Annotated in this window: 51 protein-coding genes (1 of these 51 running past the window's edge); 32 read left to right on the plus strand and 19 right to left on the minus strand. The window is 40.7% G+C overall.

All coding sequences use genetic code 11. The annotated features are described in order from the left end of the window. The 8 genes from H5232_RS01735 to H5232_RS01770 all read left to right on the plus strand — a co-directional run. Positions 1-1199, plus strand: a 1199-nt coding sequence (locus H5232_RS01735) for an alkaline phosphatase (protein WP_182830502.1), incomplete at its 5' end; no start/stop codon positions are given. A gap of 11 nt (positions 1200-1210) precedes the next feature. After that, positions 1211-3001, plus strand: coding sequence for an alkaline phosphatase (locus H5232_RS01740; protein WP_182830503.1), 1791 nt, complete (start codon positions 1211-1213; stop codon positions 2999-3001). A 120-nt stretch (positions 3002-3121) separates the two neighbouring features. After that, a complete protein-coding gene (locus H5232_RS01745) occupies positions 3122-3832 on the plus strand; it encodes a hypothetical protein (RefSeq protein ID WP_182717653.1) in 711 nt (236 codons plus the stop codon). A 273-nt stretch (positions 3833-4105) separates the two neighbouring features. After that, a complete protein-coding gene (locus H5232_RS01750) occupies positions 4106-4912 on the plus strand; it encodes a VOC family protein (RefSeq protein WP_145238336.1) in 807 nt (268 codons plus the stop codon). Positions 4913-5015: 103 nt separating this feature from the next. Continuing rightward, positions 5016-5681 (plus strand): SDR family oxidoreductase, encoded by a 666-nt coding sequence (locus tag H5232_RS01755; RefSeq protein WP_182717654.1) that lies wholly within the window; start codon positions 5016-5018, stop codon positions 5679-5681. 127 nt (positions 5682-5808) lie between these two features. Further along, the gene (locus H5232_RS01760; protein WP_145238340.1) at positions 5809-6171 is read left to right on the plus strand and encodes a hypothetical protein; all 363 of its coding nucleotides are present in this window, start codon (positions 5809-5811) and stop codon (positions 6169-6171) included. Positions 6172-6175: 4 nt separating this feature from the next. After that, on the plus strand, positions 6176-8509 hold the full coding sequence (locus H5232_RS01765) for a fatty acid cis/trans isomerase (RefSeq protein ID WP_182740404.1): 2334 nt from the start codon (positions 6176-6178) through the stop codon (positions 8507-8509). A gap of 123 nt (positions 8510-8632) precedes the next feature. After that, positions 8633-10360, plus strand: coding sequence for a response regulator (locus H5232_RS01770; protein ID WP_182830504.1), 1728 nt, complete (start codon positions 8633-8635; stop codon positions 10358-10360). A 6-nt stretch (positions 10361-10366) separates the two neighbouring features. Here the strand turns inward: H5232_RS01770 and H5232_RS01775 are convergent, their stop codons facing one another. Next, positions 10367-10984 (minus strand): hypothetical protein, encoded by a 618-nt coding sequence (locus H5232_RS01775; protein WP_182740402.1) that lies wholly within the window; start codon positions 10982-10984, stop codon positions 10367-10369. Positions 10985-11129: 145 nt separating this feature from the next. On the opposite strand from H5232_RS01775, the gene modF reads away from it, so the two are divergent. From modF to H5232_RS01825, 10 genes are all read left to right on the plus strand, one after another. Continuing rightward, positions 11130-12575: a molybdate ABC transporter ATP-binding protein ModF gene (modF, locus tag H5232_RS01780; protein ID WP_182830505.1), complete on the plus strand. Its 1446-nt coding sequence runs from the start codon at positions 11130-11132 to the stop codon at positions 12573-12575. Positions 12576-12872: 297 nt separating this feature from the next. Then, positions 12873-13475: a hypothetical protein gene (locus H5232_RS01785; RefSeq protein WP_182830506.1), complete on the plus strand. Its 603-nt coding sequence runs from the start codon at positions 12873-12875 to the stop codon at positions 13473-13475. Between the two features lie 97 nt (positions 13476-13572). Next, complete coding sequence (locus H5232_RS01790; RefSeq protein WP_182830507.1) at positions 13573-14031, plus strand: GIY-YIG nuclease family protein; 459 nt, start codon at positions 13573-13575, stop codon at positions 14029-14031. A 443-nt stretch (positions 14032-14474) separates the two neighbouring features. After that, a complete protein-coding gene (locus tag H5232_RS01795) occupies positions 14475-15524 on the plus strand; it encodes an ankyrin repeat domain-containing protein (RefSeq protein ID WP_182784083.1) in 1050 nt (349 codons plus the stop codon). Positions 15525-15646: 122 nt separating this feature from the next. Continuing rightward, positions 15647-16210 carry a hypothetical protein gene (locus H5232_RS01800; protein ID WP_182717660.1) on the plus strand — a complete coding sequence of 188 codons (564 nt, stop codon included), beginning with the start codon at positions 15647-15649 and terminating at the stop codon, positions 16208-16210. Positions 16211-16775: 565 nt separating this feature from the next. Continuing rightward, complete coding sequence (locus tag H5232_RS01805) at positions 16776-17102, plus strand: hypothetical protein (protein WP_149982583.1); 327 nt, start codon at positions 16776-16778, stop codon at positions 17100-17102. A 97-nt stretch (positions 17103-17199) separates the two neighbouring features. Further along, complete coding sequence (locus tag H5232_RS01810) at positions 17200-17520, plus strand: hypothetical protein (protein ID WP_149982584.1); 321 nt, start codon at positions 17200-17202, stop codon at positions 17518-17520. Between the two features lie 18 nt (positions 17521-17538). Beyond that, a complete protein-coding gene (locus tag H5232_RS01815) occupies positions 17539-17850 on the plus strand; it encodes a hypothetical protein (protein WP_182740400.1) in 312 nt (103 codons plus the stop codon). Positions 17851-17961: 111 nt separating this feature from the next. Further along, positions 17962-18597 carry a DUF4272 domain-containing protein gene (locus H5232_RS01820; RefSeq protein WP_182717662.1) on the plus strand — a complete coding sequence of 212 codons (636 nt, stop codon included), beginning with the start codon at positions 17962-17964 and terminating at the stop codon, positions 18595-18597. Between the two features lie 66 nt (positions 18598-18663). Beyond that, positions 18664-18939, plus strand: a complete 276-nt coding sequence (locus tag H5232_RS01825; RefSeq protein ID WP_182740399.1) for a DUF6881 domain-containing protein — start codon at positions 18664-18666, stop codon at positions 18937-18939. 474 nt (positions 18940-19413) lie between these two features. Here H5232_RS01825 and H5232_RS01830 read toward each other — a convergent pair whose 3' ends face one another. From H5232_RS01830 to H5232_RS01855, 6 genes are read right to left on the minus strand one after another with little or no spacing between them, the layout of a single operon-like run. After that, a complete protein-coding gene (locus H5232_RS01830; protein WP_182717664.1) occupies positions 19414-20292 on the minus strand; it encodes a TraB/GumN family protein in 879 nt (292 codons plus the stop codon). Positions 20293-20338: 46 nt separating this feature from the next. Next, positions 20339-21787, minus strand: a complete 1449-nt coding sequence (locus tag H5232_RS01835) for a sensor histidine kinase KdpD (RefSeq protein WP_182830508.1) — start codon at positions 21785-21787, stop codon at positions 20339-20341. Then, positions 21768-22442 carry a response regulator transcription factor gene (locus tag H5232_RS01840; protein ID WP_182717666.1) on the minus strand — a complete coding sequence of 225 codons (675 nt, stop codon included), beginning with the start codon at positions 22440-22442 and terminating at the stop codon, positions 21768-21770. The genes H5232_RS01835 and H5232_RS01840 overlap by 20 nt, the downstream gene beginning before the upstream one ends. 56 nt (positions 22443-22498) lie before the next feature. Further along, positions 22499-24463 (minus strand): LTA synthase family protein, encoded by a 1965-nt coding sequence (locus tag H5232_RS01845; RefSeq protein ID WP_182830509.1) that lies wholly within the window; start codon positions 24461-24463, stop codon positions 22499-22501. Further along, positions 24454-24828 (minus strand): diacylglycerol kinase, encoded by a 375-nt coding sequence (locus H5232_RS01850; RefSeq protein WP_182758656.1) that lies wholly within the window; start codon positions 24826-24828, stop codon positions 24454-24456. Before H5232_RS01850 ends, H5232_RS01845 begins: the two co-directional genes overlap by 10 nt. Next, positions 24821-26488, minus strand: coding sequence for a phosphoethanolamine transferase (locus H5232_RS01855; RefSeq protein WP_182830517.1), 1668 nt, complete (start codon positions 26486-26488; stop codon positions 24821-24823). Before H5232_RS01855 ends, H5232_RS01850 begins: the two co-directional genes overlap by 8 nt. A gap of 564 nt (positions 26489-27052) precedes the next feature. Here H5232_RS01855 and ilvG point away from each other — a divergent pair. The 7 genes from ilvG (at position 27053) to can (ending at position 35557) form a co-directional block, all read left to right on the plus strand. Next, the gene (gene ilvG, locus H5232_RS01860; RefSeq protein WP_182784090.1) at positions 27053-28702 is read left to right on the plus strand and encodes an acetolactate synthase 2 catalytic subunit; all 1650 of its coding nucleotides are present in this window, start codon (positions 27053-27055) and stop codon (positions 28700-28702) included. Further along, positions 28699-28941 carry an acetolactate synthase 2 small subunit gene (ilvM, locus tag H5232_RS01865; protein ID WP_145238377.1) on the plus strand — a complete coding sequence of 81 codons (243 nt, stop codon included), beginning with the start codon at positions 28699-28701 and terminating at the stop codon, positions 28939-28941. The genes ilvG and ilvM overlap by 4 nt, the downstream gene beginning before the upstream one ends. 115 nt (positions 28942-29056) lie before the next feature. Then, positions 29057-30913, plus strand: coding sequence for a dihydroxy-acid dehydratase (gene ilvD, locus H5232_RS01870; RefSeq protein WP_145238380.1), 1857 nt, complete (start codon positions 29057-29059; stop codon positions 30911-30913). 2 nt (positions 30914-30915) lie between these two features. After that, a complete protein-coding gene (gene ilvA, locus H5232_RS01875) occupies positions 30916-32466 on the plus strand; it encodes a threonine ammonia-lyase, biosynthetic (protein ID WP_182717671.1) in 1551 nt (516 codons plus the stop codon). Positions 32467-32622: 156 nt separating this feature from the next. Further along, a complete protein-coding gene (locus H5232_RS01880) occupies positions 32623-33672 on the plus strand; it encodes an ABC transporter substrate-binding protein (RefSeq protein WP_182830510.1) in 1050 nt (349 codons plus the stop codon). A gap of 32 nt (positions 33673-33704) precedes the next feature. Beyond that, a complete protein-coding gene (locus H5232_RS01885; protein ID WP_182717673.1) occupies positions 33705-34898 on the plus strand; it encodes a methyltransferase in 1194 nt (397 codons plus the stop codon). Next, positions 34898-35557, plus strand: a complete 660-nt coding sequence (gene can, locus H5232_RS01890) for a carbonate dehydratase (protein ID WP_145238393.1) — start codon at positions 34898-34900, stop codon at positions 35555-35557. The genes H5232_RS01885 and can overlap by 1 nt, the downstream gene beginning before the upstream one ends. Before the next feature lie 108 nt (positions 35558-35665). Here can and H5232_RS01895 read toward each other — a convergent pair whose 3' ends face one another. The 4 genes from H5232_RS01895 to H5232_RS01910 form a co-directional block, all read right to left on the minus strand. Beyond that, positions 35666-36463 carry an AraC family transcriptional regulator gene (locus H5232_RS01895; RefSeq protein WP_182740393.1) on the minus strand — a complete coding sequence of 266 codons (798 nt, stop codon included), beginning with the start codon at positions 36461-36463 and terminating at the stop codon, positions 35666-35668. A 14-nt stretch (positions 36464-36477) separates the two neighbouring features. Continuing rightward, entirely contained in the window at positions 36478-37263 is a 786-nt protein-coding gene (map, locus tag H5232_RS01900) for a type I methionyl aminopeptidase (protein WP_182740392.1), read from the minus strand. Further along, positions 37256-37462 carry a ParD-like family protein gene (locus H5232_RS01905; RefSeq protein WP_149982600.1) on the minus strand — a complete coding sequence of 69 codons (207 nt, stop codon included), beginning with the start codon at positions 37460-37462 and terminating at the stop codon, positions 37256-37258. The genes map and H5232_RS01905 overlap by 8 nt, the downstream gene beginning before the upstream one ends. A 112-nt stretch (positions 37463-37574) precedes the next feature. Continuing rightward, positions 37575-37847, minus strand: a complete 273-nt coding sequence (locus H5232_RS01910; RefSeq protein WP_145238407.1) for a ubiquinone biosynthesis accessory factor UbiK — start codon at positions 37845-37847, stop codon at positions 37575-37577. Between the two features lie 113 nt (positions 37848-37960). On the opposite strand from H5232_RS01910, the gene rep reads away from it, so the two are divergent. Further along, positions 37961-39979, plus strand: a complete 2019-nt coding sequence (rep, locus tag H5232_RS01915) for a DNA helicase Rep (protein ID WP_145238754.1) — start codon at positions 37961-37963, stop codon at positions 39977-39979. A 47-nt stretch (positions 39980-40026) separates the two neighbouring features. Here the strand turns inward: rep and H5232_RS01920 are convergent, their stop codons facing one another. The 3 genes from H5232_RS01920 to elbB all read right to left on the minus strand — a co-directional run bounded on the left by H5232_RS01920 (position 40027) and on the right by elbB (position 44030). Further along, a complete protein-coding gene (locus tag H5232_RS01920; RefSeq protein ID WP_182740391.1) occupies positions 40027-42606 on the minus strand; it encodes a diguanylate cyclase domain-containing protein in 2580 nt (859 codons plus the stop codon). Between the two features lie 188 nt (positions 42607-42794). Further along, entirely contained in the window at positions 42795-43187 is a 393-nt protein-coding gene (locus H5232_RS01925) for a cytochrome c5 family protein (RefSeq protein ID WP_149982602.1), read from the minus strand. A gap of 192 nt (positions 43188-43379) precedes the next feature. Continuing rightward, complete coding sequence (elbB, locus tag H5232_RS01930; protein ID WP_149982603.1) at positions 43380-44030, minus strand: isoprenoid biosynthesis glyoxalase ElbB; 651 nt, start codon at positions 44028-44030, stop codon at positions 43380-43382. A 567-nt stretch (positions 44031-44597) separates the two neighbouring features. Between elbB and polA the strand changes: the two genes are divergently transcribed. Next, positions 44598-47333: a DNA polymerase I gene (gene polA / locus H5232_RS01935; RefSeq protein ID WP_182784094.1), complete on the plus strand. Its 2736-nt coding sequence runs from the start codon at positions 44598-44600 to the stop codon at positions 47331-47333. A gap of 138 nt (positions 47334-47471) precedes the next feature. Here polA and H5232_RS01940 read toward each other — a convergent pair whose 3' ends face one another. Then, a complete protein-coding gene (locus H5232_RS01940; protein WP_182760684.1) occupies positions 47472-48281 on the minus strand; it encodes a lipase secretion chaperone in 810 nt (269 codons plus the stop codon). Positions 48282-48284: 3 nt separating this feature from the next. Next, the gene (locus tag H5232_RS01945; protein WP_182740281.1) at positions 48285-49205 is read right to left on the minus strand and encodes a triacylglycerol lipase; all 921 of its coding nucleotides are present in this window, start codon (positions 49203-49205) and stop codon (positions 48285-48287) included. 437 nt (positions 49206-49642) lie between these two features. Here H5232_RS01945 and H5232_RS01950 point away from each other — a divergent pair, with 437 nt between their 5' ends. After that, entirely contained in the window at positions 49643-50230 is a 588-nt protein-coding gene (locus H5232_RS01950) for a YceI family protein (RefSeq protein WP_182830511.1), read from the plus strand. Then, the gene (locus H5232_RS01955) at positions 50230-50751 is read left to right on the plus strand and encodes a DUF1285 domain-containing protein (protein ID WP_145238431.1); all 522 of its coding nucleotides are present in this window, start codon (positions 50230-50232) and stop codon (positions 50749-50751) included. Before H5232_RS01950 ends, H5232_RS01955 begins: the two co-directional genes overlap by 1 nt. Here the strand turns inward: H5232_RS01955 and yihA are convergent, their stop codons facing one another. Further along, positions 50752-51414, minus strand: a complete 663-nt coding sequence (yihA, locus tag H5232_RS01960; RefSeq protein WP_182740283.1) for a ribosome biogenesis GTP-binding protein YihA/YsxC — start codon at positions 51412-51414, stop codon at positions 50752-50754. Between the two features lie 295 nt (positions 51415-51709). Between yihA and H5232_RS01965 the strand changes: the two genes are divergently transcribed. The 3 genes from H5232_RS01965 to H5232_RS01975 all read left to right on the plus strand — a co-directional run bounded on the left by H5232_RS01965 (position 51710) and on the right by H5232_RS01975 (position 54194). After that, positions 51710-52342, plus strand: a complete 633-nt coding sequence (locus H5232_RS01965) for a cytochrome c (protein WP_149982610.1) — start codon at positions 51710-51712, stop codon at positions 52340-52342. Between the two features lie 755 nt (positions 52343-53097). Continuing rightward, positions 53098-53682 (plus strand): Der GTPase-activating protein YihI, encoded by a 585-nt coding sequence (gene yihI, locus H5232_RS01970; protein WP_145238440.1) that lies wholly within the window; start codon positions 53098-53100, stop codon positions 53680-53682. After that, positions 53682-54194 (plus strand): DUF2489 domain-containing protein, encoded by a 513-nt coding sequence (locus tag H5232_RS01975; RefSeq protein WP_220491317.1) that lies wholly within the window; start codon positions 53682-53684, stop codon positions 54192-54194. Before yihI ends, H5232_RS01975 begins: the two co-directional genes overlap by 1 nt. Positions 54195-54255: 61 nt before the next feature. Here H5232_RS01975 and hemN read toward each other — a convergent pair whose 3' ends face one another. Together hemN and H5232_RS01985 are read right to left on the minus strand one after the other, a co-directional pair. Next, entirely contained in the window at positions 54256-55629 is a 1374-nt protein-coding gene (gene hemN / locus H5232_RS01980; RefSeq protein ID WP_182830512.1) for an oxygen-independent coproporphyrinogen III oxidase, read from the minus strand. A 110-nt stretch (positions 55630-55739) separates the two neighbouring features. Beyond that, on the minus strand, positions 55740-57671 hold the 3' portion of the coding sequence (locus H5232_RS01985; RefSeq protein WP_182830513.1) for a methyl-accepting chemotaxis protein. 99 nt of this gene lie beyond the right edge of the window; only the last 1932 of its 2031 coding nucleotides appear in the window; its start codon lies off the right edge, out of view; it ends in the stop codon at positions 55740-55742.

Genomic DNA, 57671 nt, shown 5'->3' on the forward strand with positions numbered 1-57671 from the left:
TTGGTGTTATTGGTGTTAACGAAGACATTGAACGTGGCAAATGTGCAACTGTAGCAGGTAATGAATTAATTACAGCTACAGAGCTTGCAGAAATTAAAGGCCTAGCCACAGGTATTATTTCTACTGCACGGATCACCCACGCAACGCCAGCTGCAACGTATGCAAAATCAGCTGATCGTAATTGGGAAGACATTTCCGACATGCCTGCAGATGCAGTCACTGCAGGTTGTGAAGATATTGCGTCGCAATTAGTTAATTTCGAAAAAAATCTTGAAGCGCGCTTTGCGGGTGTTGATGTTGATGGTCTAGAAGTGGTGATGGGTGGCGGCCGTCGTCATTTCTTACCAAAAGATGCTGCATTTAACTCTAATGATGCTATGAGTGCAGTCGAAGGTGATCGTACTGATGAACGTGATTTAACAGCGCAATGGCAGCAAATGTATAGCGATGGTAAATACATTACTGATCAGGCCGGCTTTGACGCAATAAATGGCGATACCAAACGCGTATTTGGATTATTTAATGAATCGCATATGCAATATGAAGCGGATCGCAGTAATGATATTGCAGGTGAGCCTTCATTAACGCAAATGACGACTAAAGCGATTGATATCTTAAAGAATAATGAAAAAGGGTTTTTCCTAACGGTTGAATCGGGTCGTATCGATCACGCCCACCATGCCGGTAATGCTTACAACGCATTAAATGACACAATTGAATTTGCCAATGCGGTAAAAGCAGCAGTAGAAAATACCGATCCAAATGAAACACTTATTTTAGTCACTGCGGATCACAGCCATGTATTTACCATTGCTGGCTATCCAAAACGCGGTAACCCAATTTTGGGTCAAGTTGTAGCAGTAGGTCGCGATACTCCAACCCTTGCAGCTGACGGTATGCCTTATACCACAGTCGGTTACGCAAATGGCTTGGGCTTTAGAGATTTAGGTGATGAAACAGATGCAGACGCTTCATATTTAGCCGCAGCCGTTGCTGGGCGTGTTGAATTAAGTGGTGTTGATACCTTAACACCGGGCTTTCATCAAGAAGCAGCAGTCCCACTTAGCTCGGAAACTCATGCAGGTGAGGATATTTCATTGCATGCTAAGGGCCCTGGGGCACAGTTGGCACAAGGCGTTGTGGAGCAAAATGTTATTTTCCACATTATCAGTCAAGCGCTCGAACTAATAGAAGAATAATGGTGATTACAATGAAAAAACTTAACTTAATATCTCTTGCTGTGGTTGTTGCGTTAGCGGGTTGCTCTGATGATGACGATAAAATTGAGTCAATGACGGTTAAAAATACGCTTGCAGTTGGCTCTGAGCAATGTATCAATGGTGGCATTGAGACCCTAACAGGTGACGACAGCAATCAAAATGGTGAGGTGGATGCAGATGAAGTAACTACAACCACTGTAGTGTGTAACGATGCTGAAACTTCATTGAATCCACAACAGTTAGCGCCGCTTACTACCAATACTTGGTATAAAGAAGCACACACTAAATTAGCTAGTAGCCAAGATAATATTGCTAATATTGTTAAAGAGTCTGGCAAAGCGAAAAACGTCATTTTGTTTGTTGGCGACGGTATGGGGATTTCAACAGTAACAGCTGCGCGTATTTTAGCGGGTCAGTTACAGGGCAAAATGGGTGAAGAACATCAGTTAAGCTTTGAAACACTACCGTTTTCAGGGTTTGCTAAAACTTATAATGTTGATGCACAAACACCTGATTCTGCCGGTACGATGACAGCAATGGCATCAGGCGTAAAAACTGATGTCGGTGTTATTGGTATTGATGAAGCAGTGGTTAATGGTAATTGTTTGTCAGGTAAAGGCCATGAATTAGTAACGTCATTAGAGCTTGCGGAAATTGCAGGTAAATCAACGGGACTTATTTCAACGGCACGTATTACCCATGCCACACCAGCTGCAACGTATGCAAAAGCGGCAAACCGCAATTGGGAAGATGTTTCAGATATGCCTGAGTCGGAAGCGGCTAATTGTGAAGATATTGCATCGCAACTGGTTAACTTTGAAAAGAACTTAGAAGCGCGTTTTGCTGGGATCGATGTTGATGGTCTTGAAGTGGTAATGGGTGGCGGTCGTCGTCATTTCTTACCAAAAGACGCAGCATATAATTCAGCTGATGCAGTAAGCTCGGTAGAAGGCGATCGTACTGATGGCCGTGATTTAACTGCTGAATGGCAAGCTCAGTATCCAAATGGTCAATACGTAATGGATCAAGCAGGTTTTAATGCGATTGATGTGACTAATACTAAACATATTTTTGGCTTGTTTAATGAATCTCACATGCAATACGAAGCTGACCGTGGCAATGATATTGCGGGTGAACCATCGTTATCAGAGATGACAGCAAAAGCACTGGATGTATTGGATAACAACGAGAAAGGCTTTTTCTTGACGGTTGAAGCTGGACGAATTGACCATGCTCACCATGCGGGCAATGCCTATAACGCTTTAAGTGATACCATTGAGTTATCAAAAGCGGTGCAAGTGGCGCTTGATAAAACCAGCATTGAAGATACGCTGATTATTGTTACTGCCGATCACAGCCATGTATTTACTATCGCAGGCTACCCAAAACGCGGTAATCCAATTTTAGGTAAAGTGGTTGCCGTGGGTGAAACCGAGCCAACACTTGCTGCCGATAATATGCCATACACCACCGTAGGTTATGCTAATGGTGGCGGCTTTAGAGATTTAGGTCAGGAAACGGATGCTGAAGTAGGTTACGACTTTGCCCCAGTAACCGGTCGTGTTGATTTAACCGATGTGGATACGCAAAGTCCAGGTTTCCACCAAGAAGCACTTGTGCCGCTGTCATCTGAAACTCATGCTGGTGAAGATGTTGGTGTTTATGCAATTGGCCCTGGTGCGCATTTGGTAACAGGTACTAACGAGCAGAGCTTTATTTTTCACGTGATGGATTATGCAGCTGACTTAGTAAAACAAGCGGATGCTAAAGTTACAAATTAAGTAATTGTCATGTAATACGCTTTACTAAAGAGCAACCCAAAACTGAGTTGCTCTTTGTCATTAATCTGCAAAATAAACACATTACAGTGACCCACGGTATTAAATCGAAAAGAGAATCCAGTGAAAAAAATTATCCTATCTTTAGCGTTAATAAGTCCATTGGCCAGTGCCACGCAGTGTGCGTTGGACAGTCAATATGTGCAAGCAAGCTATCAGGTTGGTAAGCAAGTTGCGGGCAAAGCTGTGGCTGAATCTCAACAGTTTACATTATGGCGAACACCCCATCAGGTTGCAGAGCAAGGCCTTGAATTAGTTGAAGTGTGGCAACAGTTGAGTAATCAGCAAATTCGGCCAATTCGTTACTTTCAAACACCGCAGCGTGGTATTGAATATCAACCTTCAGATGTGCAAGGTCAGCAAGATTGGAGTACTAAATACCAATTAGTGAGTGATGATTTTATTGCCAAGATGACTTTAACCGATGAGCAAGGTGATGGCTGCGATAAAATACAGCATTATCAATTAGTGCAAGGTGATACTACGATTGAGCTTGCATGGTTGGTAAATCAAAAGCTGGTAAGCGCAATGAGTATTGCTAAACCGCAACTTACTCAAACATTAACGTTGGGCACTGTGGACTTTAAAAAAGCTCAGATACAGCAGCAATTTGCCCTGTGGGATGCTTATCAAACGACTGACTATGCAGATATTGGTGATAACGAAGGCGACCCATTTTTAGCCAAAATGATTAACTTAGGATTTATCGAGCATGGTGCGTCTGGCTTTTATGATGCTAATGGTAAAGCGCTTGGTGGTGGGCACAGCCACTAAAAAGGGCCGGTGAATGCTCTTTTAAAGTCTCGATTTGGATGTTAAAAGGCCAAATTTCAGCTTTATAAATTAGCATGTGGCCAGTGCCCGCAAAAGTATCGATTCGTTTAACCGTAATAAGTGATATTACACTATCGCAGCTGTATTTAGGCCGGGTTCAAATCATTCGTTGTTTGTTTTGCTATAAAGATCACCTTACGATACAAATAAAATTGGCTAAAATGGCTTTCCTCTTTTAACTTTAGTAGATGTACTATTTAAGGAGATTGAATCGTGAGTGACACACAAAGTAATCACCCCCACGGGGTTTTCTGTTGGTCAGAGTTATGTACATCTAACTGGAAAAGCGGCAAAGCTTTTTACACTGAGTTATTTGCTTGGGGGGCTGATGATCAACCCATTGGTGATGGTCTTTATTACACTATGTTACAAAAGCAAGGTGATGATATTGCTGCCATGTATCAAATGCCGAACGAACAAAAAAACGCAGCGACATCAAGTCATTGGTTAGCCTATATTGCAGTAGATAATATTGATGAAGTAGCTGAAAAAGCCAAACAATTAGGTGCTGATATTATCGCCGGTCCTCATGATGTAATGGACGCGGGTCGCATGGTGTTGCTAAATGAGCCTGGTGGTGCATTATTTGCCTTATGGCAAGGTAATCAGCATAAAGGTTGCAAACGTTTAGGTGAACTTAATACTCCCTATTGGCATGAACTGGCAACCCGCAACAGTGCTGCAAGCCGTGAGTTTTATTGCCAGTTATTGGGTTGGCAGAGCGTTGAAAAACCTATGCAAGGAATGAGCTACACATTATTCACTGTTGCTGACCAACCCGTTGCAGGGATGATTGAGATGACCGATGAATGGCCTGCAGAAATTCCTGCTCACTGGATGATTTATTTTGCTGTCGATGATTGTGATAACTATGTCGCAACGGCTCAGCAACTTGGCGGTGAAGTGTGTGTGGCACCAACCGATATTCCCGAGGTGGGCCGCTTTAGTGTGATCACCGATCCACAAGGCGCAGTGTTTTCAATTATGACCTCCGCTATGAATGATGTGAAATGTAACTAGTTATGCTTAATTTAATTAACTAAAAAAGCACTTAGGTGCTTTTTTTATTTTTGTTTGCCCCAAGCTCTCAGTTATAGAGTGTATATAGAATGGGAGTAAAAGTATGACAAAGCATGTGGTAATTACAGGCGCTAATCGTGGCATCGGCCTTAATTTATGTCAGCAATATTTAGCAAAGGGTTACCAGGTTACGGCCGTGGTGCGTACTCCAAGCGATGAACTTAAAGAATTAGATGTGACAGTGATCAGCAATATCGATGTTGCCAATGCAGCAGATATCGAAACACTTGAAAACCAGTTACATGGGCATAAGATAGATCTGCTTATTAACAATGCCGGTATTTTCCATAATGAAAGTATGGCAGAGATGGATTTTGATACCATTAATCAACAGATAGCCATCAATGCTGTAGCACCAATTCGAGTTACCCATGCGTTAATACACTGCTTAGGTATTGACGCTAAAGTTGCCATGATCAGCAGTCGCTTAGGGTCGATTGCTGATAATGACTCAGGTGGTTATATTGGTTATCGTATGTCAAAGGCTGCACTTAACGCGGCATCAGTCAGTTTAGCTCATGAGCTAAAAAGCAAAAAAATTGCGGTTGGTTTATTTCATCCGGGCTTTGTGCAAACACAAATGGTTAATTATGCCGGAGACATTTCGCCTGAATTATCTGCAGAGCTTTTAGCACAACGTATTGATGAACTAAACCTAAGCAATAGTGGTGGTTTTTGGCATTCAAATGGTGAAACCCTACCTTGGTAAATAATATTTAATGTAGGTTATCTTTAATAGCTAAACAGGCTGTAAATCAGCAGTCAGTTTAGCTAAATTTAATTAATTTTTGCTATAATACTGTCATATTAACGATTTTAGTATTTGAGAGCAGCACATGGAATTAGAGCAAGATAGTAGTTTAACACTTCCGTTATTTCTTTTTGATGAGACCTTAAATGAGCGAGATTTATCGACCCCTGATCTCTCAATAAGCGTACTTTTAGATGACGACTTACTGACCCAGCTTTGTCAAAATCCAGCACCGGATAGCAGCATTGCTATTACTATTTCAGATTATATTGTAGAAGCCCATAACCCGGCGTTTGCAGACTTAGCAAGCAATGCACATCAAGCACAGCTAACTTTAACGCGTGGACCATTATTGAGCGCAGTACTCGATACCCAATCAGAGCAAACATTTGTGTCCCCACAAATGGATATGATGCCGACGTTTGACTTGGGCGATGAGGACGAATAATTCGATGAGAAAGTCTTTTTTGCTGAGTGCACTAATTGTTGTGCTCAGTGGCTGCGCTTATTTAGGTGCCGCTCATTACAATGAGCTATTCGGGCCAGAGCAAACACAGCAGCGTATGGTTGAACATAACTCAGGTAGCGGTGCTGAGTTTTTACAGCATGTACAACCTGTGCTCGAGAGTCGTTGTGTGGTTTGTCATGGCTGCTATGATGCACCATGCCAACTGAAACTTTCATCTCCAGAAGGAATTGACCGCGGCCTAAGTAAGGAACGTGTTTACAATGGTACTCGTTTATTAGCATCGACTCCCAGCCGCTTACTTTTTGATGCAACGAATACTAGCCAGTGGCGTGATAAAGACTTTACCCCAGTATTGAATGAACGAGCGCAAACAGAGCAAGCAAATCTTGCCGGTAGCGTGTTGTACAACAGTTTAGTGTTAAAAATGAGCTCACCGCTACCAAATGATGAGATCTTAGGTGATGAGTTTGATTTTTCTTTAGATCGCTCGCAAAGCTGCGCCACTATAGGAGAATTTGACAGCCTTGCCAACAGCCAACCTCATTCCGGGATGCCATATGGATTACCTGGTATTTCGCGTACTGAATTTAAGCACCTTGAAAAGTGGCTTAAAGAGGGCGGTAAAATGGCGCATATTAAACCGCCAAGCAAAGCTGCTTTAGCTCAAGCACAACGCTGGGAGAGCTTTTTAAATCAAGACGATTTAAAGTATCAATTAACAGCACGTTATGTGTTTGAACATTGGTATTTAGCACATATTTATTTTGTTCAAGATGATGAAAAAAGCTTTTTTAAATTGGTGCGTTCGAGTACCCCACCAGGGCAGGACATTGAGTTAATAAATACCCGCCGCCCTTACGATGACCCTAAAGTGGAGCGGGTGTATTATCGCTTAATGCATGATCGTTCGACTATTTTGGCAAAAACGCATTTACCACTGGCACTGAATGACAGTAAATTAGCGCGCTTGTACAGCCAGTTTATTGCGCCAGATTATCACGTTGACAGCATGCCAAGTTACTTGCCAGAAATAGCATCCAACCCATTTAAAGTGTTTGCCGCCATGCCGGTTAAATCTAAATATCAATTTATGTTAGATGAAGCTGAATTAATCATTATGGGCTTTATTAAAGGGCCTGTTTGTCGTGGTCAAATAGCGTTAAATGTTATTAATGATCATTTTTGGGTGGCATTTGCTGATCCTGCTAAAGCGGCAACGCCAGAAGTGGGTGAAATGCTGCTACAACATGAAGATGCCTTGGCATTGCCTGCGGCTGAAGAAAGCAACGCTTTACCTATATCTAGCTGGGTCAAATACGCCAAACGTCAGAATACTTACCTTAAAGCCAAGGCAACGTTGGCAAATAGCATGTTCAAAAATGGTGAAAACCTAACCACCGACCTATTATGGCGTGGTGACGAGGTGAATGATAATGCTGCTCTGACTATTTTCCGCCATTTTGATAGTGCGACTGTGGTTAAAGGTTTTATTGGCCAAGAGCCAAAAACCATGTGGGTATTAGATTACGCACTGTTTGAGCGGATACATTATTTATTAGTTGCCGGGTTTGATGTCTACGGTAATGTTGGCCATCAGTTGATCACTCGTTTATACATGGATTTTTTGCGTCTAGAAGGCGAGCAAAACTTTTTAGCACTGTTACCTAAGCCTCAGCGTAAAGAGTTAAAAGCAAACTGGTATCGTAAAGCACCACCGAGTTTAACTAATTTCTTTGAAAGTGGTGATGAGTTTAGTCAGCCAACTGGTATTGACTACAAAACACAGGATCAACAACACGAGTTATATGGCTTAATTAAACAAACGCTAAAACCGGTGTTAAGTCCGCGCTTTGATTACACACAAGTACCAGAGCCGTTACAGCAGTTAAATAATATGCCTGCAAAAGCAATTAATTTACTGCCGCAAATCTCGTTTATATTAGTGAAAGACGGTGCTGCAGAGCATCAAGCGTATACCATGATCCATCACAATGCCCATTATAATATTTCTAGTTTATTGAACGAGGAAGGGCAGCGCGCTTATGCAGAAGATACCGTCACCATTGTGCCTGGTTTCATTGGTGATTACCCTGAAACAATTTGGTATTTGAATAATCCACAACAACTTGCATCATTTGCCGAGCAACTACCATTGATGCAAATAGAAGCCGATTACAGAGCATTAAAGAGTCAGTTTGCAATTCGCCGAACACATCCGCAATTTTGGCAATACAGTGATATTTTGCACAAAGTTGCCAAACAATACGGTGGTGTTGAATACGGTTTGTTTGATTATAATCGTTTAGAAAATCGGTAATTATAAAAGCAAAATTGATAAACCCCGCATTGAAGCGGGGTTTATTTTTTTAATAATATCATTGCGTAAAGTGTCACTTTATCCCCTTTGGTCTACACTTATTAAAAAATAATAGGGCCTATTATGATTCAAATTATTGCTAATATTCGGTCGCGCTATCGTTGGGCGTTATTAGCGATAGCGATTCTCTCGAGCGCGAGTGCTTTGCTTATTCAGTTTATGGTTTTTGTGCAAAAAGACGATGCTCATATTATCAATGTTGCAGGTAAGCAGCGGATGTTGTCACAAAAAATCGCTTGGCATAGTAATGCCATGGTTACTGAGATTGGTAGCAATATTAAATTACATCGTAATGTATTAGCTAAAGCGAGCGCAGAGTTTAGAGCAGGGCATGAATTTTTAGTGCAACAGCATTCTAATGGCGATTATTTATATTTAGACGACGAGTTGGTTGCTTATTATTTTTCGTCACCGATTAATCTTGCGCAAACGTCGCTAGCGTATTTGGCTAAAGTGCAGCAACTGTTAAATGATCCTAGTGTAAGCAAAGTAGAAAAGCGATTTACAGTTGCAGAGGTTGAACGCTTGCTCAAGGAGCTTGATGGTGCAGTCTCGCTATTTGAACAACAAGCAAAGTTCAAAACCCGAGTGCTGTCCAACCTAGAGCTGGCTTTTTGGCTATTAACTTTAGTGTTGCTATTCATTGAGCTGAAATTTATATTTCAGCCTATGGAGCTGCAAATTATCGCTGCGATTAATAAATACCAACAACAAAAGTTGCGAGCAGAGCAGATAAGCACTTATAAAGAGCGCTTTATCGCACGGGCAAGTCATGAATTTAGAACACCGCTACAAGGGCTGATAGACTCGATTGAGCAACTTCAGCTATCAGAATCTCAGCAAGCATTGCAAAAACAAGCAAAATATTGTGCCAGCAGGATTGTAAGTATGCTGGATGAGTTACATGAACTACAGCAGTTTAATACTGGGCAATGGCAGTTAAAATTTATCAAGCGTAATTTAATAACCACGCTTGAGTCGGCTATTACACCTTTTCAGTTTGCCTGTGATAACAAACAGTTAAAGTTTGAAGTAAAACTCAGTCCTGAGTTAGATCGCTATACAGAGTTTGATCATTTACGATTGCAGCAAATCATTACCGAGCTACTTAGTAATGCCATTAAATTTACTAGCACTGGGCAGGTTTCAATATCCGTTAGTTACCAAGATGGTCATATTAAAATAGTGGTCGCTGATAGCGGCGTTGGTTTTGCTCAATGCTATCCATATTTAAATCATCATAGTATAGAACAGAGCAATGACTTTCAGGGCTTACAAACCGGTTTGGCACGTGTGCAACATATTGTCAGTGCTATGCAAGGCGGCGTTGAGTTTAAAGATGTCATACCGCATGGTGCACAGATTAAGATCCGTTTGCCATTATCTAAAGCTGCACTACTAACGAATCAAGGCAACTTACCCGCACAACTGCATTGCTTAATTGTGGAAGACAATTTATTAAACGCAACAATTTTATCACGAATTTTAACCGAGCTTAATTACACCGTTGAAGTGGCTGAAAACGGTTTAATAGCAACACAAAAAATTGCTGAAAGTGAGTTTAATGTGATTTTTATGGATTTGAACATGCCGGTTATGGATGGCTTTCAAGCGATAGATATCATTCGCAAAGAATTAAATTCAACGGTTCCGATCATTGTGATCACCGCCAACACTGCGCCAAGTGATTTAGAGCGAACTTATGAACTTGGCTCTAATGTACATGTTTATAAACCATTTTCGGTTGCGGATATTAAAAAAGCCCTCATGAATGTATTTAACGAGGGCTGATAATTTTTAGTGGCTGATTTTAATATCGCCTACACCGACTTCAACGTTAATGCGGTATTGGCCGCCACCGTTATATTTACTAGTTGAGGTGACCAGCTTACGGCTATGTTTAGCATCATTTTTCATGCCTGCTATTTTGGTGTCGCCAACACCACTATCTAGGGTGATCGTTTGATAGTCAGCTAACGCGCTGCTGATCCGTACTGCGCCCACACCGACATCGATGCTGGCAGTATTAGCAAAATTATTTACTTCAATATCGCCAACACCTAGCTCTAAATCTATCGCCATGGTTGTTGGTATACTTACCAGCCAGCTTTGTTGCACATCGTCATTATCAATCGAGAGGCTCAGCTTATCGCTACTTTGTTGATGTTTTAAAGTGATATCTTCAAGTGCAACATCATCACTAAACCAATTATCATTTTTCGCTTTTAGCTCAATCGACACGGTTACTTGGTTGCCTTGATGGGTGCTAAGTTCTAGGCTGCCAACGGGCACGTTGATCGCCAATGCCTGCTTGGCAGTGACATCAAAGATCTGTTCAATTTTTTGCTCAGCATGAGCAGCTAAACTACTGGTTAATAAGATTACGGCTAAACTAGAGATACTAAGTGTATTCATTATTTTTACTCGTTGTTAATGGCTTTATAGATTAGACGTTAGCAGATTTAAAAAGGTTTAAACCGCGTGAATTTTATTCTATAGCCATGCTAATAAAAGTCATGTATTTTCAAACTAATTAATTTAAGAGCTAAAAAGGATCGCTGTGCAGTCAATTAAACTCAATAATGTGACGGCTAACCTTGGTACCAATGAACGCGAAAGTTTTCTCGTAAGTAAGCTAACTTGGCAGGTTGAGAGCGCTCAGCATTGGGTGCTACTTGGCGGTAACGGAGCAGGAAAATCAGCCATAACAGCAGTATTACTCGATCAAGCTAATATTGTCAGTGGTACACGACGTTGTGATTTTAAGCGTACAGAAATAGTCTCTTCAGATCTGCAAAAGCAATTGATTACCGCTGAGTTATTAGCTGATCAAGACGACATCACCGATGGTAAAACCAGCCCTAAATTGGTGTCAGAGCTGATTTATCAGCAATCAGGCCCATATTTTGATCAACAGCTATGTCAGCAGTTAATTACAGGGTTTGCTTTTGAGGCATTGCTTAAGCAACGTTTGCGCGCACTCTCAACCGGGGAAACACGTAAACTAATGTTAATTAAAGCACTGAGTAATCGCCCCGAACTGATTGTGCTTGATGAACCGTTTGATGGTTTGGATGTACAAAGCGTTGAGCTATTACGTAGCGTATTAATCGAACTAAGTGCCAGCATGACCATGGTCTTTGTGGTTAATCGGTTAGACGAAATCCCCGTATTTATTACGCATTATGGTTATGTGAAAAATGGCGAATTACAACAGCAACTAGCAACTCCTGACCTTAAGCAGCGCGATGATTTATTTAAATTATTACACCTACAACAAACTGATTTAACGATTCCTAGCAAAGACGTGGCACACAGTGCCCCAGAGTTTAATGAGCCTGAGTTAGTAAGATTGCGAAATGCTATGGTCAGTTACAGTGGCAAGGTTATTTTTAGCCACTTAAATTGGACAATCAAAGCACGACAGCATTGGCAGCTCAGTGGTCAAAACGGCTCCGGCAAAACCTGCCTGCTTAACTTAATCACTGGCGATAACCCGCAGTGTTATAACAATGATATTAAAGTGTTTGGCTATCAACGCGGCAGTGGTGAAAGTATTTGGCAAATTAAGCAGCATATTGGCTATATTTCGAATGCTTTGCATATGGAATATCGGGTTAGTATTTCTGCGCTCAATACCATAGTGTCAGGCTTTTACGACAGCATTGGCTTGTATCAAAAGCCAACTCAAATTCAGCTTGATATCGCCATACAATGGTTAGCGTTATTAGGTTTGAGTGAGTTAAAAAACACCCCATTTACGCAACTTTCTTTTGGTGACCAACGCATGCTATTGATTGCCCGCGCTATGGTAAAACACCCCACATTACTGATTTTAGACGAGCCATGTTTGGGGCTTGATGAAGCCAATCGGCAGCGTGTTTTACTGTTAATCGAAAAAATATGCACCGCAGGCAGCAGCACAGTAATTTATGTAAACCACCATGCGAAAGATAAAATTACCGGGATAGAGCACTATTTAGATATGGCAGATTTTAGGGGGTGAGAAAGGGGCTAGGGGGAGAGAAAGGTTCTAGGTGCTAGGAAAAACCAGAGCAGCTCGGCGTTAAATTTATCGCCGTAGGTTGGGTTGAGTGCAACGAAACCCAACAGCCATTCTTGCAAAGTAACTCTAAACCCCCTATGAAACGCTGAATTCTGCATCTAGAGGTGGTTTGGGTATACGGATAGCAAACAGTTACATAATTTGTTATTAATGAGTAATGTAAATAAGAGAACGCGCCTTTTGTATAAAAGAGGAACGTGCACTTTGATTAAGTTGTAAGGCCTCTGGGGTAATAAAATGGATCTATTAACATTTATAAGTAAAGTTATTGATGCAATCGCTTGGCCTACTGTTATTTTGATTTTAGGTATTGTCTTTCGTCGGAGCGTATCAGACTTATTTCCTTTCTTACGTAAAATAAAAGCAGGGCCAGTAGAAGCGGAATTTGGTGCCGAAGCAAGAAAGTTACTTGAAGAATCTAAAGAAATTATCGCAGGTAGCGGCGCGAAGGAGGGCAAGATATCTTCAGAAGAACAAGAAGCTGATGTCGCTCTAGCAAAAATCTATATTGCTAAGCATGATCCCACGAAAATGATCCTAGAAGGCTGGAGGAATGTAGATGGTGCGCTCTTCCGCTTCGGAAAGGATGCAGGGATTATAGTAGATCCAATGGATAGCACAAATAACGTTTATACGAGAGTGATTACAACTGACTTACTAGAGCCCGAGACTAAGAAACTGGTTATAGAAATCTATGAAATGCGCAACCGTGTAGCACAAGCTAACTTAAAGCCTTCACTAAGTGCTGCGAAAGACTACATACTAGCAGTTGAGCAGATTGTTAAGCTGATTGAAAAACAGAGGGAAAGTGTCGAGAAAGTTGGAAACGCTATTTGGTAATCAGGCCTAACAATGCGCTCTGCAGTAAATTTTCCACTGCGCCACAAATTTACCGCAGAGCGCGGCGTTAGCTTTTAAATCAAACTCTTGGTCAATAATGAATAATGAGTCTCAATTGGATAAAATAATATATGCGGTACGCAGTGTAAATTTGGACAAAATCAAAATTGGTGAATCTAAAGTACACTCTTTATTTAATAGAATAAGATCACATCAGACAGGTTCAGCAGATGAGCTAGAATTGATTGGTGTTCATTATGGAGAATTCAAAACAGATAAAAAAATTCATCCTATTTTGAATGCAAGTCACTCCCATTTAGAGTGGTTTCATAATACTGAAGAAGTTGATGACTTCATCAATTCCAACTTTCTGGTTTTTCCTAAGGCGCTATCACTTTTAAGCGAAATTAGCTGGTCTACGAGTGAAACTATTTCAGCTGAAACAATTGCAATTGATGAGTATGTTAAAGGTAATATTAGCAATACTGAGTTTAAACTTTGGTTAAATGATTTTGATATGCTCCAGTACATAAAGTCAGCATTAAATAAAAACTAACACATATGAGCCTTAACTCTGGCAATAGTGTTCTTTTTGACTGTTTTTATATAGTGATGGTCAATTCTAAATCAATAAACAAATTCGTTTACTTCCTCTAAAGTGCAGGCCTCTTAACCTTATTGTGAATAATTCACTAATTTTTTTGCACAAAGAGTAATGAATGAGCAGTAAATGAGGGGGGAGCAAAATAGCTACTCGGTTATGGTTGAACCATCAATAACAATAAATTAAAAACGAGTGATTCTACAGCTCGCCTCCATTAAAAATGGGGGAATTACCGTTTGTCTGTTAAAAACACCGATCTATAGGGAAATTATTTTTGTATAATAGCGCCTCTAAAATAAGCCATATCAGTCTTCGGGATATTATATAAAATATAGACCCCCAGTTCACTTAGCGCACAGTGAATATGTTATATACAAAGGATAGAGTACGTAACCATGGCACGAAAAAGAAAAACACTTCCCAAGAATTTTGATGAGCTGATCAAAAAAGAAAATCTCTCGACTCTTATCACTATTTTTGACAAATGCGAGCTGGATGCTTACAGCGGCTACGGTAAGGTATCGGCACTAGGGTTTAGTCATTGTCCCGATGAGTTGTCAAAGTGGCTTGTTGATAATGGCGCGGATTTGCATTATTTAAATACCTATGGCAATACGCCGCTACACCTTAGAGCAGGCGCTATACACTCGAACTTGGACGTTCTTATTCAAATGGGAGCGGACGTAAATTTTCAAAGTAAAGCGGGCAATACGCCACTGCATAGCGCAGTAACCTTTCATAACGTCCACAATGCGGCAGTATTGCTTGCGGCCGGTGCGGATATTAACGTTAAAAATGAATATGACTTAACACCATTAGAATACAGCTTGCAGCGCTGCGGCAATTTGGATATTCCCAGTATGGTTGATATGACAGAGCTATTCGTTCGTTATGGCGTAGAAATTACGCCTAAAATGCAAGAATTGGTGACCGCTATTGGCGATAAGTTCGAGTTTATGCGAGAAGACTTTAATAAAGATAGTGTAGATGAGTACAGTCACGCCTTAAATAACTTGTATCGCTTATATGGTGTAACGCCTGTGGCAACGCGTTTGCTTCACGACGGACAGTCAGCTATTGAGTTAGTTGGTGATACTTGGGAGCAAACATACGATAACCTTTGGGATTATTTAGTCCCGCCTAAAGGCGCAGCATTAACCGTACAAGGTGAAGTTATTCGTATCGCAGGGCGAGTGACTGATGAGCTGTATGGTAATGGTGGTGTTAATTGGGATCGCGCATACCGGCAAATGTGCAATGCTTATCTTAAGCATATTGCTTCACACAATTCATTGGAAGAAAAAGAAATTGCTGCATTAAGTAATCTAGTTTCCGATATGGAGCTGTTAATGGATGAGACCACTCAGCTGCAACAATATGCTGTTAAGTGGATTTCAAAAAACACTCATCCAATTAAATTAGAAACCCCCAGCTATAAACGTTAAAGTATTTATTACTGAGGCCATCTGCTATGTGCTTTTTATGTGCTCTATGCAAGGTATTTTAATTACTAGTGTCATCAGTTATTGATGAGACTCCATCTGTATTATTTAAATAGGAAAATTAAGTGAACGAAGAACAATTACTCGAAATTATTACTAATCCGATCCCCGATAACTATTTTCCAGTCCAGTTTCTTGAAGAATGCAAAGCGTTGAAAGAGTTAGACTATATTTCACCGGTTGTATTAAAAGAGGAAGTAGTATCTCGATGTAAAACGATTATTTCACCGCAATGGCATTCTTGGATTGAAGCCTATTTCCAGCTTGTTTCGAGCGGCAAGTTTCCGTTTTTATGGCCTTTTAGACAGGATATGATTGGTTTTAACTTCAGAGAAGAGTTGGATGACTTTGAACGTGACGATGAGTTATTTTCATTAGGCTCTGACCCAGTTGGTGATTGGTTTGTGATGACCAACAGTAGCGGATCACAAGTGTTTTTATCAGATCATCATATTTATGATTTATATGACGGTTGGAAAAACCCCAATCATCTAGTGGCTTGGGCGTTACGCTCTGCATTGGCTGATGAACATGGGTTGGCTGTTGCAGATATTATGAATGCTTGGGAACAACGAAATGATAAAGTTGAACTCGATGCTCTCAAGCGGATCATATCGGATCTTAACTAAACCGAACATGTCGTCGGTTGAATATGGGGGAAACGCTTTATTCTGACGTTACCCCATACATCTTTAACGTTATGGTTTTTAACTATTCTTATGTACAGCAGTAGCCAGTACGTTAGGCAAATAAACTCAAAAAAGAGTAAGTTAATGTCCAAATGGCAGTTATTTAAAAGCGGTATATGAGAAGAGATTAAGACCCCATTTTAATATCAGAATGTTTTTTATTTAATGATTAAAGTCAATCACTTGAGTATCGCATAGGCTTGTTAGCAAAGAGTTTAGTTGCAACTGATAATCTACACAGGGGCATGGTGCTGTAGCATAGCCAGTATCACATGAGGGGATTGTGAACATTTAAATGGCAAACGACAGGTAAATGTCAGTAATTCGAAAAATACGAATTTTCGGTCATTCACATTTTGAAATCAATTATGGTAATAGCGATCAAAGTAGAAAATCAGCAAACGATTGAATCAAAATAGCAACTCGGCTATGGTTGAGAAATAAATAAAAATAAAATTGCGTTATTCTACAAGTTCGTTAACTACTTGAAATAGGGTTATCCTGAATGAAAACTAATGTCGAAAATACAGAACAGCTGGCTACTGTAAATCAGAAAGTAGTTAAGGACGGGGAGGTTTTACCTTCAGTTCATTTAAAAGATGGGAGTCGGGTTCAGACAGGAACCGTGGCAACAATGTTATATAACATTAATCTTTATAATGCTGGCGAGCGAGAGCTAGTAGAGAAAGAGCTAGAACTTGCTGTGCCAACGCTTGTGAAAGTCGGCCTATTTGATCTTTTTCCCATTGAGGACTGGATTGCTGGCACTAATCCTGGCCGGCGTTTCGTCGGTGAATGTGCAAGAAACTATTTATCTCGATTAGGTAGCTAATAAGTGATTATTTGACACTGACTGCGTGACGTGGGCATGAAGATAATTACAATGAAAAATTTCGAACTGTTTATTAAAAGCTTCGCGTTAAGAGCCTATGAGCAATAAATTACGAAAATATAAAATGTCAGGATTTTTGCGGGCATCGGTATTACCAGACTACGACATCGATCCTAATGGGTATGCTGCATATAAAAATGCACAACTCATATTAGACTCATTCTGTGAGTTAAAAGATGAATCTGTATTTCTACCTTTTGGGGTATTTAGTCGAGTTTACAATTTTTTGGGCCAAGAACTAACGCTTGATCACGATTCGGATGCAGGCGATGTAACGTTTATCCCAAAAACTGATGTGCAATTAGAGGGCTTACTATCACTACTGATAACCGAACATGGCTACGAAGTCAGCCCTTAACAAGTTTAGGCTGTATATTTGAAATTTAAGTTTGCATGCCTGTTTGCTTTAATATTCAGCAGTAATGCGGTTTTGCATGCTGATGAATTAGATTTTTCTCAGTATAAAGGAAAAAGCTATGAAGTAGTTAAACGTGAGTTTTTAAACAGTGGTTGGCAGCTAGTGCCAAACCAAGAAGGTGAAACTTCCATCAGCGAACAATATCCTGAAGTGACATGTGGCTTAGGTAGTATGGCTATTTGTTCTGTTGGTTTCACAAGTAAGCAAAACTCGGTTGCTTTCATAGTCGTAAAATCGCAAAGTGAATTAATTATTTCTGGTGAATATTGAGTTAGCCACTAATACATATGAGCTCAGCTATGGTTGATACATCAATGGCAATAAATTTAAAACGAGCAATTTTACAGGCTTGTTATATTTAGGGAAAATTAGGGAGAGGTTATGGATACTCAAGCAATTAAAAAAGAAAGCGAAACTATTGTTTCAAGTTTTGATGGGGAAATTTGTGATTGGCTTCCTGTCTATGATATCTCACAGATGAGATCAGATAGTGAGATCATAAATAGAGCATTGATTATGAATGCAATGATCAATATTGCATTCAACGCCCCAATTGACTTCATAAAAAACTATATCGATGAAAACCAACTAGCTGAACACTTGTCAGACGTTGAGAAAACTATTCTTACACAATCCCAAGAAAACATAAGTGAGCAAGATAAAATCAATTTACATTGGTATCTTGAGTCACTCTGGGCGTTGATTTGGGTTATGAATAAATTCGATGACCTCAGTTTTCCATACCCAATACCGGACGATATGATCGACTACTGCCCGGATCTACAGCAAGAAGAAGGCCCAGAAAAGTTTACGAAAGATATTAAAATCCGCTCGTTTGAAGAAATATATAAAATGAGAGATGTATATTATCGAGCTATGTGGAGTTGTAGGCATTACCAACTTAATAATGACCCCCATGATAATTTTAATATGAGCATAATCATGGAGCGCCGTCGAGCGCTAAGCTGGTGTCTTGATAAACAATTAGATTGGGATGATGTCCCTCAAGACACATAAAAAATATAGCAGGGTGATCACCCGAGGTCAGCTAATTGGCGGGTGATGGCGCTATTGGAGATAAATATGAGATACATTGATGTCGAGTGGATACATGACCTTGAAGATGAGCCGTTTCGTCTCGTATCCGAAATTGGTGATGATAATTTTGAACTCCGCAAGCTTGAGTTTTGTCGTAATGGAAAGCTTGGATTTGCTTCGGGTGAAACCCACACCGAAAATACGATGCTCGGTATTGTTGAAGTGCCGCAACTAGAGGAGATAAACTCTGATGTTGAATTTCAGGGAATAAGTATCTCAAAACAAGAATTTGAGCAGCTATGGCAGAAATATGTACCATAGCTGCTTGAGGCATCAATAATATGCAAGAATATAAAGTGTCTCATAAACAGGGAAGCTCAAAGAAGCATATCGAGTTTTTTTCACCGCCAGAGTCTGCTGATTTTAGAGCTGCATGTGAATCTGCTTTTTCTAAGCATAGCTTCACTATCGAATTTGATGGAAATTATTTATGTGTAACACATTCAGATAAATCGTCACGGTTGTCAGATATAAGTATTTAGTCTGATGAGTGGGGAGTTATTTGGGGTGAGGCATCTCAATGGGGATCGGATGAAGAGAGCCATAGTGCAATAGAATTATTTGAAAAAATACTTGCAGAAAGTGGTGAGTTTATTGCTAAATAAATGCCATAACAGCGTTTTAAGTAAGAGTTTTTTGCAAAAGCTTGTCAAAAATTATAGCCGCTTTTGCATTGATACCTATAACCGCTTGGCTATTACTAGCCAAGCAGGTGAGTTGTCTTTTCGTGAGTAATTACAGGCGAGTTACTGTAAAACCTTGGTTTTTAAACTGCTTTAATAAACCGTGTTGTTCTGGCAAATGCAGGGCGCCTACGGCGATAAATAGTTTTTCTTTACCAATGCGAGGTGTGAGCTCTTTTATCCAATTATTGTTACGTTCAATCAGCATAACTTGTTCGCTGATCTCACCGTAGTTGCTGTCATCAAAGCTTTCATTGTAGTACTTAGTTAAGGTGGCCATATCGCCATTTTTCCATGCATTAACTAAGGTTATAAAGTAGGTTTCAACATCGGCAAGCTGTTCAAACGTTTCTTCAATCATTTCGTTACTTAACAACGATAGATTATTAAACATCTCCATTTGATATTCGAGCGTTTCTAATTCGCCAACCGGTATATTGTTCGCTTTTGTATAGGCAAGCACTTGTTTATCAATGCCATATTGATCAGAAAAACCAATATTTTGAAATTCCATTTGCAGCATAGTAACCATTACGGCCCATGGAGCTAGGTTATTAAACATCGCTATATCAATTGATTTGTTGCTGAAGTATTGCTGAAGCTTTTTATAGTTTTGCTCAGATAATTCGCTTTGTAGAGTATTACCGTTTTTTAGCATCATAAATGGCATAGAGCGGCGCTGCATTTCCATCGGGCTGATTGCACTAACATCGACTTCAACAATTACTTGATCGCTGGCATCAAGCGCGTCGGTTACTTTTTTAGGTAGCCCTTTCATAGTGGCATCACCGACATGCACAGTGCCAAACAAATATGATTTAACGCCATTTTTTTCTATTTGCCACAACCCAGGTTCACTGTGGCTAGCAAAACTAATACACAGTAAAAGGGATAAAATAAAGTAACTGCTAATACGCTGAGTGAGGTTCATAATTGTCCTTATTGGTTGGGTATATATCCATATTAAACCAATACGCTTAATTGGGTAACGTTAAAATTAATGCTAAGCGAGAGTTTGGCTTGTTTTTTGCGCTGATGGTAAAGTTATTGAGATTACATAAACTGTTAACTATCGCTAGCCCCAAGCCGTGGCGTTGGTTATTCGTTCGTGAGCTATCAAGCTGGTAAAGGGGATCAAAAATAGCCTCAAGTTGTTGTTCACTTAAAGGCTTAGCTAAAGCGTTGCATAGCGTGATTGTGGTGTGATATTTAGTTTGTTCGACCTGTAAGTTGATAGGTTGGGTGCTAAGCCCATAAAACAATGCGTTATCGAGCAAGTTAGATAAAATGGTATGCAGGCAAAATCGGTCAGCGGTGATCATCAGCTCAGTTGCAACATCTAGCTGTAAGCGCTGCTCAATATCGGCATGTTTAAACTGCAGTTCATTGCTTAATTGCGTAATAAAGTCACTTAAATTAACGCTTTCTAAATTGAGCTCTACAGCGCTACTACCAGCGCGTTGTAATAGCAGTAAGTTATTGACGATGGTTTTCATACGCTGTGATATAGCCAAAATGTCGCTGGTATATGTGGCGCTAATACGCTCATCATCAGGGTAACGCAGTGCCACTTCCGACAAGCTGATCAGCTCAGAAATTGGTGTTTTTAATTCATGTGCGATGTCGCTGGTTAGGCGTTTTTCATTTTGATAGAGCTGTTGATTGGTGGTAATAAATTTATTCAGCTCATTACGAATAGGTTCAATTTCCTCTACTTGAAAGTCGCTTTTGATAGTTTGTGAGGCGCCAGTGATATCGAGTAATTTTATTTGTTCATTTAAGTTGTTCAGTGGAAAGAGGCCACGGTTAACGATTCGAGTGACTAAATAACGCACTCCAAAAACTGCGATAATACAGGTCAGAATAAAAACCACATCAATGATCAGCAATACTTTATTTAATGATGAAATAGGAGCGGCGATAGTTAAAACCATGGTCTTAAAATGACCGCTGCCGCGCGCTGCTTCATTTTCTTGCTGGGCAATGAAGTGGCTGATCATGGCGCGACCCTCTTCACCGTTAGGCAGAGTGTAATCAATAATTTTAAATTCGTTAATGGGGATAGCTAAATTGGGTAAATCAATATTTTGATATAGTTGCAATGAATCTGATTTTTCAAACGTCTGTTGTTCGTGCCATAGCTGATAAAATTCGCTGGCATTGGCCTGCTCATATTCAGACATAAACTCGCCAGCAAAATCAAATTCTAGTTTGCCATTATGATCTTTCACTAAGGTTTTTAAATAATTAGATTTATTAGTTAAAGATTGATTAAATTGATTTTCAACCCAAGAATCAACACTCAAATCGACGGTTAAAAAAATAGTAACTAGAATAATCGATAGTACGGCACTAATATTATTGACGAGTTTACGCTTGATAGAGTGACGTTTAGTTTTTGGCAGCTCAGTTTTGAGAGGCGACATAACCAAATCCACGTTTATTTTTAATTGGTAGTTCGCCGCCGAGCAGCCGTACTTTTTTGCGGATCGCTGAAATATGCGCTTCTAGCGCATTTTTTGACAGCATATCAAATTGGCCGACCACGGCTTCGCTGATCATCTCAAGGCCTAATACCCGTTCTTTGGCACTAAATAAGCACTCAATGATTTTATATTCGTTGCGAGTAAGGTTTATAGGCTGCTGCTGATAATGCAGTGTTTTTAAGCTCAAATCTAACACGCATTCTCCTACACAGAGTGTGTTTTGCTGGTTTTGTAATTGGCCTCGCCGAGACAGCGCCAGTACTCTGGCATGTAGTTCTTCAAACGAAAACGGTTTCGTTAGATAATCATCAGCACCTTTCATTAAGCCGTTTATTTTGTCTTGTGCTTCAGAGCGAGCAGATAAAATTAATACCCGAGTTTGACTCGAGCTGCTACGCAGTGCCTTGAGAATACTCATGCCATCAACACTTGGTAGCATTAAGTCGAGAATGATTAAATCATAGTCGCCACACAGTGCCATGCTTAAACCGTGTGAACCATCACCGGTACCGTCCACGGTAAAACCGAGATTATTAAGGCCTACATCTAGGCTGCGTCTAAGCGGTTCAGAATCTTCGATTACGAGTATCTTCATGATCTTAACTCAATTAAATAACATGTTCGCCTTGCTACTTTAGCAAGGCTTATAGATTAATGATACCAACTCTTTTGATAGGCTAAATTACCTAAATTGGCATGTGCCAGTGCTTTTTTCACCAATTGTGGGTCGTTGCTGGTGGGCACTAATTTATCTTGTGTGTATATATAAGTGGTTGCTGGTTTTTGTGGTTGTAAAATTACGACCTTATTACCTTGGCCACTATTACCGGTTATGTAGGCAAAGTTTTTATCGTATTGCATCATTGCGCGTTGTTTATTATCTGCGATTGGCTGCGTAAGATCGCGACCTATCATTGGATGTTCACCACTGGCTCCAATCAATGATAATAATGTCGTCGGAATATCAAGTTGGCTAGCCAACTGATGATCACGCTTGGCATTGATACCTTTACCAAAAATAACCGCAGGAATACGAAAGTGATCAATCGGTACTAAACTTGCCCCCGATACGCGCGAGTCATGATCAGCAATCACTATAAAGACGGTATCGTCCCAGTAACTTGATTGCTTTGCTTTTTCGATAAAGGTGCCTAGCGCATAATCGGCATATTTTGCTGCATTATTGCGAGTTTGTTTTTCATTATCGTAAAGTGCAATTTTATTATCAGGGAACTCATACGGGCTATGGTTAGAGCTGGAAAATACTAAGCTAAAAAATGGCTGCCCTTGCTGCTGTAACTTGGTGAGTTCTATATCTGCTTGGTTGTATAAGTCTTCATCCGATGCACCCCATGAGCCATTAAAATCAATATTGGCAAAGTCATTACTATCTACAATGTGTTGAAAACCATTACCCAAAAAGAAGCTTTGCATATTATCAAAGTGGCTTTCACCACCGTAAATAAACTGGGTTTGGTAATCTTGTTTGCTTAAAAAGTCAGCAATGGTAAAAAAATCACGTTGCGATTTATCAAGCTTTACTACTGCGCGAGAAGGGGTGGGGGTAAATCCAGTAATAACCGCTTCTATACCGCGAACTGAGCGTGTGCCCGTGGCGTATAGATTATCAAACCCCCAACCTCGCTGATAAAGTTTATCTATATTAGGGGTTAAAGGTAAGCCGCCTAAAGTACCCACATAACGTGCTCCTAAACTTTCTTGCAAAATGATAACTAAGTTTTTGGGCTTCCCTTGATACGCCGCTTGATGAAAGGTTTTGGTTGGTGCGCTGGCATCGTTAAAAACAGCTTGCTCATTTTGCATACTCGCGCGTACTAAGGCTAATAATTCCTCTTCGGCCATGGTGCCATAAAAGTCTTGGCTTGATTTTTCATTACTGAGTTGTTTAATTGCAAAGGCTACGCTATACAACGAGTTAAGACTAAGATCATTAAGTAAATGATCAGTTGAGAATGCCATCATTGCAGGGTTTAACGGTCGATGACCTAGTGAGTTACGTGCACCTAGAACGGTTAAGCACAGTAAGCTAATCACCAATAAGGAGTGTTTTATGATTGGCAACTGACAGTGGCTACGCCATTGGCTGGTAAAAACTTTTGTAGCCAGTTTTACCCCAACGATCAAGAATAATAAAGTGGTGAATACCTCTATTTTATACCCCGCAAAAATCATTCGAGAGACTTCTTTTGGGTATATTAAGTATTCAATAAATAAGCGGTTTGGACGCAAATCATATTCACTAATAAAGGTCGCAGTGATCACTTCAAAGAAGATCAGCAACGCGGTCATTAGCAATAAATAGTATTTAATGATGCCACGAATAAGCTGCTGTTTAGAGACTAATGTGCTGATAATTATCAACAACAATGCCGGCATTAAAATATAACTTAAGGTAGCCGTATCAACGCGCAAGCCGCCAACAAAAATATTTAGCCAAGCATGAGAGCTAAATACTCGCTCACCTTGCCATACACTTAAGCTAAAACGAGCCAGAGTTAACATAGTCAGTGATAAACTAAAAAATGTTAGCAATACCCAATATGGACCGAGTCTATTTTGTAGTTGCGCAAGACTAAATTTATCAGTTATGCCCATAAAATAGCCCACCAAACCAGTGTGCTAATCATCATTGCTATAAATACACTGGCAGAGGCAATATCTTTAGCCAGCCCAGAGAGTTCATGATGTTCTGTACCAATACGATCAACCACCACTTCAATCGCGGTATTGACTAACTCGGCGAATAGTACAAACAGCAAGCTGGCAATTAAAATAAGTTTATCGCTGGTGGGAATATTCGCCAGCCACGCAAACACTCCAAGTAATAAAAATAGCGCGAGTTCTTGCTGAAATGCAGCTTCAAATCGCGTCATCCATTTTAAGCCATTGAAAGTATGGCGTAAGGTAAATAAAAGGCGTAGTAGTCCTTGGCGTTTGATTACCGTTTTCGAATTATTCATTATTGTTTTTCACTTTTTTATTAGTTGTTTTACAGTTACTTACTAAATCTAAAGACTGTTCATAGGCTTTACTTTTGATGCCTATTAGACTTATTAATGTATGGAAGATATTGTCGTGAGAAGCAGCTTGTTGTTGATCAACACTCTTTAAGCAACTTTCTGTAATACGTTGATTACCTTTGGCAGCCCACATATACATTGGGACATGGGTTTGGCCACTAGGAGCAAAGCTATACGGAAAGCCATGTAAGTAGGCGCCGTTTTCGCCGAGCGACTCACCGTGATCTGAAATATATACAAAGGTTTTATCAATATTGTCAGGTAAGTTATTCAGTTCGGTTAACATTAATGAATTTACGTAGTCGCTATACGCTATGGTGTTGTCATAAGTATTAACTAACTGCTCAGTGCTACAGTTTTGTATATCACTGCGATCGCAGGTCGGTGTGAATTGCTTAAATTGATCTGGGTAGCGCTGAAAGTAAGTGGGTCCATGAGAGCCCATCATATGCAATACAATGACCGTATTGGCTTGGCTTAAATTAGCTAGTTTACGTTTAAGTGGTGCTAGTAACGCTTCGTCATAGCAATGCTGTTGTTCACAAAGTGCAGAGTTATCTACCTTGATGGTAATGTTGGTAACGCGATTACAGACATTTTTACAGCCACTGTTATTATCAATCCACAACACATAAGCGCCAGCGCTTTGAGCTATGTCGAGAATGTTTTGCTGGTTATCAGCTTCGTTACGTGAGAACTCAGCTTGGTTTTGTTGTGAGAACATACAAGGGACCGATACCGCTGTTGCGGTTCCACAGGACGCTACATTGTTCAGGTACGTTACTTTGAAAGGTCGAGTGAAACGGTTGGTATCGCGTGTATAGCCTTGGTAAGCAAAGTTTTCAGCACGTGCTGTTTCACCTACCACGATAACGGTTACTTGCGTGTGTTGTGATGCACTTAGTACTGGTGCTGGGTCTAAAATTTGAAATGGTTCGTCAGAGACCAGCCATTGATCGCGAATATATTTATAGCCACTGCTTAAATATTGGAATGGAATTAACTCTTTCTTTAATAATTGATTGTTACGTCCGGTAGCGGCATAGTCGGCATAAAAACTCAATACAATTACGGCGATTAAGGCAAAGCAGCCCAGTAGCAGTTTACAACGACTCACCAGCTCTTTGCTAACCAGACTAAAGCGAACCTTGGTTTTGATTAAAACCAATAGCGGCAGTAAGGCGAACAAACAAAAGAATATAATAAATTGCAAGTTAAGATAGCTTGCCGCTTCATGACCGTCAGTTTCAAAGGTGTTTTGAATCATAGAATAGTCAAATACCACTCCATAATTTAAAGTGCCGTAAAGAACGGCGCACGAGCTTAACAATAATATGTAATTAATTGGTTTGAGTAGCCAGCGACTAGATAAGAATGAAAAGAAAATAATTAATAAGCACAGCAACAGTAACGGCACTGAGAGTAAAAATAACCACGAAAAAGAGGGCAATGTGGTGATTGCGTTAAATGCACCATGCATAAAAGGGATATTGATGATTAAGCAGTAATAACATGCTAATGCGATGATAAAAGTATTGGCGCTACAGGTAATGTAGAAGCGCTTTTTAAAACCTGTGCTGAGAAATTGGCTTACCAACATAAATTGAGAACTCAATAATAATTTAATACCTGCATGGTAGAGTCCAAGACTTAAGAAACACTTAAGGGTAACTAGTCATTTCCTGAATGAGGTGATTTAAAAAAGAATGATTTATTGTGATTTCGTCAAAAATTAATCAAACCAGTAATTGGTTATAACGAGGTATGAAATATCAATAGCTTCATATATTAGGAAAATTAATCTATTTAGGCTTATATATTGGATTTTTATGCCTTTAAAATTGATTGGTGAGTGTTTTTTTAGATTGATTTTAAGGTTGACTTAGCACTCTCATCGCGGTACTAATATAAAAAGACAGCGGGGGAGTTGCAATTCCTTCGTAAATTAACAAATTTTGGTATTTATTACATGCTTACAAACGCACTAAACCTAGTCCTTATTAACGTCGTGGTGATTATTATTACCGCGGGGGCTACTTAGTGCTTTAAAAATACGTAAAGCATTATAAAAGCCCCCCGCACTTAACCAGTCGGGGGGCTTTTTAGTTTCAGGGTTTAGCAATAGTTAAGTATAGATATGTCACTGAGGAATGAGGATTATTTAATGACAGGCGCAGAGTTAACAATTGATTTATTAGCCAAACACGGCGTAAAAGAAGTATTTGGTTACCCTGGTGGGGCAATCATGCCAATTTACGATGCGCTGTATGGTGCGCCGGTTAAACATTATCTCACTCGTCATGAGCAAGGTGCAGGTTTTGCTGCTGTTGGTTTTGCTCGTAGCACGGGTAAACTTGGGGTGTGTTTTGCGACTTCAGGCCCTGGGGCTACTAACTTAATCACCGCGCTTGCTGATGCGATGATGGACTCAGTACCATTACTTGCGATCACAGGCCAAGTACCAACTGCTGCCATTGGCTCTGATGCGTTTCAAGAGATTGATGTATTAGGTATGTCATTATCCTGCACTAAGCACAGTTATATGGTTGAACGTCCTGAAGATTTAGCCGAAATACTGCAAGAAGCCATGCATTTAGCGCAATCAGGTCGTCCAGGCCCTGTGTTAGTAGATATACCAAAAGATATTCAAATGGCGCAAGTGCCTTTTCATCCTTGGCTTGCGGCCGATGATTACTTACCGGTGTTAGATTTAAAGCAAGTGGCTATTGCTAACCAACTATTAAGCGAAGCCAAACGACCTGTTGCCTATGTTGGCGGCGGTGTACAGGCGGCTGATGCGCAAGTACAGCTAATGCAATTTTTAGAAAAAACCCAAATGCCTGCGGTTTCAACGCTAAAAGCATTAGGCAGTGTATTACCTGATTACGAATATAACTTAGGTATGTTAGGTATGCATGGCGGCCAAGCTGCAAATTTAGCGGTACAAGAGTGTGATGTTCTAGTATGCATCGGTGCGCGCTTTGATGACCGTGTAACAGGCAATTTAGGCAAGTTTGCGGCTAAAGCAAAAGTGATCCATTTAGATATAGATGCTGCTGAAATTGGTAAGCGTAAACCAGTTAAAGCATCATTAGTTGCTGATTTAAAAACCTCATTGCCGCAATTAGAGTGCTTTGTAACAGAACAAGCATGGCGTGATCATGCCAAAGAGATGATGATTGAACATGCATGGCGTTATGACTATCCGGGCGAAAAAGTATATGCCCCGTATTTATTAAGCCAACTAAGCCAGCGGATGCCAAGTACAGGCGTTGTGTGTTGTGATGTTGGTCAGCACCAAATGTGGGTGGCACAACATATGAAGTTTAGTCATCCAAGCAACCATTTAAGTAGTGGTGGCGCAGGCACTATGGGCTTTGGTTTACCTGCGGCCATTGGTGCGCAAGTCGCTCGACCAAATGATTTTGTGATCACTGTTTCTGGTGATGGTTCAATCATGATGAACATTCAAGAGTTAGCCACTATTCGTCGTAACAATTTACCGGTAAAAATATTAATTTTAGATAACCAACGTTTAGGTATGGTTCGTCAATGGCAAGAGTTATTTTTTGAAGGGCGTTATTCTGAAACTGATTTATCAGATAACCCTGATTTTGTGCAATTGGCTGCCGTATTTGGTATCGCTGGGCAAACGATCACCCACGCTAACCAAGTTGATGATGCAATTACAGCATTAGTGAATAGTAAAGGTCCTTATATAGTACATGCCTGTATCGACGATAAAGAAAATGTTTGGCCGCTAGTACCGCCGGGTGCCGCGAATGACGAAATGATGACGGAGAGTGGAAAATGAAACACAGTTTAACAGTCGCTTTAAAAAATCAAAGTATCGCCGTTGAGCGCTTTTTGCGTGTAGTTCGTCATCGTGGTTTTGATTTAACCCATTTTCAATTGAATATGGATGATGGTCATTACCATGTGGCTATGACGGTCGACAGTGATAAGCCAATTCACTTATTAACCACGCAGCTCAATAAGCTGGTGGACGTTAAGCAAGTAACGCTAGAAAATTTACAACAGCAAGCAATGTAGTTTGCTGTAAAAACTAAATCAACAGGGCTATTGGGTCTTTTCCCCTTAGCAATAAAAATTTAAGAATGAGGATGTCAGTTACATATTAAAAGTAACTGCAAACACTGAGGTAACTATGGCTAAATTAAGAAGTGCAACAACAACTGAAGGTCGAAAGCGCGCAGGTGCTCGTGCATTATGGCGTGCAACAGGAATGACAGATAGCGATTTTGGCAAACCGATTATTGCGGTTGTAAACTCATTCACGCAATTTGTACCGGGTCATGTGCATCTTAACCAACTCAGTGAGCTTATGGCAGAAACCATCACTCAAGCGGGTGGTGTGCCAAAAGAATTTAATACTATTGCCATTGATGATGGTATTGCCATGGGCCACGGCGGTATGCTGTATTCATTACCATCGCGCGACTTAATTGCTGACTCAGTTGAATACATGGTAAATGGTCACTGCGCCGATGCAATGATCTGTATTTCTAACTGCGACAAAATCACCCCTGGGATGATGCTGGCGGCACTTCGTTTAGACATTCCAGTAATCTTTGTGTCTGGCGGCCCAATGGAAGCCGGTAAAACTAAGCTTGCTAATATTGATATCAAACTAGATTTAGTGGATGCCATGGTAAAAGGTGCTGATGAATCAGTAAGTGATGCTGACTCAGAGCAAGTAGAGCGCTCAGCGTGTCCTACCTGTGGCTCGTGTTCGGGCATGTTTACCGCCAACTCAATGAACTGTTTATTAGAAGCAATTGGCCTCGCACTACCTGGTAACGGCACTACACTTGCGACTCATAAAGATCGTAAACAACTGTATGTTGAAGCCGGTGCACGAATTGTTGATTTATGCCGTGAGTATTACCAAAAAGATAATAAAGAAGTCTTGCCGCGTGCTATCGCTAATAAAACCGCGTTTATGAATGCCATGGTGGTTGATATTGCTATGGGTGGCTCGTCAAATACCGTATTGCATTTACTTGCCGCTGCGCAAGAAGCCGGTGTTGATTTTGATATGTCGCACATTGATGCGTTATCTCGTAAAACACCTTTCTTATGTAAAGTAGCGCCTGCAACCGCGCAATACCATATTGAAGATGTGCATCGTGCTGGTGGCATGATGGCAATAATTCGCGAGCTTGGCAAAGCTGGCTTAGTGGATCTGTCGGTAAACCATGTTGCTGGCATGACTATGGCAGAGCTAGTTAAAAAATGGGATGCCACTGATCCAAACAACGAAGCAGCACAAAAGTTTTACCGAGCGGGACCTGCAGGTATTCGTACCACCAAAGCAATGAGCCAAGAATGTCGTTGGGATGAAGGCGATAATGACCGTGAACATGGTTGTATCCGTAGCGTTGAACATGCGTTTCGCCAAGATGGCGGCTTAGCCGTACTATCGGGTAATTTAGCTGTTGATGGTTGTATTGTGAAAAGCGCGGGTGTGGTTGATGAAATGCTACACTTTGAAGGCACCGCCGTGGTGTATGAATCACAAGATGATTCAGTTGAAGGCATTTTAAATGACGAAGTAAAAGCCGGTGACGTAGTCGTTATTCGCTACGAAGGACCGAAAGGCGGACCTGGCATGCAGGAAATGCTTTATCCAACCAGTTACTTAAAATCAAAAGGTTTGGCTGAGCAGTGCGCACTTATAACCGATGGTCGCTTCTCGGGCGGTACGTCAGGTTTATCAATTGGCCACGTTTCACCAGAAGCGGCCAGTGGTGGTGCCATTGCTTATGTTGAAAACGGCGATAAAATTATTATCGATATCGCTACCCGCGAAATCACGTTAGCGTTAACAGATGAAGAACTTGAAGCGCGTAAGCAAAAGCAACTTGCTCGTGGTAAACAAGCGTACAAACCACTCGATCGTGAACGTTATGTATCATCTGCGCTAAAAGCGTATGCGCTACTTGCAACCAGTGCTGATAAAGGCGCGGTGCGTGATTTAGCCAAACTGGAGGAGCTTAGTTAATTATGGTTTCTCAAGAGCTCGATTATTTTCGCGCTATTATCCAAGCCAATATGGAACCACTGGCAAAAGTTACTGAGGTTAGCGAAATGGCTGAACTCAGTGCTCGTCTTGGTAATCAAGTATGGCTAAAGCGCGAAGATCAGCAGCCAGTTTATTCGTTTAAACTGCGTGGTGCATACAACAAACTGGCTAAACTGCCAGCCGGTTCAGTGGTGATCACTGCCTCAGCTGGTAATCATGCTCAAGGGGTGGCGCTCAGTGCGTCACACTTAGGGCATCAAGCAACGATTGTAATGCCAGTGACGACCCCTGAAATCAAAGTCAATGCGGTACGTGCGCTTGGTGGCGAAGTGGTTTTACATGGCCATCATTTTGATGCTGCCAAAGCTTATGCACTAGAACTTACTGAGCAGCGCGACGGCATATTTGTTCCTCCATTTGATGATCCTGATGTAATTGTAGGGCAAGGCACGGTTGCACGTGAATTAATGCAGCAGCTTAATCAACTTGATGCGGTATTTATTCCAGTTGGTGGTGGTGGCTTACTTGCTGGTATGGCCGTGTATATAAAGTCATTGCGCCCAGATATAAAAGTAATCGGTGTAGAAGCTGATGAAAGTGCCTGTTTACAAGCGGCACTTGCAGCAGGCAAGCCCGTCGAGCTTGAACGGGTTGGCAGTTTTGCCGATGGTGTTGCGGTAAAAATTATTGGTACCGAAACCTTTCGTTTAGCGCAAAAGTTTTGTGATGAAGTAGTCACTGTAACCGGTGATGAAATATGTGCGGCGATGCAAGATATTTTTGTTTCAACCCGTGCGATTGCTGAGCCATCAGGTGCGCTGGCAACGGCTGGGCTGAAAAAATGGTGTCAGCAAACAGGCCAAAAAGGGCTGCATTTAGCAGCTGTGTTATCTGGCGCAAACTTAAACTTTGACCGCTTACGTTATGTGGCTGAGCGTACTGCGCTGGGAGAGAAAAACGAAGCGTTGTTAGCAGTAACCATCAATGAAGAAAAAGGCAGCTTTAAACAGTTTTGCGCCTCATTAGGTGGTCGCGCAATTACTGAATTTAACTACCGTTACGCAGGCCCTGGTGAAGCGCAAATATTTGTTGGTGTTGCACTGCGCCAAGGTCAGCAAGAGTTAGATGAACTGACAGCTGATTTAACCACCAATGGCTATCAATTTTGTGATTTATCAGATAACGAACTGGCTAAATTACATGTTCGTTATATGGTTGGTGGTAAAGCACCTGAGCAGATGCATGAGCGGTTATTACGCTTTGAGTTTCCTGAATATCCAGGCGCACTAGCGCGCTTTTTAGATACCTTAGGTAGCAATTGGAATATTACTTTGTTTCATTATCGTAATCATGGTGGTTCGATGGGTAATGTATTAGCAGGGTTTGCGATTGAGCCTAGTCAGTATGAGGTATTCAACGAGCATTTAAATCGCTTAGGTTACAGTGTGCAAGATGAAACACTGAATCCATGTTTTACCCAATTTTTAACTACTCAACGTCCCATTGATAGGGTGAAAGCGGTTAATAATTAAATATATACTAAAACCACCTCAAGATACGAATTCTGTAGCTTGAGGTGGTTTTAGTATAAGCAAGCACCTCAATTGAGGTGCTTTTTTGTCTCTTTGCAAACTCAATGTCTTGGGTTTATAGTTATAGCAATATTAGCCAACTAATTAGATTACGATTTGTCATTAAAAGGACTGAAATTTCAGCTTTATGCTACTTTGCTTATACTCAGCGGGCAAAGTGTTGCGGCAGCGGATGTGACTTTACAACTAAAGTGGACGCATCAATTTCAATTTTCTGGTTACTATATGGCTCAGCAACAAGGCTTTTACAAAGCGGCAGGGCTAAACGTCACTATTTTACCGGCAGATCCTGAGAACCCAGATACCTTTAGTAAAGTGTTGGCTGGCCAAGCTCACTTCGGGGTCGGGCACTCAGGTATTTTACAGCAACGGATCGCAGGTAAACCCTTGGTGGCAATGGCTGCTATTTTACAATTTTCTCCTTATTGTTGGATGGTAAAAAAAAGCTCCGATATTTTTCATCCTCGGGATTTTGTCAATAAGCGTCTTAGCAGTATCAGCCGCAAAGAAAATGCCGAATTATTGGTAATGCTCGAACGCAGTGGTATCCAAACAAATAATTTACCTTCTTATGAAAGTGGTAACAGCATTACGGATTGGTTAGCTGGGAGTATTGATGCGATGCAAGTGTACGTGACTAATGAGCCGTATATAATGCGTGAGCAAGGCATCGACTATAGATTTATTTGCCCGCAGAAGTATGGAATTAATGTTTATAGCGATATTCTTTACACCACAGAAAATATGCTCGAACAACATCCGCAAACAGTTGAAGCATTTTATCAGGCCAGCTTAAAGGGCTGGCGCTATGCAATGATGCATATGGATGAAACAATTGCATTAACTCAACACCAATACGCACCTGATAAAAGCTTTTCTCAGCTTGCCTATGAAGCTGAAGTATTGAGTGATTATATTTTACCACCTGGCACTAATTTAGGATCTATGTCGATAGCGAAATGGCGGTTGATTGCTGATCTATACGGGATTGAGCAAGATGCCTTTAATCAGGCGCAAGATGGCTTTATTTACCAGTATGTTGAACCTGAAAAAATTAAAATGTCGTGGATGCTTATTACAGCAATTATAATTAGTTTGTTATCGATACCACTTTATTTACGCTTGATGTTCAGAAAAAGCGTATAATGCATAAATGAAATGACCATCGCTAAAATCACATGAGCCTTGCTGAGCAGTTTACAGCCCTAGATAACTTATTACATAGTACTCGCCACTATTGGCAATGCACTGCATTCGATTTTGATCAGCTGCCATGGCCTGAATTAGAACAACCATTAACGCTGTTGAGCGATCAACAAGTTGCTGAACTCGATAGCAATCAAGATGCCTTGTATCAATTTTTTAGCCCGTATATTCCCGTAGTCAATAACTTAGCTACATTGTGTGACTTACCTCAAGCCTCCACTACGCGTTGCGAATATCCGTTTTGGATCAGCAATGGTATTAAAGGGCGCAAGTTTGCACAGCTGCAAGATTTTGTCTGTGCGCTTGGCCAAGAATCACAATTACCTGTATTAGAATGGTGTGCAGGGAAAGGCCATTTAGGACGTATGCTGGCATTTAACCGTGCGCCGAGTGTGCACAGCATCGAACTGCAACAACATTTATGTGAACAAGGTCAGCAAAGTGCTCTGCAACAAGGGTTAGCCATGCACTTTAGCCAAGCAGATGTACTTAAAGATGATGTAACTGAGTATTTTCAACAAGCACAACATGCCGTAGCGCTGCATGCTTGCGGAGCGTTACATCAGACGTTTATGAGTAACGCGGCTAGCGCGCAAACGCAAAAAATCAGTCTATCGCCGTGTTGCTATCACTTATTCACCCCGAATGATTATCAAGCTATGAGCGATGCCGGTAAGCGTAGTCAACTGCAGTTAACGCATCGTGATTTAAAATTAGCACTACAAGAGACGGTGACAGCGCCTTCTCGGGTAGATAAAGTTCGTAAAACTGAAGTGCAATGGCGATTGGGTTTTGATGCTTTACGCAAAAGTCTCACCAGCGAACAAAACTACGTCAGTGTGCCCTCAGTTAACAAAGCTATTTTTTCAGATTCATTTAAAGCTTTTTGTGCATGGGCCGCGGAGAAAAAGGCGCTAGATATACCGCAAGGTATTGATTATGAATCCTTTTTAAAAAAAGGCGAAATGCGCAAAAAAGTCACTGAACGTATCGAACTGGTCCGTCATGTGTTTAGAAGAGCAATTGAGGTTTGGCTTGTGCTCGATCGTGCTTTATATTTGCAACAACAAGGTTATCAAGTCAGTGTGCAGACGTTTTGCGAAAAACAATTAACGCCACGTAATATCTTGATCCAAGCTACCGTCAAAGACAGAAAAGAGATGTAATGAGAAAATTAAAAAACTTATTTGAAAACAATAAACGCTGGGCTGAACGAACGTGTAAAGATGATCCAGAATTTTTTAAAATTCTATCCATGCAGCAAAACCCAGAATACCTGTGGATTGGTTGTTCGGACTCTCGCGTACCGGCTAATGAAATCGTTGATCTAATGCCGGGTGAGCTATTTGTTCATCGTAATGTGGCGAATGTGGTGGTGCATACCGATCATAACTGCTTATCAGTGATGCAGTACGCCGTTGAAGTGTTAAAAGTTAAACATATCATGGTTGTTGGTCACTATGGCTGTGGTGGTGTTCAGGCAGTACTCAAAGATGCTAAGTTTGGTTTAATTGATAACTGGCTTCGTCACGTCGGTGATGTAAAAGAAAAATACACCTCAAAGATCAATGCACTCGCAGAAAAAGATCGTCTCAATAGCTTGATTGAATTGAATGTGATTGAGCAAGTACGCAATGTATGCCGTACTAATATCGTCCAAGAAGCATGGCAGCGTGGTCAGGAGTTAACTATTCATGGTTGGGTTTATGGTCTAGCAAACGGTCACTTACACGACTTAGAGTCAGTAGTTACTTGTGCCGATGAAGTTGATGTTAACTATAAAAGTGCTGGGCTTAAAGTGTTTGAACGTTACGTAGTAGAATAAGCACGTAACCTAAGCACTGCGTCTTATCTGGGCGCGGGCTAACTTCAGTAATTGTAATCTTAGTTTAAAGGCTAAGTCGATGTGTTTTTTGTGTGATGAAAACACCCTCTATACTTTCGGTGTTTTTCGCTTGCGATATTGCCGTGGTGTTTCAAAAGTAAAATTATGAAAGGCATGACAAAAGTGAGCATGATCATAATAGCCACATTGCAAGGCTATATCTGTTATCGGTGTTTGGCTGTCAGCTAGAAGCGTGCGTGCGGCTTTTAGTCGGTAAAATTGCTGTAATTGAGCTGGACTAACCCCGGCTTCTTTTTTCAAGCGACGCTCAAGAGTACGACGTGTCAAGCCAAGTTGCTTGCCTACACAGCTGGTGGAATTATTGAGTTGAATAAGCTGCTTGATCACTTTAATTGTATTGCTTGTTACGAGTTGATTGCTAATTGCTTGGCTGAGTAACCACTGCTCGAGTAAATACAGTTGGCTGGTTAGTGGACTGCTTTGCATTTGTTCAACACATGCTATTAAACTGTGATACCAGCTTGGGGTAAAATCTTCCCCGAGTAGATAATTTCCTTCAGCTAATTCGTGTAGCGTTATACCTAATAAGTGATAAGCACCAGTAGGCGCAAAACGAATACTAACTAAATAATCCTGATTGCTGAAAGTTATTGCCTGCGTTTGACGATTAAATGCGAAGGTAATAACGGGTGTCGCGTTGCTAAAATCAATTGTTAGGCTTGCGCCAGCATCAGGGTAGAGCTTTTCTGTAAATAACTGTGTTGTTTGTGTAGTGGTTGAACCTATTTTCCAATAACACTGCACCCAATCAGCTAAGCGTTGATCGGGTGCGAATTTTTGAAAGCTCAAATGGGGCAATGGATCATTTACTAATAAAATGGCCATGGTGTTAACCTGACTTATACCGTCGCAATAGCGATTTCTTCTTCGCGTAAAGTCAGTACTTCATAGCCGTCAGCGGTGACGACTATGGTGTGCTCCCACTGCGCAGAAAGCTTTTTATCACGAGTAACCACAGTCCAGCCATCCGGTTTAGTTTTTACTTTTGCCGCCCCTTGGTTGATCATCGGCTCAATGGTAAAGGTCATGCCTTCTTTAAGTTCAATGCCGGTATTGCGTTTACCATAATGTAAAACTTGCGGCTCTTCGTGCATTTTCTCACCAATACCATGTCCGCAGTATTCACGTACAACGCTATAGCCATTAGTATGGGCAAAATTAGCGATAGCGTTGCCAATATCGCCTAACCTCACTCCCGGTTTTACGAGCTTGATGCCTTGCCACATTGCTTGATAAGTTTTTTCGACTAAGCGCTTGGCCAGCGGTGACACTTCACCAAGCATATACATTTTACTTGAATCGGCAATAAAGCCATTTTTCTCAAGGGTAATATCTAAATTGACGATATCGCCTGATTTTAACGCGCGTTTAGGGTCTGGAAAACCATGACAGACTACTTCATTTACTGAGCTGTTTAACACATAAGGATAATCGTACTGGCCTTTGCTGGCAGGACGCGCAGCAAGCTCATCAACAATATAGCGCTCTACTAAATCATTGATCTCCATGGTGGTGATGCCGATTTTGACCTGTTTATCTAAATAGGCAAATACCTTTGCCAGTAGGCGACCAGACTCACGCATTAGCTCTATTTGTGCGGGAGTTTTAATAATTATTTCACTCATGCAAAGATTCTCCTGCTGTTACATCGGCTTGTGCAAGTTGCTGTTTGATTATTTCGGCGTAGGTCATGGTTGGATTAAGCTCAGCTAGCATGCCTATCTTTATCCAGTATTCAGATTGAGAGTTTATAGAACGTACCATAGTGGTACTGGCTTTGCGGATCTCTTCGTGCAGTTGGTCGCTGATTTTTACGATACCCATAACAGTGCCTATATATAAAACGTATACGTATCGTATATAGATGTTGATCTGTATGCAAGGCGTAAAACAAATCAAGCAGCCGAAGCTGCCTGAAGTAATAACTAAAACGGTATTATTCTGGTTGCTCGCTTTGCTTATTGCTACTGAGTTGTTGCTCAAGTAGTGCAACTTTCGCTTCTAATGCAACGAGCTTTTCGCGGGTGCGAATTAGTACTTGGCTTTGTACATCAAATTCTTCACGGCTGACAAAGTCCATCTCAGCAAGCTTATTTTGAATAGCTTGTTTGGTTTTCGCTTCAAACGTATCGGCAAGGTTTTTAACGCCTTGCGGCATGTTACTGGAAATCTGTTTGGCAATTTCTTCAAGTTTTGCTGGGTTGATCATGTCTGTCCCTTACTGTCGCGTAAATGATAATGGCTAATGTTACCTTATTGGCTAGGCGTATTGTAGTGATTACGTTAAAATTGCCCGTCTTTAATGCAATCTCTTTGGTCGATATGAAACTCAATCCTAAACAAGATGAAGCGGTAAAATATATTAGTGGTCCATGCCTAGTGCTGGCGGGGGCGGGATCAGGAAAAACTCGTGTAATTACTAATAAAATCGCTTACTTAGTACAAAAATGTGAGTATCAAGCACGTAATATTGCCGCGGTGACCTTTACTAATAAAGCGGCGAAAGAGATGCGCGAGCGAGTTTTTCAAACGTTAGGTAAAAAAGAGTCAAAAGGCTTGTGGGTATCTACCTTTCATACCTTAGGCCTTGAGATCATTAAAAAAGAACTAACAACGCTGGGTTTTAAACCTGGCTTTTCATTATTTGATGATCAAGATACTGGGCAATTAATTGCTGACTTAACTGAAGAAGAGCTAAAAAAAGACAAAGATTTACTCAATCTATTAAAAATGCAAATAGGCAGCTGGAAGAACGAGCTTATTTTACCAGAGCAAGCGATTCGCGAAGCGCGAGAGCCACAAAAAGCGCTATTTGCGCAATTGTATGCGCGTTATCAAACCCAGTTACGCGCCTATAATGCTTTGGATTTTGATGACTTGATCATGATCCCCACCTTATTACTGATCAATAATGCAACCTCGCGTGAGCGTTGGCAACAACGTTTCCGTTACCTGCTGGTGGATGAATATCAAGATACCAATACCAGTCAATATCAATTAGTTAAGTTGCTTGTGGGTGAGCGTGCGCGTTTTACCGTGGTAGGTGATGACGACCAATCAATCTATTCATGGCGCGGTGCTCGACCACAAAACTTAGTGTTATTAAGCAAAGACTTTCCAGGTTTACGGCTCATTAAGCTTGAGCAAAACTATCGCAGTGTGAAGCGTATTTTAAAAGCTGCTAATATCTTGATTGCCAATAACCCTCATGAATTTGATAAAAAACTGTTTAGTGAGTTAGAAAATGGCGAGCCGATCAAAGTGATTGGCTGTCGTGATGAAGAGCATGAATCAGAGCGGGTCGTCGCCGAGATCATCTCGCATAAATTTATGAAGCGCACCAGTTATAAAGATTACGCTATTTTATACCGTGGTAATCACCAAGCGCGTGGCTTTGAAAAGTCGTTAATGAGTAACCGAATACCTTACAAGATCAGTGGCGGAATGTCGTTTTTCTCACGCTCTGAGATCAAAGATATAATGGCGTACTTGCGCTTATTGGTGAATCAAGATGACGATAATGCGTTTCTACGTATTGTGAATACTCCGCGCCGTGAAATAGGCACAGTTACGCTGGAAAAGTTGGGTACCTTAGCCAATGAAAAACATGCCAGTTTATTTGCCACCTGTTTTGATAACGACTTAGGTTATCGCTTAAAAGGTCGTGGTTTAAACTCGTTGGCCGGATTTGCACGTTGGGTAGTTGAGCTGTCAGATAATGCGGTACGTGGTGATACCCTTGAAGCGGTAAAAGATTTAGTCAGACAAATAAATTACGAAGCTTATTTATACGAGTCATCACCGAGTGCGAAAGCCGCAGAAATGCGCATGAAGAATGTTTCTGAGTTGTACCGTTGGATCACAGATATGCTCACAGGTGATGCGGATAATCCGCCGTTGACGCTTGCTGAAGTGGTGAGTAAGTTAACGTTGCGTGACATGTTAGAACGTAACGAAGAAGAAGATGAAGCCGATGCGGTGCAATTACTCACGTTACATGCCTCTAAAGGCTTGGAGTATCCTTACGTATTTATGGTCGGCATGGAAGAGGGCTTATTACCGCATCAAGTAAGTATTGATGAAGAAAACGTTGATGAAGAGCGTCGCTTAGCCTATGTGGGGATCACTCGTGCTCAGCAAGAGCTGACCATGACCTATGCAAAAATTCGTCGTCAATTTGGCGAAACATCACAAACCGAGTTGAGCCGCTTTATACAAGAGCTACCGCAAGATGATTTAGCATTTGAAAATAAAAAAGCGCCAAATACGCAAGCCGAACGAATGGAAAAGGGCCAAGCCAGAGTCGCTAATTTACGTGCCATGCTGAAAAAGCCTGAGTAGTTCATCTAAACTGCGGATAATAAACTGGTTATCCGCGACGCATATCGTTAATTTAAAATTTGCTCGTTCGAAGAGTCAGCTGGGAGTGTTGCTGTGGAACTAATTGCATGCTGCCTACCAATAAATAGCGATAAACCATGAGTGTCGAGTAAGGCTCTATAATTTAATATTGAAGGGCCTTTCGCGATTACTTTTATTTGTTTTATCTTAGTTATTGCTAGTACACCTTGTAGTTGTAAATCAAAGCTTTGTTGTTGTAACACTCGCTTACTAAAGGTAGAGCTAAGTAATAAATAATCGAAATTAAGATCGCAAAGTAAATTAAGTTCGCAGCGATCTTTAGCAAAATCATTTAAGCCAATCGAATAGCCTTGTTCACTTAGCATTTTTAAATTACTAATTTGCCCCCCTGAAGCGTAACGGATCTCTTGTTCGTTAAATAATAAACAAATTTGTTTTGTTATGCTGTGCTTTTGCATTGTTAAGCATAACGCCTGAAATTCATTTTTCTCCAGTAATAAACCCGAGCAAGGGAATAACACCATTTGCAGTTGTGCCGTTTTGATCTGCTGGCACGCCTTGGTTAATAACTGTAATTCCACTTCCAGCTGTTGTGCTTTATCAGCGGCAAACTTCTTTAATATTTCAAAACTGGTGCTGCCAAGTACTGGGTGTTCGCCAAATGCCTCAAGCAATGATTCTGATTGATGCTGTTCATCAAGTGTAATAATTTCAGAGCAGCGAAAATGCATTGGTAAAGAGTCTAAGTGATGACTGGTTTCCAACTCATATGGGCTTGTGCCGGCACTAAGCAGTGGATGGTAAAACTCAAACCGGCTGCGACCAGCATTTTTTGCATAATACATGGCAGCATCAGCATCACGAATAATTTCATCCGTGTGCTTGTAGTTTGTTTTTGAGTAGGTAATACCGACACTGGCACCACTTTGTACACAAATACCTTTCATACAAAATGGTTTTTTCATCAGTTCAATTAATCGCTTAGCAACATCTTCTGCTTGTTGGCGATCGGTTAAGTGCGTTAATAAAATTACAAACTCATCGCCACCTAAGCGCGCAAGTAAATCGTGCTCCCGAATACATTGTGAAAAAGACTCACTGACGCTAATTAAAAACTGATCACCGGCTTGATGACCAAGTTGATCGTTAATATCCTTAAACTTGTCTAAATCAATAAACAGCACAGCAAACTGTTGTTCAGGGTAACGTTGATAATGCTGTAGAGTTTTTTCTAATTGGGTTAAAAACAGACTGCGATTAGGCAAGCCAGTAAGTGGATCGTGGTGGGCATCATGATAAAGCTGTTGCTCTATTTTTTTGCGCTCTTCAATTTGCATTTGTAAATGCATATTGGTTTGGAGGATCTCTTTGGTTTTTTCAGCAACTCGAAACTCTAATTGTTGATGGCTTTGTTTTAAGGCTTGAGCAGCTAAATGTGCTTGTAATACAGTCGCTATTTGATGCGATACAAAGGTAATTAATTCAAAGTCGTCTTGATTAAAAATATGCTTATGATTGTAGGCTTGGCAAGTTATTAAGCCAATCACACCTTGCGCTGTTTTTAATGGCGCACCTAACCAGCTAGTTGCTGAGTTTGAAGTGTTGACTTGCCCTGGTCTTTCTACTTCACCGGATTTGAGCAGTTTTTGTGCTCGGGTACAATCAATGAGTTGAGTTTGTTCGGTACGTAACACTAATTCGCTATAACCTTTGGCGAAAGGGCGCGGTTGAGTGTTATCTCTATATTCATCCACACAGTACGGAAAGTTTAACCAACCCGTTTCGCGATCATACAATGCAATGTATAAATTCTCAGCGTAAGTTATTGATTTTATTATTTCATGTACTTGTTGATATACTTCATCAATATGCTTTGTTTGCGTCGCTAGCTCTGAAATTTTAAACAGAATATGTTGCCGTGCGAGGGTTTTTTTATGTTGTTCTACTTCGAGGTTAAGTGCTTCATTACTTTGCGTTAATGCGCGAGTTCTTATTTTTACTTCAGACTCTAATAGTTCGCGTTTTTTTACCCGCTCGATAGCCGTTGATAAGTAGAGCGACATTACTTCTAATAGCTCGATTTGTTGCTCAGAGTAGTTTTGTTGTTTATCGTAACTTTGTGCGACAAGCACCCCAATAATGCTTTGTTCTCGGTATACCGGCACGCCTACCCAATGTTCTGCTGGTGTGCCAAGTAATTTAAATAACCCCTTGTTGGCAGCAGCCTGCATTTCATCACCTTGGAAGTAGGTGGTTTTACCTTGTTTAAAAACATACCCAGTGACACCTTGGATAAAATTATTATCTTGATTAAGTGGCACAGAGATACCATCTTTTTCATCAGCAAAGTAAGAGAGTTCAAGGGTGTTACTAAATTGATTTAACAGCACCACGTAAAAACTTTTACTTGGCATATAATCTTGCAAAATATCATGAATAGCAGGGTAAAGTAGCGTTAATTCGGCAACAGAACTAGCTTGCTCTGATAATTGGATCAGGGCATTTTGTAAGTGGTGGGATTGCTTATACTTTTGGACTAGAGCTTTTAAACGATTATTTTTATGCTCCAGCTTATGTAGTAAAGCTGTTATATCTTCCAGTGACATTAAACCGATTTTTATTATTGTATATTTATTGGACTTATATTTTCACTTTTTTGCTGAATCGTCAAGCGGCCAATAGTATTAGAAAATGATAATAATAAATAGTGATAAAGGTGTGGGGATATTTATTTTAATAATAAAAAAGGCTGAAAAAAATCAGCCTTAATAAAAAAACAGTACAGAATTAAGTATTATTTTTTGCTCATAAAATCAATAGCTGCGCTTATTTCATCATCTGAGCAATCCATGCATGTACCGCGTGGTGGCATTGCATTAAAACCATTAATTGCATGACTTAATAGAGTGTCAGCGCCTTTCGCTAAGCGTGGAGCCCAGTCATCTGCTGATTTTGGTGCACCAAGTGCGCCAGTACCATGACATGCAAAGCACGCACCTTGGTAAACTTGTTCACCGGTACGAGGACCTGTTGGCACTTCAGCAACTGCTGCTTTATCGCCTTCAAAGTAAACGGCACCTATAGGCGCGATACGTTTTTTGATCGCATCTTCAGTCATAGAGTTATCATATGGCTGTGCGTATGCGGTGGTTGCTAGCAATAATAATGCTGCTGATAGTTTTTTCATTTTGCCTTGCTCACTTCGATTTGAACGTGATCAATCACGATAGATGACGGAATTTAGAACGATTATAACGCTAAGCCGCAATTTATAAAACGCTACGATGTATTTTTCTTATGAAAAAACACTATTTTTTTGCGCCAGCGCAACAAAGCAGCTACTTTAGAATGACTGATTTGCGGTTTTTTTAGCACCTAATTAGCTCATTTTCAAAAGCGCAGCGACTAGTTTTTCAATACCTGCATCAGCATCTAAAATTGATTGCGCTAACATGTAAGCTGGAGTGCTTACGAGTTTATGTTGCTCATCAATTACAATATCATCTACTGCACAATTAATGTGTTGAGCGCCTAAACTTTGTAGTGCGTTGGCAGTATCAACATCATTACCAATAGTGGTTTTTACGCCAGCACTGTAGATCAGTGGGATCATTGCTGGAGCAATGCACATATAGCCTGCTGGTTTTTTGGCATTCGCAAATGCTTTAGCAGCACGGAGCATTTCAGGGTTTAATTGTGCTTGCGCACCATTGATCGCAAAATCACACAGGTTTTTAGCCGCGCCAAATCCACCAGGCACAATCAAAGCATCAAAGTCATTAGCATCTAACAGTGTTAACGCTTTGATATCGCCACGGGCAATGCGTGCCGCTTCGACTAATACGTTCCGGTTAGGGGTCATTTGTTCCCCATTCAGGTGATTGATCGTGTGCAATTGCTCAATATCAGGGGCAAAACACTGGTAGCTTGCTCCGGCTTTGGCAATATGTAATAACGTTAATACGGCTTCGTTGATTTCTGCACCGTCATAAACTCCACAACCTGCTAAAATTACAGCTATTTTTTTCATATACTATGCCCTTATTTATTATTCATAAAGTCAGTTTAGCATGACTTTTGCTGACTGTTATGGCCTTATTAAGATCATTTTGTGATCATCAATAATGATGAGTTAAAGATTATTTTTATTTGATCAATCCACTCGAGGCAGAGCAAAAACGCGCTATATGCTTTTTTTTAAGTTGGCTAATAGGAAAAAATTATAAAGGATCGCTATGATCTTTGATCCATTGTGATAGAATGCTCGTCCGGTTATTTATAAGGAATGAATTAACCGTTTTTTAGTTGTAAAAAGCCACAATCAAGCAAAGCAATAAAATGTTTTTCCACATTGTGATAAAAATAATAAAAAAAGAACCTCGTATTATCTTTTTAAAACAAAACATGCACTTAACTTGTTTCTAAGTAGTTTTAAATTACTTTGGAGGAATAGCTTGTGGGTGTTATCTACATAGTTATCCACAACTTACTCTTATTTAACGGTTTAAACAAAGCTTAATTCACAGTCGTTTTATGCGTGCCCTTATGGCATGCTTACAGATATTTCGTTTTCTCTCATTTAGGATCCAATTACATCATGGCTCAGATCCCTGAAAATCCACTTATTTTAGTCGATGGCTCTTCCTACTTATTCCGTGCATATCATTCACCACCGCATTTAACTAACTCAAAAGGTGAAGCAACAGGCGCTATTTATGGCGTTGTTAACATGATGAAAAGCCTGATCAAACAGTATGATCCAAGCCATATGGTGGTGGTTTTTGATGCTAAAGGTAAAACTTTCCGTAATGATATGTACAGTGAGTACAAAGCCAACCGCCCGCCAATGCCCGATGATTTGCGCACGCAAATAGCGCCACTGCACGATATTATTAGGGCGATGGGTTTTCCGCTTATTAGTATTGAGGGTGTTGAAGCGGATGACGTGATTGGTACATTTGCCCGTATTGCTTCAGAGCAGCAGCGCCATGTATTGATCTCAACCGGTGATAAAGACATGGCTCAGTTAGTGAATGAGCATGTCACTTTGATCAATACCATGACCGACAGTATTTCTGATCCAGACACTGTGGTTGAAAAATTTGGCGTTGGTCCTGAACTGATCATCGATTACTTAGCTTTGATGGGCGATAAAGTAGATAACATCCCAGGTGTCGATGGATGCGGCCCTAAAACGGCGGTTAAGTGGTTACAAAAATACGGATCATTACAAGGTGTGCTTGATCATGCTGATGAGATCAAAGGTAAGATCGGCGAAAAGCTTGCCGCCGCAGTCGATCATTTACCGCTAAGTTATGAACTGGCTACCATTAAATGCGATGTTGAAGTTGAATCAGACTTAGATACCTTTAAATTGCAAGAGCCAAATCGCGATGAACTGATTGCCTTGTATGGCGAGTGTGAGTTCCGTCGCTGGTTAGCTGAGTTATTAGATAATCCAAAAGATGCAGACACTCACTTGGCTGTCCCCAGTGAAGCGAATGAATTACCGCAAGTGGCTGATGCTCACTATGAAACAATCCTGACAACAGAGCAATTAGATACTTTAGTCGAGCAATTAAATGCCGCTGAACTATTTGCCTTTGATACTGAAACAACCAGCCTTGATTACATGCAAGCTAAACTTGTCGGGATGAGTTTTGCTGTTAAAGCTGGCGAAGCCGTGTATTTACCGGTTGCCCATGATTATCCTGGCGCGCCCGAACAGTTAAGTTTAGAGACGGTGATGGCGAAGATCGGGCCAATTTTAGCTGATGAAAACAAAGCAAAAGTTGGTCAAAATTTAAAATATGATAAGAGTGTATTGGCTAATGCCGGTTTTGAGCTAAAGGGTATTAAATTCGATACTATGCTTGAATCTTACGTATTTAATAGTGTTGGTACTCGCCATGATATGGACTCGTTGGCGCTAAAATATTTAGGCCATAAAAATATCAGTTTTGAAGACATTGCTGGTAAAGGTAAAAAGCAGCTGACATTTAATCAAATCGAACTTGATAAAGCGGCACCTTATGCCGCAGAAGATGCGGATATTACGCTTCGTTTACACCAAGTATTATGGCCGAAACTTGCAGCCGATGAAAAGCTTAAATCGGTATTTGAAGATATAGAGATGCCGCTTGTCAGCGTTATTTCAGATATTGAGCGTACCGGTGTTGCGATTGATAGCAAAATGCTTGCCGCGCACAGCCAGCGTTTGGGTGAGCGTTTAATTGAGCTGGAAAAAGAAGCGCATGAGATTGCTGGTGAACCATTTAACTTAAGCTCACCAAAGCAATTACAAGTATTGTTGTTTGAAAAACTTGAACTGCCAGTTATTAAAAAAACGCCAAAAGGCGCACCTTCTACAGCTGAAGAAGTACTACAAGAGTTGGCTCACGATTACCCGCTGCCTAAAGTTATTATTGAGCACCGAGGTTTATCTAAGCTTAAATCAACCTACACTGATAAATTACCACTGATAGTGAATGAGCAAACGAAGCGTGTGCATACTTCTTATCATCAAGCGGTAACGGCAACTGGCCGATTAAGTTCAAGTGATCCTAATCTGCAAAATATTCCTATTCGTTCAGAAGAAGGACGCCGTATTCGTGAGGCTTTTATTGCTGCAGATGGCTATAAAATAGTGGCTGCCGATTACAGCCAAATCGAACTACGTATCATGGCGCACTTATCGCAAGATAAAGGCTTGTTAAATGCGTTTGCCAATGGTCTTGATGTACACAGTGCAACTGCTGCGGAAGTGTTTGGTGTTGAGTTAGAAGATGTAACCACGGATATGCGCCGTAAAGCTAAAGCGGTTAACTTTGGTTTAATTTATGGGATGTCGGCATTTGGTTTAGCACGTCAACTTGATGTACCGCGCCATGAAGCGCAACATTACATTGATAAGTATTTTGAACGTTTCCCTGGTGTGCTTGAGTACATGGAATCAACCCGTGAGAAAGCTGCCGAAAATGGCTATGTTGAAACTATTTTTGGTCGTCGCTTACATTTACCAGAGATCAACGCCCGTAATGGCGCGCGCCGTAAAGGAGCCGAACGTGCTGCGATTAATGCACCAATGCAAGGCACCGCAGCTGATATCATCAAAAAAGCCATGCTAACAGTCAACAAATGGGTGTATGAACAAGCACCGAATACGGTTAAATTACTGATGCAAGTACACGATGAATTGGTATTTGAAATCAAAACTGAGTGTGTTGAGCAATACACCGCAGAAATTTGCCAGTTAATGTCTGATGCTGCGAAATTAGATGTGCCATTAGTGGTTGAAGCTGATAGCGGAGATAATTGGCAACAAGCCCATTAATCACTGAGCTTTTTAAATCATATAAGCGCGGCTGCATTGAGTGAAGCCGCGCTTTTTTATGTCTGTGAATAGGGTAGTCAGTTTTTTTTAAAAGGTGGCCATTCGGCTACTTTCTTAACGCTATAGTAGGTCACTCATTTAATGCAATGGATATAACACTAAAAACCGTCGCTTTTGATTTGTGGTTAAATGCTCATCAAGTAGCTGGGTAATTTTTTGCTCTGCTTGTTGTGGCTCATAGTGTTGCTTTAACTGTTTAATTTGTTGTGTGAGTTGCTCACTCAATGTTTGCCATTGCCGGCGCTGTTGCTCTAGAGCGATTAACCTTGTTGCCGCAGCATCGCCAAATTCCGCTGCTAGTTGATTGTAGTCTTGTTGTTGCAGGGCATCTTTTAGCTCAGTGTTTAAAGCTTTTAGATCGTTACTAGGTTTAAGTGCCTGGGTAATACGCTCAGGTTGCTCGCCCTCTAAATTAGATAACAATTGTTGCTTTAATTCATCACTAATATGGTTGTTCTGATTAATTTCAAGCTTGGCAATTGTATAGTGCTGCCACTCATTATCATCGTTAAATAAAAGAGTAATTTCAGCTGCATTGAAGTAGCGTTGTTGAAAAGCGATCATTGCAATTAATTGTTCGCTTAGCGGCAAATGAGCGAGTTGTTGCTGCAGCTCTGCCAGCGCTATTTTAAAGCTGAGGTAGCGATTAAATAGCTCACTATTGATTTCGCATGCAGCTAACTTTTCGCACTGTTCTAGAGCCTGCGAAGCACTAAACTCACCGGACTCTTGGCTAGCTAAAATAACGTGTTCAAAAATGCTATCGATTGCCATCGGTTGATCGACATTTGGTGGCGTTGCACTTGTAAGCTTATCGTCGCTGAGTAAAAAAATCATAGCGGTGCTAGTGATAGATATCACTAGCACTAAAATGAGCAACCGCTTCATTGTTTATAAGCCTAATTTTTTTAAGCGATTAGCATGTTGACGGTAGACTGTCAGTGGATCGGTTGTAAATAAATGATGAAAGCCAATCAGTTGATTCACTTCATCAAGGTGATTCATGCGGTAATTATCTTTTAATACATAACCTAAATGGCTACTACAACGAGAGACTAAGCCATCGTCATCGCCTGGGATCAGTATTGCAGTGATCGCCAGTGCTGCATCTGATGGGTCAAATATATTTGTTAAAGTTCGAGTACCACTCCAAGAAAAGTAATATACGCCATTACTGGCATACATAGGTCCTTGCTGGCATTGCTCAGCAGGTAGGCCTTCTGGATATTTTTGATTAAAGGCCAGCGCGCCCTCAGTGGTTAAGCTCTCCAGTGCACCAAGCGCATCTTGTGGTAACTGACTATTGTCAGAGAGTAATGCGATTAACCCGCCAAATGCATCAAAGGCTGTTTTAGCTATACCTTCTAGCTTAGATCCAGGAGTCAGTCCTTGGCGCACCACATCAGCAACAGGGCTACCAAAATTAACACCGCCAACACTGGTCGCTGAGGCAACTAAGTCGGGGCGTAGTGAGGCAACATAGCGAATACTTTGCGCACCTTGACTATGACCAATGAGATTTACTTTTGTTGTACCAGTTAGTGCAATAATCTGTTCAACTTGCTGTAGTAACTGCTCGCCTCGTTGTTCAGAACTATTCAGCGAGGATACGGCCGTGACGAAAACCTGTGCGCCATCACGACTGAGGCTTGCTGGTACCCGATAAAAATAATCGACACCTAATACATCGTCAAAACCCATCAAGCCATGTGCTAATACAATTGGGTATTTAGTTTGGGTATAGCCTGCATTAGCGCTATTACTGAAGATAAATAGCAGGCAGCATAAGTATAGAGTGGTTATTTTTTTCATAATCAGTGCTCTTTTATTGTGTGTGTTTGATCACGCTTTGAACTGCTGTTTACAGACAAAGTGTGTGGAGTTTTTATTCTAATTAGTTAATAGAGCAAATTTTGAGCTGAAATTCAATGTTAATATTAAGTTAAATTAACATGCAATTTGTAGTATTAGTTATATGTTTATCAATTCGACTAGTTAGTACCTGTATTTAGTTTATTTATCATGGTTAGTTTGGTAAAGTCCGCGTCGTCCTCATCCTGTAGGACATCCTGTTGATGATGCACTCGAAAGGGTGCTCGTATTGATAGCTTCTCCCCAGTTTGCTATACCGGCCCAGCATTAATTTGTTGGGTCGTTTTTTTGTCTCTGTTATTTATTATGCTATTGATTGCACTTCATAGAACAAGTGATACCATTGAATCTCATTTTCATTTTGAAAGGAATGCGTGATGGTTAAATCAATTGCGATATTAGGTCTTTCGTTATCAAGCCTATTAGTCTCTGGTGTTGCCTGTGCTGATTGGCAGGTTAACAATGATCAAAGCAAAGTAAGTTTTGTGTCTATTAAGTCAAATAGTATTGCTGAAGTGCATCACTTCAAAAATGTGTCAGGTAGTTTAGCTGATGATGGCTCTTTCTCAGTTGATATTGATCTGAGCTCAGTTGAAACGATGATCCCTATCCGTAATGAACGCATGACCAAGTTGTTATTTGAAACAGCGAAGTTTCCAACCGCAACCATAACAGCTAATTTAAGCAAGCAATTAAAAGCGCTTAAGCCTGGCCAACATGTATTTAAAGGTATTAGTGCTGAACTTGATTTTCATGGTGCTAAGAAAGAGATTACACTGGATGTTATAGCCAACTTGTCATCGCAAGGGGATATCAGCGTTTCATCAATGAGCCCAATTATCATTAATGGCGCAGACTTTGCTGTCATTGATGGCATTATGCAATTGCAAAAGTTAGCAGGTTTACCATCGATAGCAACGGCAGTACCGGTTAGTTTTTCATTAACGATGAACAAGCTTAAATAATGCACTCTTTGAATGAGCTTGCCACTGCACTTGAGCAGCCAAGCAAGCCATTTTCTCAATGGCAGCCGCAGCATTGTGGCGAGCTGCCAATTATCATCAATCAGCAAGGTGAGTGGTTATACGGTGGCAGTAAAATTACTCGTATCGCTATGGTTAAGCTGTTTGCCTCAGTTCTTTGCAAAGAGCAGGATACTTTTTACTTAAAAACACCAATCGAAAAAATAGCTATTACTGTCCATGATGCTCCCTTTATAATCGTTAATTGGCGCTTTGAAATGACAGAGCAAGGGCAAGTGTTATGTTGTGTGGATAATTTACAGCGAACTTGGCTAGTAACCTGCGAACAACCTTTAGTAGTACAAGATTATCAGGGCAATGATGTGCCGTATTTACAGTTACCGTATGGCTGTAGTGCTCGGGTATCAAGAAGTGTGTTTTATCAGTGGGCAGAAATAGCACAAGCTGATAAGCAAGGCTATTTCATTCAATCTGCGGGTCAGCGTTTTTACTTAAACGTGTGATTAAGCATCTGATTCAGGCGTTTGTTCAATATCAGTAGGTGGTATTGCAACAATTGGCCCTAGGAACCATTCATCTAATTTCTTAGCAACTTCAGGTAATCCTGTGCCTTTTAAAGATGAAAACGCATGAACGGTAATATCACCTTCTAAGCTGCTTAACTCGCGACGAACTTGCAGCACCTGTGCTTTACGTGCACCTTGCTTTAGTTTGTCGGCTTTAGTTAATAGCGCTAATACTGGAATTTCACTACCAATTGCCCAATTAATTAAATCGCGGTCTAAATCTTTAAGAGGATGACGAATATCCATTAAGATCACGATACCTTTTAAACTTTGACGTTTTTGCAGGTACTCACCTAATGACTTTTGCCATTTCTTTTTCATTTCGATCGGTACCTTAGCAAAACCATAGCCAGGTAAATCGATTAGGCGCATATCATCAACATCGGCTAATTCAAATGTGTTGATCAGTTGCGTACGACCAGGGGTTTTACTAGTACGTGCCAGCTTTTGGTCAGTTAATGCATTAAGAGCACTAGACTTACCGGCGTTGGAGCGGCCAGCAAAGGCAACTTCAATTCCCGTATCAGCAGGCAATTTAGTGATATCTGGAGCGCTGGTAACGAACGACGCAGTGTTATATTTGATACGAGATTTGAGCACAGGCTCTCCTAGAAACTTAATTAAGTATTACAGCGAGTAAACTTTACTTAATTAAAGTTCACTTAAGGTGCGCATTTTATACTATTACTACACTATTAAAAAGCGGATTTAGACTAAGATAGCAGCCTAAAATCAACTAAAATGATACGGCCAAAGCTTAATCTAGGTCAAAACCCTATAATTTATAAGTTTAATATGAGTAGAAAACGTGCCAGAGAATTTATTATCGTGTAGAATATGTAAATCACAACATCCATATTGTAGATGATACAGGGTCGGAAACAGAGAATTCACCATGAAAAAAATAGCACTATCTTTAACTATATTGCTTGGTGCGTTGTCAGCAAGCAACGCAACAGCATTTGATGGCGATGTAAACGCAGGTAAAGAAAAATCAGCAACGTGTGCGGCTTGTCACGGCCCAGACGGTAACGCGCCGGTTAATATCTACCCAAAACTTGCAGGCCAACACGCGGATTATATTTATAAGCAACTTACTGAATTGAAGTTAGGTATGACTTCAGGTGGTAAAGAGGGTCGTATGGATCCAGTCATGAGCGCGATGGCAATGCCATTGAACGATCAAGACATGAAAGATTTGGCTGCTTATTTTTCGTCACTTAACATGTCAGAGGGTGCAACACCTAAAGATATCGTTGACGTTGGCGCCATGCTTTATAAAGCAGGTGACGCAGAACGTGGTATTCCAGCATGCGCAGCATGTCATGGCCCACGTGGTAATGGCTCATCATTAGCTAAGTTTCCAAAAATTTCTTTTCAACATCCAGAATACATCAAGTCACAACTTGAGAAATTCCGTGATGGTGTGCGTCATAATGATTTAAATGGCATGATGCAAGATATTGCCACCAAGCTAACAGACAAAGATATCGAAGTGCTTTCTAAGTACTTAGGTGGACTACACTAAAGTAGTATAGATTAGTTTTATTATTAATCCTAAAATCTATAGTGGTTACAAAAAGCAGCGTAAGCTGCTTTTTTTGTATTTGTGTTTTGTCGATATTACCTCTTTCCTTGTAAGACATTGACCATGCCTTGCTGTAAGCTAAATCCTATTTTTATTTTTGTTTTTATCATAACTTATTGTAATTTAATGTTTTGGTTATGTTGCAATTTGTATTGCGTAAGAAAAATTATATAAATTAGTTGTAACAAAATTATTAATGCGTAAATTAACCCCTGTCGCTGAAACAATAAGAACAAAATGGACTAAACTACACGGAAAGTAGTGTGATGTGATTATCGGGGATAAGACATCGGTTGATGTCACCGAAGGAATATTAAAAAAGAGTCAATGAAGACCGAGAATAATAAAATCTCACGGAAGTTTAAAATAAAAACAAAATGGAATGCTACACGGAAGGTAAAAATAATAACAACATGGAACAACAAAAATAATAACAATAATAAAGACTAAAAAGTCGAAGGGAGAAGTGTCCAGTTAAATGGCGCTCAGATTAGCAGGCGGTAGAGATGTTTTCTCTACCGCCTTTTTATTTGTCCTGTTACAATAGCCATCGTTTATACTTAAATGTATAGAAAGTGCGCAAGTAGTCGAGTTACCCAACCTCAATCCGCACAAACCGAATTCTTCTGGCAAGGCCAGCATCGCAACGCCAAAATGCGCGTTGCTCAAAACCTCTTAAGTGAGATGATCAAGATATGAGTAGAACTAAAAAGTCACGTAAAATCCCGTCTAACGGTCCTGTTCGTTTAAGCAAAGATAAGCTTAAAGAAATGCGTGCATTGAAAGAACAACGCGTTAAAAAGACCAAAGGTGCAAAGCCAGGTTCACGTAATTCGATAGACGCTTTACAGCCTGAGAGTAATAGTAATCAGCAACATAAAGACAAACGTGTTGGTAGTAAAAAACCAATCCCTTTAATTGCCGTTGCAGCTGAACCAGTTATTGAGCTTAAACGTAACTTGAAGCCACAAGTTGAACTGAAAAAAGTAGTTCAGCCTGAGCTTTCACCAGAGCAAGAATTAGAAGCGCTAGAAAATGACGAGCGCTTATTGAAGCTGGTTGAGTTACATGAAAGTGGCCAGTTATTAACAGGTAAAGATGCTAAATACTTCAACAGCCGTATTGCACGTCATCAAGTGTTATGTGAATTGCTTGGTATTGAAGACGAAGCTGATGATTTTGATGATGAAGAGTTTAGCGAAGAAGCTAATAGTGACTTTGATCATTACTTGTCGAATGATTTAGCCAATGAATGGTTAGATGACGAGGACGATAAATAATGAACATAATGATCTTGGCTCTGTGTGTTGGCGCTGTGATCATTGCGGGGCTGGCATTTTATGCTGGCCAATTACTGTATAAACTCAGTGCGCAAAAAAAACTGATCGCGAAAGAGCAGGTAAAGCAGCAAGCTAAGTTAGCTAAGTCGCGCTTAGAGCGTAATGCCAAGCTCGCAGACAGCATTCATTTAATCGCCCGTGCTATGCACCAAGAGCAATGTGAGTTCTCAGAAGGGTGTTTGCGTATTTGGGTGCTAATGTCGCAATACAGCTTTGAGGATGACGAAGACCTTCCAGGGCGTTATCCAGGCATATTTGCGATGTATGAAGTGGTAAAAGAAATGCCAACTCATGACGCTCGTAAAAAATATTCGAAAAAAGAAATATTTAAACAAGACAGCGCTCGCTGGCGTGCTGAAGAAACTCATGCAGAGCAAATTAAAGCTGACTGTGAGAAAATCATTGAAGAGTTTAAAGCAGCCCCTGGTAGCGAAAACGTGGTGTTTAACTAATTTTACAGTATCAATAAAAAAGCAGACCTCGGTCTGCTTTTTTTATGCTTGTGCACTCAGATTAAATTACCCGAGAGAACCGAGTCGCGTTAATCTGTTTTTGTAAATGAGCATCAAAACACATACAAATGATACGAATAAACAAATTGCCGCGTGCTGTGACGGTTATTAAGTCTGCATCGATAGTCACCATGCCATCTGCTATTAGTGGCTCAAGAGCTTGCAGTGAGCTGGCAAAGTAATCTTTAAAGTCGAGTTGATAGGTATTAGCAATACTTTGCATATTCAGTTCAAAGTGGCAAATAAGCTGTTTGATCACATCAGCGCGAATAACGTCATCATTATCAAGTTTCATACCTTTGCTGACTGCACTGCCAAGCTGATTATCAATCGCGTGATAGTAATGCTTTAACTCTTTTTGATTTTGCAAAATAGCAGTGCCAATTTGTGAAATTGATGACACCCCTAAACCCAGCAAATCACAGTCTCCATGAGTGGTGTAGCCTTGAAAATTACGATGTAATTGCTGACTATTTTGTGCAATAGCTAACTCATTACTGGTTTTTGCAAAGTGATCCATACCAATAAACTGATAACCTGCGTTACTCATTTGTTCTAAGGTATTCTTAAACATGGTGAGCTTATCGTGAGCGCTAGGTAAATCTGCATCCTTAATTTTTCGCTGAGCGGCAAAGCGATCCGGTAAGTGCGCGTAATTAAATACCGATACACGATCAGGACTAAGGGCAATTAATTGCTCAATAGTCTCTTTAAAGCTCTCAGGGGTTTGCAGTGGTAAGCCATAAATCATATCTGCATTAATTGATTTGAAGCCGAGTTCACGGGCTTCACCAATCAAACTTTTTACTGCATCAGCACTTTGTGGACGGTTAACGGCAAGCTGTACATCATCATTAAAGTCTTGAATGCCAAATGATACACGGTTAAAGCCAAGGCTACGCAAGTGGCTGAGCATGTCAGTTGCCAGTGAGCGAGGGTCTATTTCAATGCCACGCTCTGCATCGGGAGCAAACTTAAAGTGCAGCTCAAGTAGCGCTATTAAACGGCTCATTTGGCTGGTTGTTAAAAAAGTGGGCGTGCCACCGCCTAAATGCAGTTGCTGTACTTGATAGCTATCAAATAGCTGCGCTTGAGCGATGATTTCTTTTTCAAGATAATCTAGGTATAAGTCAGCTTTTGATTGATGGCGGGTTATTACTTTGTTACAGCCACAGTAATAGCAAAGCTGACTGCAAAACGGAATGTGGATATATAAAGATAAGCTGCGACTGTTTGATGAGTTAATTGCACTGATCAAGTCTTGTTGTTGATAGCCATCATTAAACGACAATGCTGTGGGGTAGGAGGTGTATCTTGGTCCAGACACATTGTACTTATTTATTAAGCTTTGATCCCATTTGGGTAAATTAATCATCACGCGCACCTTTTATATCATTTTCGTTAGTATAAAAAGGATGCGTCGAGGGAATATTGATCTACAACAAAAAAGAGTGCCGGAGCACTCTTTTGCTTATCAATATTGGCTTACTTAAGCTTAAACTGATTAACGGTTTTATTTAGTAAGCTGGCAAGCTCGTTAAGGTCTCTGGCTTCATCAGCAAGCTCAAGGGCATGATCTGCAGTGCTGTTCACTAAGTGATTAATTGCCGCTAAACTATTATTTATATCTTCGGCAACCACCGTTTGTTGCTCGGTTGAGGTGGCAATATGATGACTTTGATCTTGTACTTTAGTCACTGAGTCAGCAATGTTTTGCAATGCATCTAGTACTTCTTGAGTTTGTGTAACCGAGCTTTGCGCGCGCTCTTGTCCTTGTTGCATCATAGTTGAAGCTTGCTGTGCAATTTGCTGTAAGCGTGAGATCATGTTGCGAATATCATCAGTTGACTCTTGTGTGCGACTGGCCAACGAGCGAACTTCATCGGCTACGACCGCAAAGCCACGGCCTTGCTCACCAGCACGGGCGGCTTCAATTGCAGCGTTCAGCGCCAGCAAATTGGTTTGCTCTGCAATGGAATTGATCACATCAACTACGGCGCCGATGTTACCACTTTCTTGCTCTAGGCCTGCGACCACTTTAGCAGCTTCGCCAATATGGTCAGCTAAGGCGGTCATCACGCTTTGTGCATTTTGCGAGCGAGTGGCGCCATCTGCGGTGATCTGTTGGACTTCCTCAGCTGCATTGTTGGTGTGTTGTGCATTACGCGAGATCTCCATAACCGTGGTCGCCATTTCGGTTACTGCAGCGCTAACACTATCAACCTGCTGTTTTTCTTGTTGAATTTCGTCATTAGTTTGTTGCGAAACCGATTTTAATTGTGCCGCCGCATCGGTAAGTTGTTCAGCCTGTGCTGCGGTATTAAGCATCATAACGTGCAACTTATCAATAAAGGTATTCATATGATGAGCTAACTGGCCAACTTCATCTTTGCTATCAATAGTAATTTTTTGGGTTAAATCGCCATCCCCAGAAGCAATATCGCGCATGATATGGGTCAAGGTGATGATCGGCTGTGAGATCATTTTTGTAGCCCACAAAATCATTGCCATGATGATTAATAAAATAATAATGACCGAGCTGGTGGTGGTCATGACCGCGTCATTTACTGGCTCATCAATCATAGTGCGTGGCACTAAAATACCCACGTACCAGTTTAGATAAGGATGCTCTAATTGTAAGCGGTTATAAACCACAAAGTACTCTTGTCCTTGTAAGGTTACCTTGGCATCACCAGCGACGTTATTTTTCATTTGCTGGTTGAGCGAACTGAAGCCTTGCGTGTCGCTAAATTGTTTTTCAAGTACTTCTAACCCCTCTTTACCGTTAGGACCTTCATCGGTGATTGAAAGTTTATGGTTGGTACGTTTTGATAAATGCACCACTTTTTGGCCGCCATCGAGTAAAAAGCCAAAACCTTGACCGTTAAAACGAATATCTTCGACCATTTTATTGATTTTATTCAGTTGTAAATCGACGCCACCAAAACCAATTAGTTCGCGTTGCTTATTATAAACAGGCTGTTGCACAACCGCAGAGGCATTACCTGTGGTTAAATCAACTGAAATGGGCCCGACATATAAACGGTTAATTTTTAATGCATCTTGCCACCAACCACGTTTATAAGCGTAATACGGCTGGCCATTATAGTGGGTAGTACGTTCATGCTCTTTAAAATATTCACCGGTTTTGGCGGAGGCAAAAAATGCCGAGAGAATATTTTCATCATTGCCACTAATGCGTATAAAGTCTTGATTTACTTCTTCGTAGCCTGGCGCGCCTTGGAGTGTTTGGTCGCGTTTATCCCATGCGTCAAACCAGTTAACGAGATGAGGATTATTCACAAAAGTTTCTACAACTTTGCCATATTGAGCAAAATAGCTCTGCATTGACAGCTGTTCGCTTTGTAAGTAGCTGTATGCTTCACGTTCAATACTTTGACGAGACAAGGCGGCGAT

The sequence above is a fragment of the Pseudoalteromonas sp. SG41-5 genome (assembly GCF_014164495.1).
Classification (GTDB): domain Bacteria; phylum Pseudomonadota; class Gammaproteobacteria; order Enterobacterales; family Alteromonadaceae; genus Pseudoalteromonas; species Pseudoalteromonas rhizosphaerae.

What these genes read in the sequence shown, in the direction of transcription:
- H5232_RS01850 (WP_182758656.1), bottom strand. Translation starts at nt 24,828, where the DNA reads ATGAATAATTCGAAAACGGTAATCAAACGCCAAGGACTACTACGCCTT.
- H5232_RS01845 (WP_182830509.1), bottom strand. Translation starts at nt 24,463, where the DNA reads ATGGGCATAACTGATAAATTTAGTCTTGCGCAACTACAAAATAGACTC.
- H5232_RS01975 (WP_220491317.1), top strand. Translation starts at nt 53,682, where the DNA reads ATGAACATAATGATCTTGGCTCTGTGTGTTGGCGCTGTGATCATTGCG.
- ilvA (WP_182717671.1), top strand. Translation starts at nt 30,916, where the DNA reads ATGGTTTCTCAAGAGCTCGATTATTTTCGCGCTATTATCCAAGCCAAT.
- H5232_RS01785 (WP_182830506.1), top strand. Translation starts at nt 12,873, where the DNA reads ATGGATCTATTAACATTTATAAGTAAAGTTATTGATGCAATCGCTTGG.
- H5232_RS01760 (WP_145238340.1), top strand. Translation starts at nt 5,809, where the DNA reads ATGGAATTAGAGCAAGATAGTAGTTTAACACTTCCGTTATTTCTTTTT.
- H5232_RS01820 (WP_182717662.1), top strand. Translation starts at nt 17,962, where the DNA reads ATGGATACTCAAGCAATTAAAAAAGAAAGCGAAACTATTGTTTCAAGT.
- H5232_RS01895 (WP_182740393.1), bottom strand. Translation starts at nt 36,463, where the DNA reads ATGGCCATTTTATTAGTAAATGATCCATTGCCCCATTTGAGCTTTCAA.
- H5232_RS01830 (WP_182717664.1), bottom strand. Translation starts at nt 20,292, where the DNA reads ATGAACCTCACTCAGCGTATTAGCAGTTACTTTATTTTATCCCTTTTA.
- rep (WP_145238754.1), top strand. Translation starts at nt 37,961, where the DNA reads ATGAAACTCAATCCTAAACAAGATGAAGCGGTAAAATATATTAGTGGT.
- H5232_RS01775 (WP_182740402.1), bottom strand. Translation starts at nt 10,984, where the DNA reads ATGAATACACTTAGTATCTCTAGTTTAGCCGTAATCTTATTAACCAGT.
- elbB (WP_149982603.1), bottom strand. Translation starts at nt 44,030, where the DNA reads ATGAAAAAAATAGCTGTAATTTTAGCAGGTTGTGGAGTTTATGACGGT.
- hemN (WP_182830512.1), bottom strand. Translation starts at nt 55,629, where the DNA reads ATGATTAATTTACCCAAATGGGATCAAAGCTTAATAAATAAGTACAAT.
- H5232_RS01925 (WP_149982602.1), bottom strand. Translation starts at nt 43,187, where the DNA reads ATGAAAAAACTATCAGCAGCATTATTATTGCTAGCAACCACCGCATAC.
- ilvG (WP_182784090.1), top strand. Translation starts at nt 27,053, where the DNA reads ATGACAGGCGCAGAGTTAACAATTGATTTATTAGCCAAACACGGCGTA.
- H5232_RS01740 (WP_182830503.1), top strand. Translation starts at nt 1,211, where the DNA reads ATGAAAAAACTTAACTTAATATCTCTTGCTGTGGTTGTTGCGTTAGCG.
- yihI (WP_145238440.1), top strand. Translation starts at nt 53,098, where the DNA reads ATGAGTAGAACTAAAAAGTCACGTAAAATCCCGTCTAACGGTCCTGTT.
- H5232_RS01810 (WP_149982584.1), top strand. Translation starts at nt 17,200, where the DNA reads ATGAGCAATAAATTACGAAAATATAAAATGTCAGGATTTTTGCGGGCA.
- H5232_RS01885 (WP_182717673.1), top strand. Translation starts at nt 33,705, where the DNA reads ATGAGCCTTGCTGAGCAGTTTACAGCCCTAGATAACTTATTACATAGT.
- H5232_RS01795 (WP_182784083.1), top strand. Translation starts at nt 14,475, where the DNA reads ATGGCACGAAAAAGAAAAACACTTCCCAAGAATTTTGATGAGCTGATC.
- H5232_RS01940 (WP_182760684.1), bottom strand. Translation starts at nt 48,281, where the DNA reads ATGAAGCGGTTGCTCATTTTAGTGCTAGTGATATCTATCACTAGCACC.
- H5232_RS01770 (WP_182830504.1), top strand. Translation starts at nt 8,633, where the DNA reads ATGATTCAAATTATTGCTAATATTCGGTCGCGCTATCGTTGGGCGTTA.
- H5232_RS01855 (WP_182830517.1), bottom strand. Translation starts at nt 26,488, where the DNA reads ATGTTGGTAAGCCAATTTCTCAGCACAGGTTTTAAAAAGCGCTTCTAC.
- H5232_RS01965 (WP_149982610.1), top strand. Translation starts at nt 51,710, where the DNA reads ATGAAAAAAATAGCACTATCTTTAACTATATTGCTTGGTGCGTTGTCA.
- H5232_RS01755 (WP_182717654.1), top strand. Translation starts at nt 5,016, where the DNA reads ATGACAAAGCATGTGGTAATTACAGGCGCTAATCGTGGCATCGGCCTT.
- ilvD (WP_145238380.1), top strand. Translation starts at nt 29,057, where the DNA reads ATGGCTAAATTAAGAAGTGCAACAACAACTGAAGGTCGAAAGCGCGCA.
- H5232_RS01825 (WP_182740399.1), top strand. Translation starts at nt 18,664, where the DNA reads ATGAGATACATTGATGTCGAGTGGATACATGACCTTGAAGATGAGCCG.
- H5232_RS01945 (WP_182740281.1), bottom strand. Translation starts at nt 49,205, where the DNA reads ATGAAAAAAATAACCACTCTATACTTATGCTGCCTGCTATTTATCTTC.
- polA (WP_182784094.1), top strand. Translation starts at nt 44,598, where the DNA reads ATGGCTCAGATCCCTGAAAATCCACTTATTTTAGTCGATGGCTCTTCC.
- H5232_RS01765 (WP_182740404.1), top strand. Translation starts at nt 6,176, where the DNA reads ATGAGAAAGTCTTTTTTGCTGAGTGCACTAATTGTTGTGCTCAGTGGC.
- H5232_RS01920 (WP_182740391.1), bottom strand. Translation starts at nt 42,606, where the DNA reads ATGTCACTGGAAGATATAACAGCTTTACTACATAAGCTGGAGCATAAA.
- H5232_RS01955 (WP_145238431.1), top strand. Translation starts at nt 50,230, where the DNA reads ATGCACTCTTTGAATGAGCTTGCCACTGCACTTGAGCAGCCAAGCAAG.
- H5232_RS01835 (WP_182830508.1), bottom strand. Translation starts at nt 21,787, where the DNA reads ATGTCGCCTCTCAAAACTGAGCTGCCAAAAACTAAACGTCACTCTATC.
- H5232_RS01910 (WP_145238407.1), bottom strand. Translation starts at nt 37,847, where the DNA reads ATGATCAACCCAGCAAAACTTGAAGAAATTGCCAAACAGATTTCCAGT.
- can (WP_145238393.1), top strand. Translation starts at nt 34,898, where the DNA reads ATGAGAAAATTAAAAAACTTATTTGAAAACAATAAACGCTGGGCTGAA.
- H5232_RS01840 (WP_182717666.1), bottom strand. Translation starts at nt 22,442, where the DNA reads ATGAAGATACTCGTAATCGAAGATTCTGAACCGCTTAGACGCAGCCTA.
- H5232_RS01950 (WP_182830511.1), top strand. Translation starts at nt 49,643, where the DNA reads ATGGTTAAATCAATTGCGATATTAGGTCTTTCGTTATCAAGCCTATTA.
- map (WP_182740392.1), bottom strand. Translation starts at nt 37,263, where the DNA reads ATGAGTGAAATAATTATTAAAACTCCCGCACAAATAGAGCTAATGCGT.
- H5232_RS01790 (WP_182830507.1), top strand. Translation starts at nt 13,573, where the DNA reads ATGAATAATGAGTCTCAATTGGATAAAATAATATATGCGGTACGCAGT.
- H5232_RS01805 (WP_149982583.1), top strand. Translation starts at nt 16,776, where the DNA reads ATGAAAACTAATGTCGAAAATACAGAACAGCTGGCTACTGTAAATCAG.
- H5232_RS01905 (WP_149982600.1), bottom strand. Translation starts at nt 37,462, where the DNA reads ATGGGTATCGTAAAAATCAGCGACCAACTGCACGAAGAGATCCGCAAA.
- ilvM (WP_145238377.1), top strand. Translation starts at nt 28,699, where the DNA reads ATGAAACACAGTTTAACAGTCGCTTTAAAAAATCAAAGTATCGCCGTT.